Consider the following 57235-nt stretch of genomic DNA (forward strand, 5'->3'; position numbering starts at 1 on the left):
GCGGCTGGAGAAAAAGCGCGACGACTTCCGCCGGGAGGACCTGCGGCGGCTGTTCCAGGAAGAGATGGAACAGGCCTATGCGGCCCGGGAGGCGGAACTGGGCCCGGAGACCATGCGGGAGATCGAGCGGGTGCTCATGCTGCGCATCGTGGACGAGAAATGGATGGACCACCTGGACGCCATGGACCAGCTCCGGGAGGGTGTGGGCCTGCGGGCTTACGGACAGAAAGACCCGCTGGTGGAATACAAGTTTGAGAGTTTTGACATGTTCCAGAACATGATCGCGAGCATCCAGGAAGAGACGGTCAAGAAGCTCTTCCGGGTCCGCGTGGTGCCGCCGCAACAGGTGGAACGCCGGCCGGTCCGGGAGAACCTCTACGCCGCCGGCGGTGAGGGGGCGAACCAGCCGGTGCGCCGCGACAAGAAGGTGGGCCGGAACGACCCCTGCCCGTGCGGGAGCGGCAAGAAGTACAAGAAGTGCTGCGCCGCCAAGGACGAGCAGGCGACGGGGTGAAAAAGGGGGACTGTCCCCCTTTTCCCAATGTATCGCTGATGCGGGAACGATAATATAATTTTGGAAGACTCTGTTTTTCGAGGGAGTCGCTCACGACGATTCATCGTCGCCACCGGGCGGAGAAAAGGGGGACTGTCCCCCTTTCTCCTCTTTTTTCTTACAACGCAAAACGCTTGTTTGTCAGGAGTATTGACGGTGTATAACAAAATTGGTTATACTATTATTATGAAAGGAGGTATAACTAAAGACTATGCCCAAAGTAAAGACGGCGATATCAATCCAAGAATCCCTGTTCAAAAAGGCTGATGCGCTGGCACGCAAACTGGAAGTATCGCGGAGTCAATTGTTTGTTCTGGCGCTGGAAGATTTCATGCGACAATTCGAAAACAGGCAGCTACTTGAGCAGATTAATGCCGCCCACGACGATGCACCCGATACTAAAGAGCAAGCGCACCAACAACAGTTTAAGAATTACCAGCGGCGGATACTGGAGGGAGAGTGGTGATCAGGCAAGGTGATATCTACTGGGTGGACTTTGGTGAACCTGCCGGATCCGCACCGGGCTACCGGCATCCGTGCGTGGTTGTTCAAAACAATCTCTTTAACCGGAGCCGGATCAACACGGTTGTGGTTTGTGCGCTTACCTCCAACCTCAAACGCGGAAAGGCACCGGGAAATGTTGCGCTTGATTCCGGAGAAGGAAACCTCCCGCAACAAAGCGTCGTAAATGTATCGCAGATAATCACGGTTGACAAACGGGACTTGGTTGAGAGAATCGGTGCCGTTTCCGGTAACCGAGTACGGGAGATTCTGGACGGTGTCCGCCTCTTGCTGGAATCACGGGACTAACCTTCCTCTACCGCCATTTGACCTAACATCTCAGGGAGGAAGCAACCGATATGCAGCGTTCAGGGATAATAGCAGGCAATTGCCGGACCAGAACAAGCGAATGCCCGCGTTGTCAGCAATTGCTATGTGCTACGAAAACGAGATGGAAAAGAAGCAAGCTAGTGTCCTGGCCCTTAACTTAAGGGGCGAATTTGAGGAGGTGCAACTTGTCTATGTACGTTGAGCTGAACAAGACCGCGGAAGAGTTGCGGCGGCGGATCGCCGACCTGGAACACTCTCTTTGACCTGGCCGGCAAGAACACCAAAATAGCCGCCCTGGAGAAACAGATGGAGACCCCGGATTTCTGGCAGCACCAGGAGCGCGCCCAGGAAGTCACCCGGCGCTTGGCCGGGCTGCGGCGGCGGGTGGAAGGTTTCAACGACTTGCGCCGGGATTTCGAGGACGCGGTCGTACTGCTAGAGTTGGGGGAGGAGATTGAGGACCCCGACACCGCCCAGGAAGTAGAGCGGTCTCTGGCCGAACTGGACCGCACCGTGGCCGCGCTGGAGCTGGAACTTTTGCTTTCCGGGCCCCACGACGAGGCGAATGCCATCCTGAGCCTGCATGCCGGGGCCGGGGGCCTTGAGGCCCAGGACTGGGTGGAGATGCTTTTCCGGATGTACCTGCGCTGGTCCGAGAAACGCGGTTATGCCGCCGCGGTGCTCGACATCCTGCCGGACGACGAAGCCGGGCTCAAAAGCGTCACCTTTCTGGTGTCCGGGCCTTTTGCCTACGGCTACCTGCGGGCCGAAAAGGGCGTGCACCGCCTGGTGCGCATCTCGCCCTTCGACGTCGGGGGGCGCCGGCACACCTCCTTTGCGTCGCTGGACGTTCTGCCGGAGGTCCCGGAGAGCGCGGCCGTGGATATTAATCCCGATGACTTGCGGATTGACACCTACCGTTCCGGGGGGGCCGGCGGGCAGCACGTGAACAAGACGGACTCGGCGGTCCGGATCACGCACCTGCCGACCGGGATTGTGGTCTCCTGCCAGAACGAGCGTTCCCAGACCGCCAACCGGAACGCCGCCATGAAGCTGTTGACGGCGAAGCTTCTGGACCTGGAACTGCGGCGCCGGGAAGAGGAGATCGCCGCCCTGCGGGGCGACCAGCCGGACATCGCCTGGGGCAGCCAGATCAGGTCCTACGTGTTCCACCCGTATTCGATGGTCAAAGATCACCGGACCAAGTTCGAAAAGGGAAACGTGGAGGCGGTGATGGACGGGGACATCGACGAGTTTATCCAGGCCTACCTGGTCTGGAAGGCGCGGTCGAAGTAGGCGAGGTTAATGAAAAGACCTGACAGGCGGGGTAATTCCCCGCCTTTTCTCATTATGGGCGTGGTTTTTCGGCTTTGTTTGGGCTTAGGTTTTGGTTGTCGCTAGGCAGGAATTAGTGTCGAGGAAAAGGAATACCTACCAGATGGGCCTGGAAACCGGGTGAAGTGTCCATACCAGGCCGGCAGCCGTTTCGGGCCGATTACTTGCCGGGGGGGGGTGGAACCGAACAGAATGGAAAAGGTCGTTACTGAACTAGCCAGCAAAGCCAGGGAAATCCGGAAACACATTATCCGGATGGTGGCGGAGGCCGGATCGGGCCACCCGGGCGGTTCACTTTCCGCCGCCGACATCGTCACCGCCCTTTACTTCAACGAGATGCGCCTGGACCCGGTGCGGCCCGACTGGCCGGACCGGGACCGGTTTGTACTCTCGAAAGGGCACGCCGCGCCGGTGTTGTACGCGGCCCTGGCCGAACGGGGCTACTTCCCGGTGGCGGAGTTGAGCACGCTGCGCAAGCTGGGCAGCCGGCTGCAAGGTCACCCCGACATGCGCAAACTTCCGGGCGTGGAAATGTCGACCGGTTCCCTAGGGCAGGGGTTGTCGGCCGCGAACGGCATGGCGCTGGCGGCGCGGCTGGACGGGCGGGACTACCGGGTGTATGTTCTTCTGGGTGACGGTGAATGCCAGGAGGGACAGGTTTGGGAAGCGGCCATGGCCGCCGCGCACTACGCGTTGGAGAATCTGACAGCGATTGTGGACTTCAACGGCTTGCAGATCGACGGGCCGGTCAGCGAGGTGATGGCGCTCGAACCGCTGCCGGACAAGTGGCGGGCTTTCGGCTGGCACGTCCTCGAGATTGACGGCCACGACTTCGGGCAGATCCTGCCGGCGTTGGAGCAGGCGCGGTCGGCCGGGGGCCGGCCGACGGCCATCGTGGCCCGAACCGTCAAAGGCAAGGGCGTGTCGTTCATGGAACACGGGGTGGACTGGCACGGGGTGGCCCCAAAGGGGGACCAGGTCGCCCGGGCCCTGGCGGAGCTGGGGGCTGGAAACTGAGGGACAGTTAGTATTGGTGGGGAGGTTCCAGCCGGGGTATCAGCAGCGGACGGGGGACAGTCCCCTTTGGGCCTCAGGGGGACTGTCCCCTTATCGGGCGACCGGCCACCGGAACATACCTGACTTAGGCAACCTTGCCGCGCGCGGTGCCACATAAACGGAGAGTCTGGTCGACCCGACTCCTGGTTGTGGCGGCCGTTTAAGTCGGTAGAAAGGCGTTAGCGTAGAATCAATCCACAATCTTGGAGAAGTGAGAGGTTTGGCAGATGCAGAAGATCGCGACCCGGGAGGCATACGGCAAAGCACTGGTGGAGTTGGGCGCGGAGAATCCGGACATCGTGGTGCTGGACGCCGACCTGGCCAAGTCCACCAAGACCATTGAATTCAAAAAGCATTTTCCCCACCGGTTTTTCGACCTCGGCGTGGCGGAGGCGAACATGGTCGGCACGGCCGCCGGGCTGGCCGCCGCCGGCAAGATTCCCTTCTGCAGCACTTTCGCCGTGTTCGCCGCCGGCCGGGCTTTCGACCAGATCAGGCAGAGCGTGGCCTACCCGCGGCTGAACGTGAAAATCGCCGCCAGCCACGCCGGGATCACCGTCGGGGAAGACGGCGCTTCCCACCAGTCGGTGGAGGACGTCGCGCTGATGCGGGTACTGCCGAACATGACCGTTTTCGTGCCGGCCGACGCCGTGGAAACGGCGGGGGCGGTGCGCGCCGCCGTGGATATCGACGGTCCGGTGTACATCCGATTGGGCCGCGCTGGGGTGCCGGTCCTGCACGGGGATGATTTCAAGTTTGTCCCGGGTCAGGCGGTGACCCTACGCCAGGGGCTCGACGCCACCATCATCGCCAGCGGGTTCATGGTCGGCCAGGCGCTGCAGGCGGCTGAACTGCTGGCCGCCGAGGGAATCGAGGCGGGCGTGCTGAACATCCACACCATCAAGCCGCTGGACGTGCAGGCGATCGTGGACGCCGCGCAGCGGACCGGGCTCATCGTCACCGCCGAAGAGCACAGCATCATCGGCGGACTGGGCAGCGCCGTCGCCGAGACGCTGGCCGAACACTACCCGGTGCCCATGCTCCGGGTCGGCCTGCAGGACGTCTTCGGCGAATCGGGGAGGCCCGATGAACTCTTACAGAAGTACGGCCTGACACCGGACGACATAGTCAACGCGGTCCAAAAACTGCTTTAGTGGTGTTTACCGGATGGTAATTTCGCCTGATTTCGCCATGCTTGCCTTTCCGTCATGCTCGCTTCTGAACGGTCCGGAGTTTGGAAGTTGGACCGCTCGTCTGGAAGCCGCCCCTTGCCGCCGGGCTCCGTGCTCCGCGCGGACGGCGGTTTCAGCTTGGCTTGGGGCACTGCATCTCTCATTATCCCCCAGCCTGAGATTCAGGCGGAGTACCGGATGAGAAAGCTTAGATTGTGGGATTCTATGCCGGGGACTGTTTCCCCGGCTTTTTGGTCTTTGAGGTGAGGCGCATCCGCATCGTGGAGGCTTATGTGGGCGAATACGCCGCCGGGAAAAGCGAGGTGGCCGTGAATCGGGCGCTGGAACTGGCCCGGGAAGGCGAACTGGTGACCCTGGTCGACCTGGACACCGTGGAACCCTGCTACACTTTGCGTCCGCTTCAAGAGGAGCTTGAGCCGGCCGGCATTCACGTGGTCGCCTGGGAAACGCACCGGACGCTGGGCTTCGGAGAAGCCGGGGGCGTCCTCAAGGCCGAGGCCCGGTGGGCATTGCGCCGTCCCGGGCACGTGGTCTTCGACGTCGGTTACGGCGTTAGGGGGGCGCAGGCGCTGAACCTGGTGGAGGGCGTGGAACAAGAACGGTGGTTCAACGTGCTGGCCGTCATCAACGCCAGCCGGCCCCTGACCGCGACGGTGGAGGACATCGTCGCCCACGTCCGGAACTTAAGCCCGGTGCACGGGCTGATCAACAACACGCACCTCGGTTCGGAAACCACGGCGGCCGTGGTGCAGGCGGGGGCCGCCCTGGTGGCGGCGGCCGGGCGGATCTTAAGTCTCCCGGTGGTGGCCACCACGGCCCCGGCGGCGGTGGCGGCGGAAATCGGCCCGTATGATCTATCGGCCCATCCGGTGCGCCCGCTGCGGCGGTTTATGCCGCGCGCTTTTTGGTAGTGGTTGAAGCAATCGGGGGAGGTTTGAAAAAATGTCCGGCGCGCCGGTGATGGAAGAAAAACGGGTCTTCATGACCGGGAACGAAGTGGTGGCTTGGGCGGCGATCGCCGCACGCGCCGACGTGATGTACGGCTACCCGATCACGCCCCAGAACGAGGTGATGCACTACTGGACGCGGTTGGCGCCCAAGCACGGGAAGATTTTTCTCCAGACCGAGGACGAGCTCTCCGCGGGTTTTGCAACCATCGGCGGGGTGCTGGCGGGGAAAAAGTCCTTCACCGCCACGGCCGGCCCCGGCAACGTGCTGATGCAGGAACCCGTATCCATGGCCGAAATGATGCGCCTGCCGGTCGTGGTGGTGGTGATGCAGCGCGGCGGCCCTTCCACGGCCACGGTGATCTATTCCCAACAGGAAGTCACCCTGACCACCTTCGGCGGCAACGGGGAAGGCTTCCGGGTGGTGTACTCCACGGCCGGCCTCCAGGAACTCTACGACTACACCATCAAGGCTTTCAACACGGCCTGGCGCTACCGCTTTCCGGTGTTCGTGCTGGCGGACGGCTACCAGGCCAAAATGCGCGAGCCGCTCACTGTTTATGATCCGGTGGAACGCGGAATGGAACCGGCAGCACCCGAACCATTCGTGGGGCGGCCGGGCAAGCCGGGCGTGGACCGGCTGCCGGGTCACTACCGGAACACTTATAACACCGAGGAGGAACTGTACGCGGTGGTCCTGGAACAGGCCGCGGAATACGAGCGGGTGGCCCCGGAGATTGTTGAGCATGAGGAGTCTGGCGCCGAAGGCGCCGCTGTCCTGGTGGTCGCCCACGGCGTGGTGGCCCGGGCGGCGAAGCAAGCCGTGGAACTCCTGCGGGCCGAGGGCCTCAAGGCGGGTTATTTTAGGCCGGTCACCCTGCGCCCGTTGCCCGTGGCCGCACTCCGGGACGCGGCCGGGCGGGCGGGGCGCCTGCTCGTGGTCGAGTCGGCCTATGGGCAATTCGCCCGGTTGGTGCGGGACGCCCTGTACGGTCTGACCGTGGAGATGGTCCCGCTCTACAAGCCGGGACTGGGTATCACGGCGGAAGAAATCGCGTCGCGCTGCCGGGATTTGGGGGCCCAACCCCCGGCGGCGCACTAATGAGGGTTGGCAGTATGACCGTCAAGCCGGCGATGCCGGAAAGCTGGCGTCTGGAAACCAAGCCCCACAAGTTCTGCCCGGGATGCGGGCACGGGATCGCCCTGCGCGCTCTCGGGCAGGCCATCGACGAACTCGGGATCCAGGACCGGGTCGTGTTCGGGTGTGACATCGGCTGTTCCCTGCTGGCCTGGGATTTCTTCAACGTCGATTCCGTCCAAACCCACCACGGGCGGACCACGCCGGTGGTCACCGGGATCAAGCGGGCGAACCCCGAACTGATTTGCGTCGCCTACATGGGCGACGGCGGGGGGTACGCCATCGGGGCGCAGCACCTGGTCAACGCGGCGGGCCGGAACGAGAAGATCACCGTCATTCTGGCCAACAACACGCAGTACGCGATGACCGGCGGGCAGATGGCCCCCACCACCCTCCCGGGTCAAAAAACGGAGACCTCCCCCTACGGCCGGGACCCGGAGGCCACCGGCCGCCCCGCCAAAGGACCGGAAATGGTGGCCGCCATCACCGGCGACGACGCCTATGTCGCCCGGGGCACGGTGAGCAAGCTGCCCCAACTGCGCAGAATGATGGTGCGGGCGCTGCGAAACCAGATTGAGGGCCGGGGCTTTTCCTTCGTGGAGGTGCTGGCCACCTGCCCCACCAACTGGCGGACCAACGCCAAGGATACCTGGGAGTTTCTCGAGCAGAAGATGCCGGCCCATTTCCGGACCGGAGAACTAAAAGCGCCGGCGGCCGCCGGAAAGGACGAAGATGGAAAGAAAGCGGCCCGTTAAGATCGTCGTCGCCGGTGAAGGGGGCCAGGGGGTGCAAGCGGTCGCCGAGATCCTGGCCGAGGCGGCCTACGAGGATGGTGCCCAGGCCCTGTACATCCCGGCCTTCGGCGTGGAGCAGCGGGGGGGCGTGAGCCTGGCCTTCCTGCAGATCAGCGACCGGCCCGTCGCCTCCCCTAAATTCGAGAAGGGGGACATCGTGGTCGCCCTGAGCGGGCGCGCCGTCCGGAGAACCCGCCAGTACGTCGGGCCGGAAACAGTCTTTATTTACGACGACCTGGCCGAAATCAAAGAAGAGGAAATGCCTCGAGCAGCCCGCCGCATCCTGAGTATTCCGGCGGTGGCCGTCGCCAAGGCGGAACTCCACCCGCGGGTGTTCAACATCGTCATCATGGGCGCGGTCATCGGGGCCACGCGGGTCGTGCCGGTGGACCAAGCCAAAAAGGCCCTGGAGAAAAGACTGGGTTACAAATTCGAGCAGGACCCGAAGCTGCGGGAGTTGAACCACCGGGCCCTGGAACGCGGCGTGGAGCTGGTGGACGGGATTCTAAAAGGAGGCGGAAATTAAGTTATGGAAGGCTTTGAACAGTACGAGACGAAGCCGTGGGAGTTTGAGTACCGCACGGCGGAAAATAAGGTGGAAGGCTTTGAACCCGTGACCCGGGAACTTCCCGGAGGCACCTTCGTGGTTTTCCCGGGCCTCTGCAAGGGCTGCGGCCTTTGCCTGGAGAAGTGCCCCAAGCGCTGTCTGGACTGGTCCAAGCGGCTGGGCCTCTACGGGACGCCGGCCATCGAGCCGGTCGACGGCGAGGCCTGCAATTACTGCGGCCTGTGTGCCCTGGTCTGTCCCGACTGTGCAATTATGGTAACCAAAAAGAAGCGCGGCGATGCCTGATCCGGCGGGCCGGCGGGCAAAAACACTTGACAGCAGGAGCGCGTCGTTGATAACAGCCGTACCTCCAAAGAACGGCCCATTCCCATTCCCGGATGCACAAACCTCCAAGGATACCGGTTGACCAGGAATAGGCGCCGAATCTTTGGTGGAATAAAGGGAAATAATTGCCTGCGAAGTAACAGCACTGGCAGTTTTGGCATATAATGCTGTACCGCCAAGGAAAGGGGGTGGAAAGGATGGCCGTTGAAAAAGCAATTAGCTCTTCAAGCCTGGTGGAAGTCGTTGACCGCATCCTTGACAAAGGCGTTGTCATCGATGCTTGGGTCAGGGTCTCCTTGGTGGGCATCGAATTGTTGGCTGTTGAGGCACGCGTGGTCGTGGCTTCGGTTGACACCTATCTGAAGTACGCAGAGGCTATCGGGCTCACGGCGTCTGCATCGGCCGCCTAAACGCGCGGGAAGGGGCGAGCATCCCTGGAGGGTGAGAGCGTAATAAGTCCCTCTCACCAGGCACGGCCCATCCAGGCATCGCTTGCGACTTTCCCACCGGAAGAGCGAAAACGCACGACTACAACCGGTTATTCCGGTTCACCGCGGTGTTTTGTCACACCAGAAAGTCAGGTGACAAGGTGAACGACGGAAAAGATACCGATAATTCATATTGGATCTCGGACTACACTTCCTCCTTGGTGACGGATTTTGCCGCTCGGATCAGGGAAGACGTTCAACGGGCCGTATCTCAGCAAGAAATCAAGACCGAGTCCTTACGCCGCAGCATGGCGTACCACCATAACATGCGCCATAAGGACTTCGACTTCCTCACCCGCGGTTTGGAGGCCCGGTGCCGTGAGAGCAGGAACAGAGTGTTGGACGCTCTGGAAAGGTTCTGTGCGGAGGAGAAGGACATCAACGAGCGAGTGGAGAGTTTCCTGGCCCGGCAAGGCTTGGTGACCGGTCGGGAGCAGTTCGAGATGCTGGATGATCTAAGACGGCAGGTGGAAAGCAGGAAGCGGATGGAGCAAGCCCTGTTCGAGTTCTTCCGCCGGCAGGGTGAGCTGCGGGTCGCCCTGGATGAAATGCTCGCTTCCGTCAGCAAACTGAAATCATGCAACCTGCGGTTGATCATCAAGGAACTGGAAACTCATTGGCAAAACAGTTATTTCGCGGAACTGCTCCACCGGCTCCGCCGGGGTTGGGGAGCGGATGTTCCCGCAGCATTGGCATGCTACTCTTTCTTAGCTACTCAGGGAGGTGGCGACATGCGCCCGGCAAACGAAATGAAGGACCTGGTAGACCATATATTGTCAGATAGGCGGCAACGCAACGATTACATCTTGAATTTGCAGCAGGACGTTAAGAAAAGGCTTGAGGAGTTACGGGGCTACCATGAGGAAATGGCCCAGAGATTGCAGTCCACCCTTCAGGCAGAGCGCAGCAAGCGTCTGGCCGGTGAAGAAGAGCGGATGGACAGTTTCAATGACGCTCAGTCGGCGCTGTACACGGAGCTCTCGGCATTACGAAGGGGAACACAGCAAAGGCTGGCTCAGTTTCAGCGGGAGCGCGAGAACTTGGAAAAGCGGTTGGAGGCCCTCTTTGACCAGTTGCGTAAGGATCTGGCTGAGGGTGAAGAGCAAAGACTCGCGGATTTTCGGGCCCAGTATCTGGTGATCGAGGAAAAGACAAAAGTGCTGTATGAGGAGACAGCCCGATGGCTGAAGGAATTCAATACCCACCGCCGGGAGATGGCCGCGACTTTGCGCCTGATTCTCAAGGCCGGCAAAGAAGACCTGAATCGGGAAAACCAAGAGCGCTTAAGGGCATTTGAAGTGTTTATGGGCGAGCTTAGAAGAGACTTGAGCGCGCTTCTCGATGAAACCCAGGACGTCCTCAAGGGCTACCGTGAAGACCTGAAAGGGGCGGCGGCCGCCTGGCGTCTGGTATGGGTGGGGATAAGAAAACAAACCGGCACATCCGCGAACGTGGCGCCGGTCGTTGAGGCCCCGGCTCCCGTTGATGAAACCGGCGAAAACGGCAACCGGTAGATGAACCTTGGCCCTGTGACCATGCGACCGGAAAACTCGTTTTCGTCAGCGGGTTTCCCAAGTGCGGCACGAAAAGGCCGGAAAGGATGAGAAGCACTTGGCAGGTGCCGAACCGACCGTTCTTAAACCGAAACCAATGCCCGACTTTGTGGAGACTTCACAAGTCAAAGATACGACTGAAAGAGCGCTCGCCTATCTCGCCGCGGGTTTCCCGGTGCACTTCCGGGGCGCTTCAGGAACGGGGAAAACCACGCTGGCCTTCCACTTGGCGCACCTCTTGGGCCGGCCCGCGGTGCTCTTACACGGGGACGAGGAGTTCACGACCTCGGACCTGGTGGGGGGTGCGAACGGCTACCGTTTGCGTAAGGTGGTGGACCGCTTCGTTTCGCGGGTACTGAAGGTGGAAGAGGACGTGAGCACCCGGTGGGTTGACAGCCGGATCACCTTAGCTTGCAAGAACGGTCTCACTTTGATCTACGACGAATTTACCCGTTCGCGCCCTCAGGCGAACAACGTACTGCTCTCCGTCCTGCAGGAAAGGATACTGGACCTGCCCTTGGCGGCCGGTGTGAACGAGTATTTGCAAGTACACCCGAATTTCAGGGCTATATTCACCAGCAACCCGGAAGAATACGCCGGGGTGTTCCGTAGCCAGGACGCTTTGCGGGACCGCATGGTGACTATCGACCTGGACCATTTCGATGAAGAGACGGAGACCGGCATTACCGCCTCGAAGTCGGGCTTGTCAGTTGAAGACGCCCGTAAAATCGTATCGATCGTCCAAGATCTGCGGGAATCTGGGAGGTGCGAGTTCTCGCCCACCGTCAGAGGATGCCTCATGGTCGCCAGGACCACGCAGATCGTGGGTGCCCGGGTTAGTGCCCAGGACCCACGCTTTCGGGCCATCTGCCTTGACGTGCTCGCCTCGGAATCGAGCCGCGTTGGTAGCCGGAAGAGCCTGCTCCGTATCCGGGAAACGGTTGATGAACTGATCAGCAAATGGTGCTGAGAGTTTCCCGGGGACAAGGCGATTGAGACCGGCCGTACGACAGGGAGCGGGATAAGACGGTTCGGATTGGAAGCATCTGGCAGCCGCAGGGCGTCTGACGGTCATGGAAGGATGAAGTTTCTTGCGTGGTTTGAACGACCTTGAAGGGTTTAGGGGGACTAGGAAGCGGGTAAGGACCACCCGTCCCAAACGGAGGACCGCCGCTGCGGCCTATTTCGATCTTTGTCTGCTGCAGAGGGAGCAGGAGCGCCTGGAAAAGGAGCTTGGCCGGATTGGTAGGCGGCAAAAGGAAATCGTGAAACGTCTTTCTGAAATCGAGCAGGAAAAGAAGACCCTAGGCAAGGTTGTCTCCGGAAAACCCTCAGCGGGAGAGGAGGAAGACGGCGAGTGGACGACACTGCCCTTGGACTATTGACCGACAGGCTGGCCGGCAAGTATGTGTACTGCATCGTTTCGGGGGAGGAAGAGAGGAACTTCGGCCCGGTGGGCATCGGCGGAGGGCAGGAGGTGACGACCATTGCCCACGGTGACCTCAGCGCGGTTGCGAGTTCCTCGCCCCTCGAGGAGTACTCGATCAAGCGGGAGAACATGCTGGCACACGAAAACGTAATTGCCAGGGTCTTTCAGGAATACCGGGCGGTCCTGCCGGTAAGGTTCAACACTGTAGCCGCAGGGGTTGAAGAAGTGCGCCGGTTCCTCCAGCGGGAGGCGCCGGAGTTGCGGCGGCTTCTGCGCGCTGTCGACGGGCGGGCGGAAGTCGGGCTGCAGGTATTTTGGCAAGAAATGCAGTCCGTGTTCCGTGAAATTGCCGAACAGGATACCCGAATCAAGAAGCTGCGTGACAAGGTGTACGGGGAAAAGGGCGAGGGGCGGCACGAGGACAAGATCCGCCTTGGAGAGTTGGTGCTGGCGACGCTGCTGAGAAAGAAGGCCGAGGAGGCCCGGGTTCTGCTGGACGCTCTGCGTCCGGCGGCGGTCGACTATCGGGAGAACAAAATCTACGCCGACCAGATGGTCTTGAACATGTCCTTCCTGATCGACCGGGCCCGGGAGGTGGAGTTCGACAATTGCCTAGCCGACTTGGATCGGGAATACAGCGAGCGCTATCAGTTCAAGCGGACGGTACTGATGGCGCCGTTCAACTTCAGCGAGATCCGGATTCGCGGGGAAGCGGGGAGTGATGAAGCTTGAAAAAGCGTGACGAGGCGCGCGAGGAACTTGGTCTGGGGGGGCTCTTCAAGGGTCTCGGCAATTTCCTCGATTTGGTGGCCAAGATGGCGGAAAAAGGGGAAAACGAGACTACCCGGACTGGGGAGTTCACCGGCCCCGGCGGGAAATACCACGGGGTCTACGGCTTTTCAGTCCGGTTGGGGCTGGGTGGGAGGCCGGTCGTTGAGGAGTTCGGTAACATTCGGGACACGGACGACGGGCCGCTGGTCGATGAGGTGCGCGAGCCGATCGTGGACGTCCTGGATGAGGGGAGGCAGCTCCTGATCATCGCAGAGCTTCCGGGAATAGAGGAAGAAAGCATCGCCGTCAACCTGGACGAGGGAGCCCTCAAGCTCCAGGGCGCGGGCAAAGACCGGGTTTACCGGAAGGAATCCGCCCTCCCGGTGAAGGTGGACCCCGCCTCGCGCAAGCTTTCCTACCGCAACGGAATCCTGGAAATCAGGCTGGCCAAGAAGGAGGACGCTTGATGCCGCCCGCGGAAGTCGCACCCGAGACAACCACGCGGGTCACTGAAGCCCGGCCCCGCGACGTCGGCCGCGGCATCGCCCGGCTCGACCCCGGGGACATGTCCGCACTGGGGGTCGAGATCGGAGATGTCATCTGGATCGAAGGCCCCAAGGTGACCGTCGCCCGTGCGATGCCCACCTACCCCGAGGACCGCGGCCGGCAGTCCCTGCACGTTGACGGCATCATTCGCGAAAACGCGCAGGTCAGCCTGGGGGAGAAGGTCCGGCTCAGGAGAGCGGAATGGCAACAGGCCGGTTCAGTACTGTTGAAACCCCAGGGGGTCGCCCGGGGCAGCTGGGGGGAGAAGGAGGCCCGGTATCTGGCGCGCGTCCTGGATGGCGTGCCGGTGGTGGTGGGTGACCGGGTGCGGGTCACCCTGGTCGGGACCAGAGCGCACGACTTTTTGGTGCTGGACGCGGTACCCAAAGGAGCGCTGCTCATCACGGCCGACACGGATGTACGGATCAAGACCGCCGCCGTCGTCTCAACCGGGACGGGTGAACCGCAATGCGCCAAGGTTACCTATGAAGACATCGGCGGGTTGCAGCGCGAAGTCCGCAAAATCAGGGAGATGACCGAACTCCCCCTGAAGTACCCGGAGGTGTTCGACAAGCTGGGAATCGACGCGCCCAAGGGCGTGCTCCTGTATGGGCCGCCGGGCTGCGGGAAGACCCTGATCGCCCGGGCGGTGGCCGGCGAGACGCTGGCCCGTTTCTACGCCGTCAACGGACCGGAGATCGTGCACAAGTTCTACGGGGAGAGCGAGGCCCACCTGCGCCGATTGTTCGAGGAAGCAAGCCGGAACGCGCCCGCTGTTATTTTTCTGGACGAAATCGACGCGGTGGCTCCCAAGCGTGCTGAAGTGGTGGGCGAAGTCGAGAAGCGGATCGTGGCCCAAATGCTGGCCCTGATGGACGGGCTGAAGACGCGGGGCAAGGTGATCGTCATCGGCGCGACCAACATCCCCGAGAAGCTGGACCCCGCCCTGCGGCGTCCCGGTCGGTTCGACCGGGAGATCGCGATCGGGATCCCGGACCGGCACGCCCGGCTCCAGATCCTGCAGATTCACACGCGGGGTATGCCCCTGGCTAAGGATGTGGATCTCGACACGCTGGCCCAGATCACGCACGGCTTCGTCGGCGCCGATCTGGAAGCGCTGTGCCGGGAAGCGGCGATGATCACCCTGCGCAAAATAATGCCCGAAATCGACTTCGCCCAGGACTTCATTTCGTATGAAACCCTGGAAAGACTTGCCTTGAGGCAGGCCGACTTCCTGGAGGCGTTGAAGGAAATCGAGCCTTCGGCCATCCGGGAGGTGTTCACCGAAGTGCCCGAGGTTGGCTGGGCCGACGTCGGTAGCCTCGACGAGGCCAAGCAGGTGCTGCAGGAGAGCATCGAATGGCCTCTGAACCACGAGGAGTTCTTCGCCGCCGCAGGCGTGCGGCCCCCGAAGGGGATTCTTCTGCATGGTCCGCCAGGGTGCGGCAAGACACTGCTGGCCAAGGCGGTGGCCAGCGAGAGCCAGGCGAACTTCATCATGGTCAAGGGCCCGTCGTTGATGTCCAGGTACGTCGGAGATTCGGAAAAGGGCGTGCGCGAGGTCTTCCGGAAGGCGAGGCAGGCTGCGCCCTGTATTGTCTTTTTCGATGAGATTGACGCGCTGGTGCCGGTCCGGGGCGCGGCGGACGGCGACTCCCACGTGACGGAGCGGGTGATCAGCCAGTTCCTGACCGAACTGGACGGCATCGAGGAACTAAAGGGAGTGGTGGTCCTGGCCGCGACCAACCGGTTGGATATTATCGATCCGGCCATTCTCCGCCCGGGCCGGTTCGACATTTTGGTCGAGTTGCCGTATCCGGACGAGCGGGCGCGGTTGGCGGTCCTGCAGGTCCATACGCGGGGCCGGCCGCTGGCTGCAGACATCTGTCCGGCCGCCTGGGCGCGGGCGACGGACGGCTTTTCGGGCGCGGCCTTGGAGGGTCTGTGCCGCCGGGCCGCCACGGCCGCCTTGAGGGATTGGATCGAATCGAGCGGCGGGTCGATCACCGCCGCGGGGCCGTTTGTGATCACGCTCGCGCACTGGCGGGAAGCGTACCGGGAACTCTGCAGGCATCAGGGCGTCCCGTCGGAGGCGGGTGACATAGGATGATTGTGACTTACCTTTTGCTGCAAACGGCGAGTCTGCCCCTTACGCTCTTTCTTAAACTGGTGGAGAAGATCCACGAGCAAGCCTGGGAAGAGATGTACGGGGAAGAAAACATCAAGCGGGACCTCATGCGCCTGCAGCTATGGCTGGAAACGAAGGAAATCACCGAAGAGGAGTACAACCGGGCGGAAGAGATACTCCTGGGCCGGTTGGAGGCGGCATGGGCCGCCGCAAAGCAGGAGGTGTAAGCGATGGCACTCGAGCCGCGGCGCGGCGGCGACCTGGTGGAAATCATCGACCGGGTGCTGGATAAAGGACTGGTGATCAACGCCGATATCAACATCTCCGTTGCCGGAACGGAGCTTCTGGGAATCCAGATCAGGGCCGCCCTTGCTTCGTTTGAGACCGCCGCCAGGTTTGGCCTGCAGTTCCCGTCCGGCACCAATTACGAAACGGCGGCCTGGAAAGAGGCCACCATTAACAAAGAGGCCTGTCCCCAGTGCCGCAAGGCGGTCGACCTGGAGGAATTGATGGACGCGAGCTGCCCCTGGTGCGGTTGGATAAGTGCGAGGGCCCGCAGGGCCAAGGCTTTGCCGGAAGTCCTCCCGGCGTCCCGGGATGATTCCGCCTAAGGCCGCGCCGCCACCCGGCGGACATACTGAACACGAGTGTGATACCGGCATGGATACACATGCGGAGGAACGGTTTTTGTCGGCCATGGACAGCGGCAGCCGCCTCCTGTTCTGGTACCTGGCGTCCCGTGGCCACGCCTCGATTGCGGAAATGGCCGCGGCGGTGGCGGCGGTGAACCACTTCGAGGTCCTGCGGCGCCTGGAAGAGGTGATCAACCCGGCAGCATTGACTCACCTGGGCGCGCCAGCCGCCGAGTTTCGGGAGCGGGACCTTGACCCCGTAACCGGCGCGCCGGTCATGTTTCACTGGTGGTGCCGGAGCGGCGGTGAACAAAGAAGCGCCGGGCTTGCGGACGTTTTTGACGAAGCCGGCCGGCTGAAGATCTTTGTACAGGTGCCGCTTGATTTCAGGGCTGGAGTCCCGGATGTGCGGATCAACAACGGGATTCTGGAGATCACCATCCCCCACGTACGGGCGGGGTGTAACGGGGGCTGACGGGACGGGGGATTGCAGATGGCTATTGAACTCGACACCGACAACATGAAGCACGGGTTGCTGGGGCTGGCAGTGGCCATAGTGGAGATCATCCGGGACGTCTTGAAACTTCAGGCGCTGGAAAGGATGGAAAGCGGCCGCCTGACCGGTGATGAGATCGAGCGGCTGGGCCGGGCCCTTTTGGAGATGGACGCGGCGCTGGAGGAAATCAAGTTGCAACAGGGCATCGCAGACACAGTCAGGGCTGTCCAGGACGGTCTGGACGACGTCGTTGACTGGATTGTTAACCCCGAACGCTGGGTCGACGAAATGTAAGGAACGAGGTAGTCTTTGATGGACGGGAAGCAAGAAGCGGGAGTCAAGCCGCAGGTGCCGGACACGGCATTGGGAGCCGAGAGGACGGACGGCCGGGCAGCCATGGGCGTCTCAGTACCAGGGCCGGAGGCCGTGTACCTTTACGGGGTGCTGGAAAGCGCCGCCCACGGTTCTCTGGGGCCGATCGGCCTCGACGGGGCCGAGGTTTACCTCGTTGTCCACGGGGGCTTAGCGGCCGTTGTTCACAATTGCCCGGACGCGGCATACCGGACCGGAGGCCGGGCGGCCGTCGAGGCCTGGGTCCTGGCGCACCAGCGCGTGCTGGACGTTGCGGCTGCACGCTTCGGCCCGGTGCTCCCCTTTGGCTTCGGCGTGATTGTATGGGGGAGGCAAGAGAGTGCGGAGGCTGTGATCCGGCGCTGGCTCGGAGACGAGGAACCAGGGCTGAGGGAAAAGCTGAAGAAGGTCCGTGGCAGGCAAGAGTATGGCATCCAGGTGTTCTACAATGTGGCTGTTCTGAGTAAAGATACGGTCGCCCAGAGTGAGCGGTTGCAGGAGCTGGAGGCGCGGATCAGGACCAGCCCCCCCGGTCTGGCCTACATGTACCAGCAGCAATTGCAGAAACTGGTGCGGCAGGAACTGGAGGGCCGGCTGGACCGGTGCTACCGGGAGTTTTGCGGCTCCATCCGGCAGCACGTGGCCGACGTGCGGGTGGAAAAGGTGAAAAAAGCGGACGGTGGAAGGGTGATGTTGATGAACTTGTCCTGCCTCGTGGACGAGGACCGGGTGCGGGACTTGGGCAAAGAGCTCCAGAGGATTACGGACCTTGACGGTATCGAGGTGCGTTTCACCGGTCCCTGGCCCCCGTACAGTTTTGTTTCGGTAGGCGATAGAAACCTGCCGGAGGGCGGGGTTCTGCCATGAGGCCGGTGCGGGACACGCGGGCCACCTTGGTTGACGTCCTGGACCGGGTTCTAAAAAAGGGGCTCCTAATCAATGCCGATGTTATCATTTCCGTAGCAGGCGTACCCCTTATCGGCGTGAGCTTGAGAGCCGCGGTGGCAAACATCGAGACCATGCTTAGCTATGGCATCTGGGAAGACTGGGATGCGGCCCACCGGGCAGTGGCCGGCGAACCGGGAGGGCCGGCGGCAAACCGGGAAATCGGAATGATTGGCTACAAGGGAGGGTGATATCAGTGGGCTTAGAAAAGGCGGTGACCAGAGCCAAGAACTATTTGGAGCAGTTGACAGGTCTACTGGTGGAAAGAGTCATCGGGGCCGGCAAGACCGACCAAGGTTGGCAGGTAGTCTTGGAGGCTGTGGAGCGCAAGGCTGTACCTGATCTAATGGATATCATCGGGATATACGAAATGGAACTGGACGTCCGCGGCAGGCTCTTAGGCTATGAGCGGAAGAATCTGCGCAAGCGGGGGGAGACCTGCAAAGCCGAGTAGCGTTAACTACTCAGGAGCCAGGAGCCAGAATTCAGGAGTCAGAATGAAAAGAGAACCCGCCAGGCATTTTCAAGACTTGATTGTTTGGCAAAAGGTTCATCAATTCGTTCTATCCTCCCTTATTCTGGATTCTGGCTCCTGACTTCTGACTCCTGAGCAGTTACCGAGTAGCTGTCTTTGAGTTGAGGGCCGGGAAACCAGCTCCAACCTCACACATCTCACCTCACATCTCGCGGCCGGTAGTTGTTGAGTGGTGAACTGGGGCGAAAGAGCTTTCCTCCGTCCGAGTCCGTGGGCTTCTTTTTGTGCCCCGCTTCCGAAGCCGACAGGAATTTGGTGTAAAAAGGAGAACAGAAAAAGGAGAACAGAAAAAGGATAACCATCCCGGGCTGGTGAGGACCTTGTTCGGACGCCGTGAGCAGTTGGCCGCCCTGGTATTGGCGGCCGCCATTGTCTTCGGTCTGGGCTATGTGTATGCTCAGGCCAAAATCAAGCCGCCCGAGCTTCCGGTTCTCGAACAGGCGGGGGAAAAGGAGCAGGCGACGCTCCTGGTCCACGTGGCCGGGGAGGTAAACGCCCCCGGCGTGTACCGGGTCGAGGGGGGCGCCCGGGTGGTGGACGCGGTGGAAATGGCCCGTCCCTTGCCTTCGGCCGACCTGCAGGCCCTGAACCTGGCCGCGCCGCTGCAGGACGGCCAGAAGGTGTTGGTGCCCCGGGTCCGGGCGCCGGATGCCCAAGGGTCGGTGCCGGGAGGCAGTGCCTCTGCCGGGGCGGGCGATTCCCGGATCAACATCAACACCGCCGACCGGGCCGAACTCGAGAATCTGCCCGGCATCGGCCCGGCCCTGGCCGAACGGATTATCCGGTACCGGGAGCAAAACGGCCCTTTCGTCTCGGTGGACGACCTGATGAACGTGTCCGGGATCGGTGAGAAACGGCTCGAAGGGCTGCGCGACATGGCCACCACCTACTAGGCGAAAATAGGGGCCTGGCCCCTTTTTGGGTGTCCCTTTTTGGTGGGGGGAGAGCGGATGAATAGGCCCTTGGTAATGATGGCGGTACTGTACGGATTTGGCGTATTCCTGGCCGGGCATTTCCATCTGTACGGCGACCATCTTTTTTTATCGGTGGGGGCCGCTTTGACAGTGGCGTCCATCGCTTACTTCGCCGTCAAAAAGGCGGCGCCGGTGTTGATCCTGGCGCTGTTTGCCGTTCTTGGCGCGGCGGTGACCGGGTTGACCGTCGATCGGACCGCTTCTCCGTTGGCGGCGTGGGACAACTCCGCCGTGGTTCTGGAAGGGGCGGTGGTGAGGGACGCCGATGTCCGCCCGGACCGGGTGATTTACCTCCTCGCGGTGCACGAGGTCCGAAAGGGCAACGAGGTGATGCGTCCGGGCGGGCGCGTGGTCGTCAGCCACCGCGAACCGGACGCGGTCTACGGTTACGGCGATCTGTTGCGGACCCGGGGCGTGCTCCGGATTCCGGTGAGTCCCGGCAATCCCGGGGAGTTCGACTACCGGGCCTACCTGGAGCGCCAGGGTGTGGCCTTCAAGATGAACGTGCTCGGCACGGGCGCGATCGAGCGGATCGGTGTGGACCGGGGGAACTACGTGGTGTACCTGGCCCTGACCGCCAAGGAGAGACTGTCGGCGGGGCTGGAACGGGCGCTGGAACCCGGTGCCGCCGCCCTCGTCCGGGGTATTACGATGGGTGTGCGGGGTGAGATCGCGCCCGAGATGAACGAGGCCTTCACCGTCACGGGTGTGGTGCACATCCTCAGTGTCAGCGGACTGCACGTTGGTTTTCTGGTGGGATTGGTGCTCGTATTCACCCGCCTCGGGCGCCTGGACCCGAGGTGGACCCTGATTATGGTGGTGGCGGTGCTGGCCTTCTACGCGGTGATGGTGGGGTTCAAACCGCCTGTTATCCGGGCTTCGGTCATGGCGCTGTTGCTGCTCGCCGCCCACCAGATGGGACGCCTGCGGGACTGGCCCACCGCCCTGGCGCTGGCCGCGCTGGTGATCCTCCTCGGGAACCCCTTGAGCCTTTACGACCCCGGTTTTCAGCTTTCCTTCACCGCCACCTGGGGGATCCTGTACCTGGGACCCTTGATCGTCCGCGGTCTCGACCAGCTGGCGGCGGCCCGGCGCCTTTCCTGGTGGAAACCGGCCGCCGGTTGGTTCCTGGCCGTGCCGCTGGCCGCCCAACTGGGCGTCTTCCCTCTGATCGCGTATTACTACAATCTGATTTCCCCGGTATCGTTGCCGGCCAACCTGGTGACGGTACCACTGGTCGGGCTGATCTTTGTGCTCGGTTTCATCAGCGCCCTGCTCGGCGCCTTCCTGCCGGCCGCCGCCTGGCTAACCGGACCGGCCACCGGGGCCCTGGTCGATCTTTTCCTGGCCCTGGTCAAGTTCTTTGCGGGTGTCAAAGGGGCCTATTATTACGTGCCCACGCCTCCTTTGCTGCTGGTCGGCTTCTGGTACCTGGCCTGCTGGGGGCTGGGCGCTTTTACCGGAGCCACCCCCTGGCGGGAAAGATGGCCGGGCGCGGCGGCGCTGGTGGGCGGGTCGAGGCGGCGTACTTTGGGAATGCTGGGGGTAGGCCTTTCCCTTGTTTTTGCTTTCCTGATCTGGCCCACCCAACCCTCCGGCCGGGACCACCTTGAGGTGCACTTCCTGGACGTGGGGCAGGGCGACTGCACGCTGATTCGGACCGGTACCGGTGCGACCGTCCTGGTCGACGCCGGCGGCTGGCGGGGGGAGGTGGCCGGTGAACCCGGAGCCGGGGAGAAAGTGGTGGTGCCCTACCTCCGGCGGATCGGAGTGTATGAGATTAATATCCTGGTGATCACCCACCCCCACGACGATCACGCCGGCGGGGTCCGGGCGGTTGCCGACAAGCTCAAAGTGCGCAACGTCGTGGTGGCTCCCGACGGTGGGCGCGAGGAACTCAATCCGGCTTATCCGAAGTTGATCGAGGAGTTAAAACAGGCCGACATTCCGGTGTTCCAGGTCTGGGCCGGGGATTGCCTGCGGGTGGACCAGCGGACTATTCTGAAGGTGCTTGCGCCCGTCTTTCCCCTGCTTTCCGGCACCCGGAGCGATTTAAACAATAACTCGGTGGTCTTGAGGCTGGACCACGGGGCCAGGAGTTTTCTATTCGCCGGTGACGTGGAGCAGGAGGGTCAGGCGCGCCTGACCCTGGGGCAGGAGGTCCGGGCGGACGTGCTGAAAGTGCCGCACCACGGCAGCGGCGCCTTCACACCGGATTTCTTTCGGGCCGTCCGGCCGTCCGTGGCGGTGATCACGGTCGGCCGGGCGAATCCGTTCGGCCACCCCCATCCCCGCACCCTTGAAGCACTTCAGGATTTGGGTGCCGAGGTTTACCGCACCGATCTGGACGGCGCGGTGATCGTCAGGACGGACGGACATTCCCTGGAGATTGAGACCGGCCGGGAGCGGAAAGACTTGAGGCCCGCCGCTTAGCGGGCGGTCGAGGAGAAGTTGGGAAGGTAAGATGGAGTACTACCTGGAGTTTGTGCGGGAAGTGGAAGAGGGGCGGATTCCCCCGGTCTATCTGTTTTACGGGGACGAGGTGTTTTTGCACCGCCAGGCGATCGCGCGGCTGAAGTCGGCCCTGCTCACGGGCGGAGCCGAGGCCTTCAACCTTTCCGAAATCGACGGAGAGGAGGCGGGGCCGGAGGAAGTGGTGCGGGCCGCCCGCTTGGTGCCGGTGCTGGCGGTCTTCCGGCTGGTGGTGGTGCGCAACGCACCCTACTTCGACCAGAAACCCGGGCTGGGGAGCGAGTTGCTGGAGGCCTACCTCGACGCCCCCTCGTCCTCGACATGTCTCGTGCTGCAAAAAGCCGGTCCGGTGGACCGGCGGAAGAAGCTTTACCAATTGGTCACCCGCCGCGGCCGGGCCGTAGATTTCACGCCGCTCTCCCCCGGGGACGCGGCCCGCTGGGTGAGCCGGGAAGCGAAGAAATCGGGAATTGTCTTCACCCGGGAAGCCATGGACCGGTTTCTCTCTTCGGTTCCGGGGGGGCTGCAGGGTGTGGCCGTGGAGCTGGAAAAGGTGCTGACCTACGTGGGCGGAAGGGACCGGGTGACCGTTGAGGACGTTGCGGTTCTGGTACCCCTGCGGCGCGAGGAGACCATCTTTCAGGTGGTCGACGCGGTCGGCGAGGGGCGTTTTGAGGACGCCATCGAGGGGATTCAGGCCTTGACCGCCGCCGGTGAGTCACCCCTCGGCATCCTGGCCATGCTCGCCCGCCAGTTTCGCCTGTTGCTCTGCGCGCCCGACCTGGCCGCGTCCGGGCTCACGGTGCCCGACATCGCCGCCCGCCTGCAGACCAAACCTTTTGTGATTAACAAAGCGCTGGTCCAGTCCCGAAATTATCGCCCCCGTCAGCTGGCCGCGGCGTGCGCGGCTCTTCTGGAAATCGATGCCGACGTCAAGACCGGCCGCCGGGACTTCCTCCCGGCCCTTTCGAACTTCTTCCTCCTGGACTATCGCCAATAAACGGGCCCCGGCCGCAGTACCGGGGCTTCTAGCGCTGAACAAACCGAAACGGCGGTTCCACATTGGGGAGAAACGGCGGTCTCACATTGGGGAAAACGGCGGCCTTAGCCGGTGGTGCTGTTAAACTTCTTGGTCAGGCGCGACTTCCGGCGCGCGGCGGTATTCTTGTGCAGGATGCCTTTGGATACCCCTTTATCAATGGAGACAAGCGCCTTCTGCAGCTTCTCGCGGACCTGTTCCCGTTCATCCCCCTGCACCGCTTCTTCGAAACGCCTGATCGCCGTCTTCAGGGCGGACTTGGCCCTCTTGTTCTGCTCGGTGCGCTTGCGGGTGGTCTCAATTCGTTTCTTGGCTGAACGGCTGTGCGCCACTGTCTCACCTCCCAACGTGCAGTGTACCACGCAAGTTTTCAAAATGCAAGCCAAACATTGGCCTTTTTGCGGTGTATAGCCAATCCGGTTTTCGCTAAAGCTATAGAGAGTTTTCCAGGAAGGGGGTGTTAAAACATGGCTGAAAACAAGGTTCGTTCCCAGTGGATCGGGCTGATCGTCCGTTTCGTGGTTTCGGCAATCGTTCTTCTCCTGTTGAGTTGGCTGGTTCCCGGCTTCGTTGTCGCCGGCGGTTTCTTTGGAGCGCTGATTGCCGCCGCGGTCATCGCCATTCTCGGCTGGCTGGCTGAAACGGTGCTGGGCGACCGGATTTCGCCCCAGAGCCGGGGCCTGGTCGGCTTCGTCGTGGCGGCCGTGGTGATCTACCTGGCCCAGTTCATCATCCCGGGCCTTTTGACGGTGAACATCATCGGCGCCCTGATCGCGGCCTTCGTCATCGGCATTATTGACGCTTTTGTGCCTACAGTCCTGCGCTAGAACACATAATCCCCCCTTTTGCGGCGTACACATCCGGAGAGGGGGGATTAGGTCTTGCGCCGGACAGTCAGTGTACTCCTTTTCGGTCTTCTGCTGGTTTGGATCTGGGTGTTCCCCGGAGCAATGAACCTGGCCGGGGCCGGGACCGGGGCCTTCCTGGAATGGAGCACCCGTGAACCGCAAAAGGTCGTGAACACGGTTCTGCCGGGCTGGATGGGCGTTTCCCCGGTTGATCCGGGCGGAATGGCCGCCGGGGTCTTGGAGCGGGTGGCCCGGGCCGACCTGAGGGATCCCGGGCGGATGATCGCCCGCCAGATGTCGTTGCCCGCCGGGACCCGCACTCCTGGGCCTGTTTCCACGGTGGTGTCCTTGCCTCCGGTGGAGGTTTCCAAGGGGGCGAGAGGCGTTTCCGGGCGGGCCGGGGCGGTGACGGTGGGAATCTACCACACGCACACCGGCGAAACCTACGAATTAACCGACGGGGTGGAACGGTTCGACGAGAAGCCCGGGGCCGTGGTGGAAGTCGGGAGGGCGCTGAAGAGGGCGCTCCAGGAAAGGCACGGCCTCGGGGTGGCCCATTCGGAGACGAGGCACGACGTGCCCTACAGCCGTTCCTACCTTGAATCGGAAGAGACCGCGCGCCGGATGGTCGAGGAGCACCCCGGGCTCAAGATGCTGATCGACCTGCACCGGGACAGCCTCAAAGACCGGGCGCATTCGGTGACCGAGATCGGAGGCCAGGAGGTGGCCACGATCCTCCTGGTCGTCGGTTCGGACGCGCGCCGGCCGTTTCCCGATTGGGAAAAGAACTACGAACTCGCCCGGGCCGTCGCCGCCAAGTCCCAGGAGCTGTACCCGGGCCTTTGCGTGGGGGTGAGAGTCAAGGAGGGGCGATATAACCAGTTTCTCCATCCGGGAGCGCTGCTCGTGGAGGTCGGCAGTGTGGCGAACTACACGGAAGAAGCCCTGCGCACCGCCGAAGTCCTGGCCGACATCCTGGCGGCGGTCCTGGCGGATATCCCGGAAGACCAGGAGTAGCCGCACCAACGTGGTTGGAGCGGCACAGAGTCCGGACACGGCAGACAAATGAAACGGCAGGCGTCCGCGGCACGGGCGCTTTTTCCTTGCCCGTGGGAAAGCCGCCCGCGAATGGCGGCTTCATCGGTGCGGACACAGTGGCCGAAGATGATGCCCCGGTTGAGCACACCGCTCGCCAGGAGGCCAGTCGGCGGGTAGACTGCAGCGGCGCCGGCGTTTGGCGGGGTGTACGCCCGGTCTAGCCTCATACGGTGGTGGGCATAATAGGAGTTGGCAAGGAGGTGAGTCGATGGGCGCCGCAAGAGCCCGGATGGTTCTGGTGCTGGTGTTGTCCGTGTCCCTGCTGGCCTGGGGCACCAGTACCTGCCTTTACCACCTGAACCACTTTCTCGCCCCGCCCCGGCCGATCCGGGCGGTCGAGTTCCACCGCCTGGATGACGAGCGCCTTGTCTGCACGCTGTTGGGGGTAAACCTCGTGCTTGAGGTGCCGCACCGTCATTCCTGGTGGGTACCGGGCGCACCGCCGCCCGGGCCGCAGTATTGATGCCGGCAACGCCATACTTGCGTTCGAGGAGGCAGGAACTTAAGCATAAGGCGGCAAATATTGTTTTTGGCAGCTGAATTTTTATTGATAGGAAAGCGGCGGCAGGATGAAGGTTGTTATCGGATCGGAATCATTTTATCCGAACATTTCCGGCGTGGCCGTCACCACGATGAATCTTGCCTCCCACCTGGCAGGCAGAGGGTACGAAGTGACGATTATTGCTCCTTCTCCCGGCCGCCGGAGCTACCGGGAACAGTTGGCGGAGGGCTTGGCGGTCGAGCGGATCAGTTCCTTCCCCAATCCCTTTCGTAAGGGCTTCCGGGTCACCTTTTTCCCGCGTGCCCTGGTGGGGCAAATCCTGGATCGGTGTTCTCCGGATGTCATTCACCTTCAGGATCCCACGTCCATCGGGTGCGCCTTGTTGAGCGAAGCCGAAAAAAGAGGCATTCCCGTGGTGATCAGCCATCATTTCACGATTGATTACGTTTTGGCCTACCTTCGGTTTCTGAAACCGTTCCATGGTCCCCTGCGCCGGTGGCTAACGAGAAGAACGAACAGGTTCTACAATTCCTGCCGGTACGTAATCACTCCCAGTAAGACGGTGAAAAACCAGTTGGAATCGGCGGGATTGAAAACCCGGATCAAGGTCGTTTCAAACGGCGTGGACCTCAACCGCTTCTTTGCGTACGAACCGCCGTCCGGCATACGGGCGGCGCTCCATCTGCCCAACCATCCGATAGTGCTCTACGTGGGGCGGATAGACCCGGAGAAAAGCCTGGACACGCTGATTAGGGCCGTACCCATCGTGCTGGCCCGGCACAGAGCCCACTTTGTGCTCTGTGGGGGCGGTAATCTCTTGGAAGCGCTCAGGAAGCGGCTTAGACAGGAAAGGCTCACCGACAGCGTCACTCTGCTGGGGCCTTTGGACCACGACAGTGAACTCCTGCCCCGGATATACCAGTTGGCGGCCTGTTTCGTAATCCCGTCCGGGATGGAAACCCAGAGTATCGTCACCCTGGAGGCGATGGCTTCCGGACTGCCGGTTGTCGCCGCGCGGGCCGCGGCCCTGCCGGAGCTGGTCGCCGATGGTGACAACGGGCTTCTGTTCCGTTTCGGAGACGAACAGGATCTGGCGGCCAAGATCAATCTGCTCCTGGAGGACGAGGAGATGCGGCGGCTGATGGGCCGGCGCAGCCTGGAAAATGTGGTGCGGCACGAACTGCAGCAAAATCTGGCCCGGATCGAGGTTGTCTATGATGAACTGGTGGAAAAAGTATCGGGGTAAACCGGCGCAGGTGATACATCTGTTTGGCCGTTTTGGCTGTTATAATATTCAGTAGTGACTGGAGCATCAACACATGCTGGTGGAACGCGACCGGATCCGCAATTTCTGTATCATTGCCCATATCGACCACGGCAAATCGACTTTGGCCGACCGGCTGCTGGAGCACACCGGGGCGCTCGTGGGGCGCCGGATGCAGGAGCAGGTGCTGGACCAGATGGACCTAGAGCGGGAGCGCGGCATCACCATCAAACTGCAGGCGGTCCGCCTGGCCTACCGGGCCCGCGACGGCCGGGATTACCAGTTGAACCTGATCGACACTCCCGGACACGTTGATTTTTCCTACGAGGTCTCCCGGAGCCTGGCGGCCTGCGAGGGGGCTCTGCTGGTCGTCGACGCCGGCCAGGGCATCGAGGCCCAGACCTTGGCCAATGTCAACCTGGCTCTGGACCACCACCTGACCATCATCCCGGTCATCAACAAGATCGACCTGGCGAGCGCCGAACCCGACCGGGTGCGGCGGGAACTGGAGGACGTCATCGGCCTGGACGGCGCGGACGCCGTCCTGGCTTCGGCGAAGCGCGGGGACGGGGTGGAGGAGATCCTGGAACGGATCGTCCGGGACGTCCCCCCGCCCGGCGGTGATCCCGCGGCCCCTTTGCGGGCCCTGATTTTCGATTCCCACTACGACCCGTACCGGGGGGTCATCGCTTACTTCCGGCTGATGGACGGCCGGCTTTCCCCCGGCGAGCCGGTCCGGATGATGGCCACCGGCCGGGAGTTCGAGGTCAGCGAATTGGGGGTATTCACCCCGGCGCCGGTCGCGGTGGATGAACTGCGCGCCGGCGAGGTGGGCTTCATGGCCGCGGGGATCAAGAACGTCAAGGACTGCCGGGTGGGCGACACGGTCACCGCCGCCCGCCGCCCGGCCGCCACGCCGTTGCCCGGCTACCGGAAGGCGAAGCCGATGGTGTACTGCGGCCTGTTTCCGGTGGAAGGGGCCGAGTTTGAAAAGGTACGGGACGCTTTGGACCGGCTTTCCCTGAACGACGCCTCCCTGGTCTATGAGCCGGAGACCTCGACGGCGCTCGGTTTCGGCTTCCGGTGCGGTTTCTTGGGTCTTTTGCACATGGAGATCATCCAGGAGCGGCTGGAACGGGAGTACGGGCTGGACCTGATCACCACCGCGCCCAGCGTGGTGTACCGGGTGACCCGGTCGAACGGCGCCGTCCTGGAAATCCGGAACCCGTCCGAGATGCCCCCGGCTCACGAGATCGAAAAGATGGAGGAGCCCTTCGTGCTCACCGCGCTCCTCTTGCCCCAGGACTACATCGGGCCGGTGATGGAGCTCTGCCGGGACCGCCGGGGCACCTTCCGGAACATGGAGTACATCAGCACCCGCCGGGTGCTGATCACCTACGAGATGCCGCTCGCCGAGATCATCTACGACTTCTTTGACCGCTTAAAATCCGCAACCCGCGGCTACGCGTCCATGGACTACGACCTCCTCGGCTACCAGGAGTCCGACCTGGTGCGCGTGGACATCCTGGTGACCGGGGAACGGCTGGACGCCCTTTCGATCATCGTCCACCGGGACCGGGCCTACCACCGGTCCAAGATCATCGTGGAACGGCTGCGGGATCTGATTCCGCGGCAGATGTTCGAGATCGTGATCCAGGCGGCCATCGGGCAGCGGGTGATCGCGCGGGAAAGTATCCGCGCCCTGCGCAAAGCGGTGCTGGAGAAGTGCTACGGCGGCGACGTCACCCGCAAGCGCAAGCTCCTGGAGAAACAAAAAGAAGGCAAGAAGCGGATGAAACAGGTGGGCCACGTCCAGATTCCCCAGGAGGCCTTCATGTCGGTCTTGAGCATCGGGCAGAAATGACCCGGCCCGAGGCTTGACAGATACAGGGAAGGGTGCTATCTTATTGCCTGGGATTAGCACTCATTCCAGGAGAGTGCTAACAAGGGGGGCGGAACCGTGGGCATCGACGAACGCAAGAAAGAAATCCTCCGGGCGATAGTCCTCGACTACATCGCCACCGCGGAACCGGTCGGTTCCCGGACCATCGCCCGCAAGTACGGGTTGGGCATCAGCCCGGCCACCATCCGTAACGAAATGGCCGACCTGGAGGAGATGGGCTATCTCGAACAGCCGCACACGTCCGCGGGGCGGATTCCGTCACAGCGGGGCTACCGGTATTACGTCGACCGGCTCATGGAACCCGAGACCCCGGCGGAAGAGGAAAAGCTGATCATCAGGGCCAACTACCAGGCCAAAGCCAAGAGCATCTCCGAAGTCATCGAACGAACCGGGCAACTGGTGAGCCAGCTGACCAGCTACGCTGCTCTCGTGTCAACGCCCCGGATGATCGGTAGTGCCGTGCGGCACGTGCAGTTGGTCGCCATGGGGGAGGGCAAGGCCATGGTGCTCGTGGTCACCGAGCCCGAGCGCGTGCAGACGCGGGTGATCGACGTGCCGGAAAACATCACGGGCGAGGACCTGGAGACCATTTCCCGGGTCTTAAACGCGAAGATCAGGGGCCACAGCTTAAACGACATCCGGATCACCATCCTGCGCGAGATCTACTTTGAGTTGTTGCGCCACAAGGCCATGGTCGAATACATCATGGAACTCATCGGGGACAGTGAGGAAAGCACGGAAGAACGGGTGTATCTGGGCGGGGTCTTGAACATCCTGAACCAGCCCGAATTCCGGAACGTGGAGAAAATGAAGACGCTTCTTAGCCTTCTGGACCAGGAGGGACTCCTGTCGTCCCTGTTGGCTGAACAGGCCGAACAGGAGGAGGGAATCACCGTCCTCATCGGCGATGAGTTCAAGTGCGACCTCATCCAGGGCTGCAGCCTGGTCAGCGCCCGCTACGGAGTCGGCGGGCGCGCCGTGGGCGCTCTGGCGGTGCTGGGGCCGAGCCGCATGGACTACGCCCGGGTGACCGGCCTGGTGGAATACCTGACCCGAAACCTTTCCCGGGTTTTGGAGAAACTGTACAGGTAGAAGAATTCAGAATTCAGAATTCAGGAGTCAGGAGTGAGAATCCAGAATGGGGAAACCAACGGGAAGAACCCGAATCAATTCCGGACTTAAGTCCGATGCGCTGAGATGCCGGTGATTGTGTCTTTTGGTTCTTAATCTTCTGAATTCTGGATTCTGAATTCTATATTCTGTCCCATCAGAATTCTGTCCCTCCGGGAGGTGTTTTCTTGAGCCTCAAAAAGCAGGCCGTGCAGGGTTCCGAGGTGAACGAGCGCCTGGCGGCCCTGGTAACGAACGCGAACGCCATCCGGGCCGTCAGCTCGGCTGTGGAGGGTACGTTGGGCCCCAAGGGCCTGGACACGATGCTGGTCGACAAATTCGGCGAGGTGGTGATCACGAACGACGGGGTGACCATCTTAGGCCGCATGGAGGCCAACCACCCGGCGGCCCGGATGCTGATCAACGCGGCGCGGGCGCAGGAGGAAGAGGTGGGCGACGGAACCACCACGGCCACCGTGATGGCCGGCCGGATGGTGGCCACCGGGGTCGAGCTGGTCGCGCGGGGTGTCCCGGTGGCCCGGGTGATCGAGGGGTTGCGCCTGGGCCTGCGGCGGGCGCTCGAGGTGGTGCGGGCCGAGGCCCGGCCGCTGGCGGACCTGAACGACCCGCGTGTCCGCCAGGTGGCGCTGGTGGCCGGCCGGGAGCATGCAGACATTGCCGATCTGATCGTGGGGGCGGCTGCGTTGGTCGGGGCGGAAAAGCTCCAAGAGCCCAATTTCAAGCTGGCCGACACGGTGACGGCGGTGGAGGGCGCGGACAACGAGGTTTTTATGGGGGCGCTCATCAGCAAGGAACCGCTCAATCGCCAGATGCCGGCCGTTTTGTCCGGGGGGGTGCGGGTACTAGTCCTGGACGACGCCCTGGAGCCCGAAGAGATCGGGGACGAGGCCCTGGCCACCGAGGCCGGGTTTGCCCGCTATCTGCAACTGCAGGATGATTTCCGGGTCAATGTGAAAAAGCTGGTCGACCTGGGAGTCGGTTTGGTTTTGGTGGACCGGGGGGTGGCGAGCGCGGCCGAGGAGATCCTGACCGACGCCGGGGTGATGGTGGTGCCGCGGGTGCTGAACAAGGAACTCCGCCGGGCGGCCGAGCACACCGGCGCCCGGATGATCAAGCGGACCGGTCTCAAAAAGAGCGTTTCCGACCTGGAGGCGGCGCTCGGCCGGGCCCGGGCGGTGATCCACGACGAGAAACTGGAACGAGTGCGGATCCAGGACGGGGCGGGCAAACCGACGGCCACCGTCCTGGTGGGCGCGGCGACCGAAGAGGTGGTCGATGAACGGGAGCGGATCGCCAAGGACGCTGCCGGCGCGGTGCAGTCGGCGGTCCGCGGCGGAGTGGTGCCCGGGGGAGGCTCCCTGGAGCTGTGGGCGGCCCGGGAGGTTGACGCGGTGCGCGCCGGGGTGAAGGGGATGGCGGTGTACGGGGTGGAATGCGTGGTGGAAGCGCTCCGGCGGCCGCTGGCCCAGATTGTGGCCAACGCCGGTTTCAATCCCCTGGAGAAAGTGGGCGACGTAAACGCGGCCCAAGCGGCGTCGGGCAGGAACAGTTTGGGTATCGATTGCGACACCGGCGAGGTCGCGGACATGGAAGCGGTGGGCGTGCTGGACCCGGCGCCCGTGAAGATATACGCCTTGAGGGCGGCCGGCGAGGTCGCGGAGGCGATCCTGCGGATTGACACCATCATCATGAAGCGGGAGGAACACCTGGACGGCAGGGGGGATAAGAAAGATGAGTGATCGCAATAACAAAAACGGCCGGGACGACCGGAACGACCGGGTGGAAACCGGCACCGCCGCTCATGAGCTGCAGGTGAAACAACCCGGGACTCCGGAGGACGGGAACAAAGACTTGGAGGCGCGGCTGGCCGAGGAGGCTTCGATGGCCGCGGACTGCCGGGAGCGGCTGCTCCGGCTCCAGGCCGACTTTGAGAACTACCGGCGGCGGACCCGGCAGGAGCGTGAGGGGTGGTACCGGCAGGCGGCGGAAGAGGTTGTGTCCGCGATCCTGCCGGTTCTGGACAACTTCGAGCGGGCCCTGGAACACCCGGGTGACCGGCTGGAGGATTTCCTGGCCGGAGTGCGGATGATCTACCGTCAATTGGATGAAATCCTGGCCGAGCAGGGCCTGGAAAGGTTACCGGGGGCGGGGGAGGAATTCGACCCCCGGAAGCACGAAGCCGTGGACCACGTGGAAACCGCGGACGTCCCGGAGAACACGGTATTGGAGGAACTGCGCCCGGGATACTACTTCAAAGGCAAAGTTATGCGCCCGGCGATGGTCAAAGTGGCCAAACGGGCAGTTAACGGGGAGGTAACGAGCAATGAGTAAGATTATCGGCATCGACCTTGGAACCACAAACTCGTGCATGGCGGTGATGGAAGGCGGAGAGGCCGTCGTGATGCCCAACGCGGAGGGAGGGCGCACCACCCCGTCGGTGGTCGGGTTCTCCAAGACCGGGGAGCGGCTGGTCGGCCAGGTGGCCAAGCGCCAGGCGATCAGCAACCCGGAACGGACCGTGACCTCCATCAAGCGGTACATGGGTACGGAGCACAAGGTCCGCATCGACGGCAACGAATACTCGCCGCAGGAAATCTCGGCGATGATCCTGCAAAAGATGAAGACCGACGCCGAGGCTTACCTGGGAGGCAAGGTCGAGCGGGCGGTGATCACCGTGCCGGCTTATTTCAGCGACTCCCAGCGCCAGGCTACCAAGGACGCCGGCCGCATCGCCGGGCTGAAGGTGGAGCGCATCATCAACGAACCGACGGCGGCGGCGCTCGCCTACGGCCTCGACAAGGAAGAGGACCAGACCATCCTGGTGTTCGACCTGGGGGGCGGGACGTTCGACGTGTCGATCCTGGAACTGGGCGAAGGCGTGTTTGAGGTCAAGGCCACGAGCGGCAACAACCGTCTCGGCGGCGACGACTTCGACCAGCGGGTCGTCGACTGGATCACGGCCGAATTCAAAAAGGACAGCGGCATCGACCTGAGCCGGGACCGGATGGCCATGCAGCGCCTGCGGGAAGCCGCCGAGAAGGCCAAGGTGGAGCTTTCCTCCGTGGTGAACACCAACATCAACCTGCCGTTCATCACCGCCGACGCCGAGGGGCCCAAGCACCTGGACTTAAACCTTTCCCGGGCCAGGTTCGACGAGCTGACCGCCGATCTGATCGAGATGACCATGGGGCCCACCCGGCAGGCGATGCAGGACGCCGGCCTGGAGCCCAAACAGATCGACAAGATCCTGCTGGTCGGCGGCGCGACACGCATGCCGTCCGTGCAGGAAGCGGTGAAAAAGTTTTTCGGCAAGGAGCCGCACAAGGGCATCAACCCGGACGAGTGCGTGGCCATCGGCGCGGCCATCCAGGCCGGCGTGCTGACCGGGGAAGTCAAGGACGTGGTGCTCCTGGACGTGACCCCGCTCTCGCTGGGTATCGAGACCCTGGGCGGCGTGTTCACCAGAATCATCGAACGCAACACGACTATCCCGACCGCGAGGAGCCAGACCTTCACCACGGCGGCCGACAACCAGCCGTCGGTGGAGATCCACGTCCTCCAGGGCGAGCGCCAGATGGCCGCCGGCAACAAGACGCTCGGCCGGTTCAACCTGGTGGGGATTCCCCCGGCGCCCCGGGGCATCCCCCAGATCGAGGTCACCTTCGACATCGACGTGAACGGCATCGTCAGCGTATCGGCGAAGGACCTGGGCACCGGGAAATCTCAGAGCATCACCATCACCGGGTCCACCGGCTTGTCCAGCGCCGAGATCGACCGTCTGGTCAAGGAAGCGGAACAGTTCGCCGAGGACGACCGGAAGCGGCGGGAAGAGGTCGAGATCCGCAACAACGCCGACGCCCTGGTCTACCAGTCCGAGAAGACCCTCAAGGAACACCGCGACCAGGCCGACCCGGCTCAGGTTTCCGAGTTGGAGCAGGCCGTCGGGCGGCTGAAGCAGGCTCTCGAGGGTCAGGACACCGAGCGCATCAAGCGGGAGGCCGAAAACCTCACCGGGCCGCTGCACGCTTTCACCGCGGCCATGTACCAAAAGCAGGCGCAGCAGCAGGAGGCCGGTCCGGAGCCGGAAGCCGGAAAGGACAAAGAGGACAAGGACAAAACGGTGGACGCCGACTATGAAGTAAAGTAGAATGAAGCAGGGGAAAATCTCCTGCTGAATTCTGCCGTGGTGGGGTCAAGGAATGAGCAAGCCGCAGAGCCCAGCTCAGGGCAGAGCCCAACTCAGGGGTGGGTGGATAAACTCCAGACGCTGAATTTCTGCCGTGGTGAGGTCGGGGAATGAGCAAGCGAGACTACTACGAGGTACTGGGAGTGGCGCGGGACGCCTCCCAGGATGACATAAAGAAAGCCTACCGCAAACTGGCGCGTAAATACCATCCGGACGCGAACAAGGAAGACCCGCAGGCGGCCGACAAGTTCAAAGAAATCGCCGAGGCGGCGGCGGTACTGGGCGACCCCGAACGGCGCGCCCAGTACGACCGTTTCGGTCACGCCGGTCCCGAGGGGCAGGGCTTTAATTTTGAAGATATTTTTCGTGGCGGTTTCGGCGGTTTCGGCGGATTCGGGGACATTTTCGAGATGTTCTTCGGCGAACGCCAGCCGCGGTACGGTCCCCAGCGGGGGCAGGACCTGCGCTACGACCTGCGTTTGGCCTTCCGGGAAGCGGTTTTCGGCGCCGAGCGCGAGATCAGGATCCCCCGGACCGAGGCTTGCGAGCGCTGCGACGGTTCCGGGGCCGCGCCGGGCACGCACCCCCGGACCTGCCCGCTGTGCCGGGGGCAGGGCCAGGTCAGTGTGAGCCAGCAGACGCCGTTCGGGCGTTTCGTGCAGACCCGCCCCTGTGAACGTTGCCGCGGGGCGGGGCGGATCGTCGAGACGCCCTGCCCGGAATGCCGCGGCGCCGGACAGGTGCGGCAAATGCGCTCTCTGAAGGTGAAAGTGCCGGCCGGGGTGGACGGTGATTTCCGCCTGCGCCTGGTCGGGGAGGGCGAGGCCGGGGCACGGGGCGGCCCGCCCGGGGACCTTTACGTGTACATCCACGTGGACGCCGACGAGTTCTTTGAGCGTGAGGGCCACCAGATTCACTGCGAGCTGCCGGTATCCTTCGTGCAGGCCGCCCTGGGCGACGAGGTGGAGGTGCCCACCCTGGACGGCCCGACCACGATCCGCATTCCGGAAGGGACGCAGACCGGCACCGTTTTCCGGCTTCGCGGCCGCGGTGTCCCCCACCTGAACGGGGGCGGCCGGGGGGACCAGATGGTCCGGGTGCGGGTGATCACGCCGACCAGGCTCAACGACAAGCAAAAGGACATCTTGCGGGAGTTCGGCCGGGATGCGGGCAGCAAACTGCACGCTGAAGAAAAGGGCTTCTTTAAGAAGATCAAAGACGCCTTCATGGGCTAATGGGTCACAGGCCCCTTTTTCTGGGTCCTTGGTTGCCTAGTTCTGGCTCCTGAATTCTGAATACTGGCTCCTGAGTTCCAAATCCTCTGTTCCCGGGGAGGCAGGCCGTTTTGTTCTGGCTTGAAATCGAGGTGACCGTGGCCGACGAGCACCGGGATGCGGTCAGTAACGTCTTCTTTGAGCTGGGGAGCGGGGTCCAGGAAGAACCCGCTTCCATTCATTCCGGGGCGGCTGTGATCCGGGGCTGGTTTCCGGTGGGCGACCGGCAGCTGCAACAGAAGGTGGTGCTGCTTCGCCGGCGGGTTGAAGCGATCACCGGGCCGCCGGCGCGGATGGAGGTCCGCCGGGCCAGCGACCGGGACTGGGCGACAGCTTGGCGGGAAGGCCTGAAACCATTCCGGGTCGGGGAACGCCTGGTGGTCAAGCCCACCTGGGAGGAGTGGGAGCCCGGTCCCGAAGACCTGGTAATTGAAATCGACCCCGGTTTGGCCTTCGGCTGCGGCACCCACCCGACCACGGCGATGTGCCTGAAGCTTTTGGAACGCTATGTGCGGCCGGGGATGGTCGCCGTGGACGTGGGCACCGGTTCGGGAATCCTGGCTGTCGCGGCGGCGCTGCTGGGTGCCGCGGTGGTCTGGGCGGTGGATGAAGACCCGCTGGCCGTGCGCACGGCCGCCGAAAACGTGGCCCGCCACAACCTTACGGGCCGGGTGCGGGTCCGGAGCGGCAACCTGTTGGACGAACTGTCGGAACCGGCCGACCTGGTGGTGGCGAACATCGTGGCCGAGGTGCTGGCCGAGTTGTGCCCGGCCGCGGCCACCGCGCTGGAGCCGGGAGGCGTGTTTATTTTCAGCGGCATTCTGGACCAGCGGGAAGACATAGTCCGCCGGGCGCTGGCCGCCGACGGTTTTCGAGTCGAGTCCCGCCTGGCGGAAGGGGAATGGGTGGCCCTGGCGGGGGTGAAAGAGTGAGAATCCCGCGCGTTTTTGTGCCTCCCAGCCACTGGCGGGGCCGGGAGGAAGCCTGGATCACGGGGGAGGACGCCCGGCACCTGACCAGGGTACTGCGGCTGGCCGCCGGGTCCAAAGTGCTCCTGCTGGACGGGTCGGGCCGGGCATATGCGGCCGAGATCCGGGAGGTGGACCGGGAGGGGGTGAGGGCCCTGGTCACCGGCCCCGCGGAACTGCCGGCCGACCCCGGGCTGCGGGTGACCTTGGTGCCGTCCCTGGCCAAGGGCGAGCGGATGGATGACCTGGTGCAAAAAGCGACCGAGGTCGGGGTGGCGGCCATAGTGCCGGTTGTCTCCGAACGGACGGTGGTGCGCCTGACGCCCGAGAAGGCCGGCTGGCGCGTGGAACGCTGGCGCCGCATTGCCACCGAAGCCGCCGAGCAGTGCCGGCGGCCCCTGATACCCGAAATCCATCCGGTCTGCCGGTTTGAAGAAGCCCTGGGGCTGGTGCCCGCCGGGGGTGCGGCCTTTTTCCTCTGGGAGGAGGAGCGCGGCACAGGACTGAAAGAAGCCCTGCGCTCCAGGCCGCCGGCCCGTGAAGTGTTCCTGTTCACCGGCCCGGAGGGCGGCTTCACGCCCGAAGAGGCGGCCGCGGCCGCCGCCCGCGGCGCGGTTTCCGTTTCCTTGGGCCCACGCCTCCTGCGGACGGACACCGCCGGTGTGGTGGCCGCAACGCTGGTGCTCTACGAGTGGGGCGACATCGGTTAGCACCGGAGCTGCGGCACCATCGGAAGGATGAAAATACCCCTCACCCTGACCCTCTCCCAGAGGGAGAGGGGATTTTCAGGGTAGAGTTGGAGAATTGAGATAAAACCATGAAGAAGGTCGCTTTCCACACACTGGGCTGCAAAGTCAACCAGGCCGAAACGCAGGGTCTGGCCGCCCTTTTCCGGGACCGCGGCTATGAGGTCGTCCCTTTCGAGGAAACGGCCGACGTATACGTGGTGAACACCTGTACGGTCACCGGTGAGTCGGACCGCAAGTCACGGCAGATCGTGCGCCGGGCGGTGCGCGCCAACCCCGAGGCACTGGTCGTGGTGACGGGCTGTTACGCCCAGGTGGCGCCCGAAGAGGTGGGCGCCATTCCCGGAGTAAGCTTGGTGGTCGGTACGTCCGGACGGGGGCGGATCGTGGACCTGGTGGAGCAGGCCGCCGCCGAAAAAAAGGGGCCTGGCCCCTTTTTTGACCCCTTCTGGGCGGTGGAAGACATCGAGCAGGCCCGGGCATTCGAGGAGCTGCCCGAGCCAGCCGACCCGGACCGGACTCGGGCCTTTCTGAAGATTCAGGAGGGCTGCCGCGATTTCTGCGCCTACTGCATCGTGCCTTACGCCCGCGGACCCTTGCGTTCCCGGCCCCCGGAGCGGGTGCTCGAACTCGCCCGCGGGTTGGTGGACCAAGGTTACGCCGAACTGGTGCTTACCGGGGTCAACCTGGGGGCCTACGGCCGGGACCTCGGCACGGAGAACCTGCCGGGCCTGGTGCGCCGCCTGGTCCGGATTCCGGGACTTGCCCGGTTGCGCTTAAGTTCGGTGGAACCGAACGAGATCACCCGGGAGCTGGTCGACGCGGTGGCCCAAAACCCGGTGTGCGCCCCGCATTTTCACATCCCGCTGCAGAGCGGCAGCGATTCCGTCCTCTCCCGGATGGGGCGGCGCTACAAAACCGCGGAATTTACCGCTCTGGTGGAAATGATTCGGGCCGGAGTGCCGGAGGTGGCCGTAACCGCCGACGTTATGGTCGGCTTCCCGGGCGAAACCGCCGCCGAACACCGGGAGAGCCTGGAGTACGTGCGCCGGACCGGTTTTGCCGGGCTGCACGTGTTTGCCTATTCCCCGCGCCGGGGGACTCCCGCGGCCTTCTTCCCCGACCCGGTGCCACACCGCGTCAAGAAGGAGCGCAGCCGGGAGATGCTGGCTCTGGGCTGTGAATTGCGGCACCGGTTTGCCTCCCGCTACCTGGGGCGGACGGTGGAAGTGCTGGTGGAGTCGGTTTCCGGCGGCGTCGCCACCGGTTACACCCCCAACTATTTGCGGGTATTCTGCAAAAACGGACCCAAACTTGCCGGGCGGATCATAAAAGTGTATGCTGACGGTGCGGAGCAGGGGAATTTAAGGGGAATAATTCACAGCGAGGCAGGATTCTCAGAGGCAAGCGTCAAATAAAATATCTTTGGTTGACGGTTGACCCGACGTGAGGAGGTGGTGGGCTTGCAGGACTGTATCTTTTGCCGGATCGTGAACCGCGAAATCCCGGCGGATGTGGTTTACGAGGATGAACACCTCCTGGCGTTCAAGGACATCAACCCGGTGGCTCCGGTACACGTGCTTCTTATTCCGAAGCGCCACATCCCGACCCTGTTCGATGTCCGGGACGGGGACGAACGGTTGTTGGGGCTGCTTCAGAAGGCGGCTGTTCAGGTGGCCCGTGATCTGGGCCTTGAGGAGCGGGGTTTCAGACTCGTTGCCAACTGCCTGGAAGGCGGGGGACAATATGTCTTCCACGTCCACTACCACCTTCTTGCAGGGCGGGAACTGAACTGGCCTCCCGGCTAAAAACATTTACAGAGGGGTGTTAATCTCACAGTATGCTTAGCCTCAGACGCGGACTGGTGGGAGGGAGGGATACCGGTGGCGGAAGTCAGAGTCGGAAAGAACGAGACTCTGGACAGCGCTCTACGACGTTTCAAACGCACGTGCCAGCGGGCCGGGGTTTTTGCCGAGGCCAGGAAGCACGAACACTACGAGAAGCCCAGTGTGAAACGGAAGAAAAAGTCCGAAGCGGCGCGCAGGCGCAAGCGCTCCTTTTAATACAGTGTGAGTGTGGGCGGCCATAGAGCCGTAGAGGGATGGCGTGGGGCCCGGTCCAAGCGGCCGGGCTTTTCCGTTGTTGCGGTGCTGCTCAGAAATAAGGTTTTTGGAATTCCTCCCCCGCATAGATTTCAGGGGGGGGGTTTTTTATGGCTTGGCGCGACGTGCGCAAAAAGATGCGGCGGACCATGGCCGACCTGCTGGAAATACCCGGCGAAATCGTTCTGGACCTGCCCAAGATCATCCTGGTGGGCAATGTCCAGGTGATTATTGAAAATCACCGCGGCATTGTCGAGTATACGACGGAGTCGGTGCGGGTGATCGTGCCGGTTGGTGAAGTCAGCTTGCGGGGCCGCGATCTGGTTTTGCGCCAAATCCTGCCCGACGAACTGTGCATCGAGGGGGAAATCCAGAGCTTAAACTTCACTTAGCCCCACTCAATTAAGCCGACACTGGGGTGGAAGCGTGTTTGTATTGAAGATCCTGGCCTACCTGTTCGGCTACGTAACCATGGTGGTCAACGGACGAACCCTGGAGCGGTTTATCAACCTGGCGACCAGAAGGGGCATCTATTTTTGGGATATCCGGCGGCTGGACCAGGACCGGATCCTGATCAAGACCCGGTTGAGCGGCGTCAAACCACTGCGTCATGTCGCCCGGGACACGGGCAGCCGGTTCAAAATCGAAAGGCGCTTTGGACTGCCCTTCTTTCTGGGCCGGGCCCGGCGCCGGAAGACGCTGGCGCTGGGCGTGGTTTTTTTCCTGACCACGCTGTATGTTCTGTCCTCCTTTGTGTGGTTCATCCAGATTGAGGGGAATGTTAAAATCGGAGAGCAGGAAATCATCGCCGCCGCCCGGGAAGCCGGCTTTTACCGTGGTGCGCCCAAGTGGCGTTTTGAGATATTCGCGGTGGAGGAGAAGATCAAGGAACGGCTTCCCGCCGTGGCCTGGGTCGGCCTGGAAATCAGAGGTACGCGGGCGCTGATCACCGTGGCCGAGAAGAAGTTCCTGCCGCCCGACCACGACGGGCCCTCCGATATCCTGGCGGCCAAGGCCGGCCTGGTGCGGGACGTGCTGGTCTTGAGTGGCCAGGCCCTCGTCCGGGAGGGGGATACGGTCTTCCCCGGGCAGCTCTTGATCTCGGGGGAAATCTGGCCCCCGGAAGCGCTCGATCCCCAGGGAGCGATTCTAAACGTTGAGCCCCGCCTGATACGGGCCCGGGGGATCGTCAACGCCCGGGTCTGGTACGAGGCCTACGGGGAATCGGCCCTGGTGGAGCACGCGCAAAAGCCCACCGGCCGGGAGGAGCGGCGCGTGGACGTGCGGCTCTTTGGGCGGCGGTTGGTGGTTTTGGGTCCAAGCGAGGATCCTTTTTCGAGCTTCCAGGCGTCCGAAACGGTATGGACGGGGCCGGGCTGGAGGAATTACTCCCTGCCCGTCGAAGTAATCACCACTGTTTTCCGGGAAACGAAGCCGCACCTGGTGCGCATAAGCCGGGAGGAGGCGTTGCGGTCGGCCACCGAACAAGCGCGCGGGATATTGAAGGAGCAAGTGCCGGCCGAGGCCGAGGTGCTGCACCGGCGGGTCGACCTGGTGCACACCAAAACCGCCGAGGAGTTGGTCAGGGTCCGGATCATCGTGGAAACCCTGGAGGACATCGGCGTGGAAAGACCGCGCTCGTAGTGGAAAGACCGCGCCCGTAGTTGATTGAATTCCCAAGGAGGAGAATTCTTTATTGACGGAACAGGTTGAAAAGAGGATTGTGGTTCAGGACCCCCGGGTGGCGGCCGCCATTGTCGGGAACTACGATGAACACCTGGCCGTTCTGGAGGACGACCTGGGGGTGCGCCTGGTGCTGCGCAACGGGGAGATGATCCTTTTCGGCACTCCGGAGCAGGTCGCCGAGGGGCAGGAAGTCATCCGCCAACTGGAGGCCTTCTTCCTGGAGCGCCGCGACTTGACGCCTTCCGACGTCAAGTATATCATCAATAGCGTACGTGCCGGGGAGCAGGCGGGCCTGGCGGGCCTGGCGCGCGAAGTGATCCTGACCACCCCGCGGGGCAAGCCGGTGCGGCCCAAGACGCTGGGACAGCAGAAATACGTCCGGGCCATGTCCGAAAAGGATGTGGTTTTTGCCATCGGGCCGGCTGGGACCGGGAAGACCTACCTGGCCGTGGTGATGGCGGTGCGGGCGTTGCGCAACAAAGAAGTGGGCCGCCTGATCCTGACCCGGCCGGCCGTGGAGGCCGGTGAGAAACTCGGGTTTTTGCCCGGGGACCTTCAGGAAAAGGTCGACCCGTATTTGCGTCCCTTGTACGACAGCTTGTTTGACGTGCTGGGCGTGGAAAGCACCCGGCGTTACCTGGACCGGCACATTATCGAAATCGCTCCCCTGGCCTACATGCGGGGACGGACGCTCGAGGACGCCTTCATCATCCTGGATGAGGCGCAAAACACCACCCCGGAGCAAATGAAGATGTTCCTGACCCGGATGGGTTTTGGGTCCCAGACGGTGGTTACCGGTGACATCACTCAGGTCGATTTGCCCAGGGGACAGGCCTCCGGGCTGATCGAGGCCGAAGAGGTGCTCTCGGGGACCGCCGGGATCGAATTCATCTACCTGACCGGGGCCGACACCGTCCGTCACGCGCTGGTGATCAAGATCGTGGAAGCCTACGAGCGGGCCGGGAGGCTGAAAGAGGAGTGACCGCCTAGTGGGTCTGCGTGACCTGGTGGTATACGCCGGGCGCGGCGTGCCTTCCGTTTTCCGCAGTCAGAAGGTCCGCCGGGCGGGTGCGGCCTTGTTGTTCCTGTTGTTCTTGACCCTCATCGTCTGCGTCGACTTCTTCCCCCAGCAGGTGCGCCTGCAGGCGGGACAGGCCTCCCCGGATACCATCAAGGCTCCGGAAACCACCACCTTTGAGGACCGGGTCAAAACCGAGGAAGCCCGGCAGCGGGCCGCCCAGATGGTGGCCCGGCAGTACGATTTTGACCCGCAGGTCACCCTGGCCGTGCGCGAGGAGATAACGGACGTCATGTCCGGAATCAGGGACGCGCAGCAGGACGAAAACAAGAACACCCAGGAGAAGGTTGAGGCCCTCAAGCAAGTCATTCCCTTCACCTTGCCGGCCGATGCGCTGGCAAGCCTGGCCGGAGGAGACCCGGCGACCACCACCGCGGTGGAAAAAGAACTGACCGTGATGGTCACCCGGGCGATGGAAACCGGTCAAGGGGTGGCCGAGGAGAACCTGGCGGACACCAAGCAGTCTCTGGCCGAGGGTATCAGGGACGCCGGCTGGAGCCGGTCGTACGAGTTGCTGGCCCAAGACCTGGTCAATACCCTGCTGCGGCCGAACGCCTTTTACAACGCGTCGCGCACCGAACAACTGCGGCAGGCGGCCATGGACCAGGTGGCGCCGATCCAGTTGACTTTGCTGAAGGGGCAGAAGATCATCGGCGAAGGGGAGATCGTCACCTCGGAGCACCTGGTGAAACTCCAGGCCGCCGGAGTGTTGCAACCGCCCCTGCCCTTCAAAAGCGTTCTGGGCACAATGCTCTTGATGGTGCTCCTGATGGGGGCCGTGCTGTTTTACATCCGGCGCGAGCACCGGGAGATATACGGGAATGTCGCTTACCTTTACATGTTGGGGATCATCGTCCTGGCCGTAATGGGGATCGGCAAGGTGCTGGTGGCCACCCAGGTCACGCAATGGCCCGAGTTCGGCCGGCTGATGGGCTACGGGGTGCCGGTGGCGTCCGTGGGGATGCTGGTGGCGATCCTGCTGGATTTCCGCCTGGCGCTGATCATGGTGGTTGTTTTGGCGGTTCTGGTCGGGGTCATGACGGGGAACGACATGCGCTTTGCCCTAGTCGGCCTCCTGGGCGGGATGGCCGGGGTGTTCAGCGTGTCCAAACTCAGCCAGCGCACCGACCTGGTCCGGGCCGGGGCCTGGGTCGCGGTGGCGAACATCGCGGCCATAATGACGATCGGGCTGGTGACCGATACCTCCTGGGGCCTTTTGCTGATGTCCGGCCTGATCCTGGGCACGGCCAACGGCCTTTTGTCCTCGGTGTTGGCGAACGGGGCGCTGCCCTTCCTGGAGAGTTCCTTCCGGATCACCAGCGCGGTCAAGCTCCTGGAATTGGCCAACCCCGGCCAGCCCCTGTTGAAGCGGCTCCTGCTGGACGCTCCCGGGACCTACCACCACAGCATCCTGGTGGGAAATCTGGCGGAGGCGGGGGCGGAAGCGGTGGGTGCGGACACCATCCTGGTCCGGGTGGGCGCCTACTACCACGACATAGGAAAAATCCGGCGTCCTTATTTCTTCATCGAGAATCAACTGACGACGGAAAACCCGCACGACAAGATTACACCGGGGCTGTCCACCCTGGTCTTGAACGCCCACGTCAAGGACGGGGTGGAGTTCGCGCGGGAAGTCAAGCTGCCCCAGGCGATTGTGGACATCATCGAGCAGCACCACGGGACGAGCCTCATCACTTTCTTCTACCACAAGGCGCTGCAGCAGGACGCGAAGAACCTGGTGCGGGAGGAGGACTTCCGCTACGAAGGTCCCAAACCGCAGACCAGAGAAGCGGCGCTGATTATGCTGGCCGATACGGTGGAGGCGGCGGTGCGGTCGGTTCCCAACCCGACGTCGGGCCAGATCGAGGGCCTGATCCGCAAGGTGATCAAGGACAAGCTGGCCGACGGGCAGCTGGACGAGTGCGACTTGCACTTCCGGGACCTGGAACTGATCGCGGCCGCCTTCGGCCGGGTGTTCACCGGTATTTATCACCACCGGATTGAGTATCCTGACGGTAAGGAGATCGAGAGGAGACGGGCCGGAAATGACCGTCGTCATAAGCAACTTACAGGAAACAGTCCCGGTTGATGAGCGCCTGGCCTCCCTCGTCACCAGAGCCGTCGAGTCGGCATTGGCCGGGAGGATGCCTGAGCCGCGTCCAGCAAAAACCGGACCAAAGCCTTCTTCACCGATGGCCGTCGAGTCGGCATTGGCCGGGGGCGCCGGGCCGCGGGTCGAAGTGAGCGTCGCCCTGGTGGACGACGGCTACATCCACGACCTCAACCGCCGTTTCCGGGGACAAGACCGGCCCACCGACGTCTTGTCCTTCCCCATGGGCGAAGAGGAGCCCGGGGCCGGAGATGAACCGGGTGTTTTGCTCCTGGGCGACGTGGTGATCTCCCTGCCGGCGGCGGTGCGCCAGGCTGCCGAATACGGTCACGGGCTCGCCTGGGAGGTTGCCCGGTTGGCTGTGCACGGCACCCTGCACCTGCTCGGTTACGATCACGAAAGGGATGAGGACGCGCGCCGGATGCAGGAACGCGAAGACGCCGTACTCGCCGCGCTGGAGGAGGCCGTACTCGCCGCGCTGGAGGAGTGGGAAAAAAGGGGGACTGTCCCCCTTTCCCCAGGGGACTGTCCCCCTTTTTTCCCCAGTCCCCCTTCTCCCGCGCTGTCCGACAGCGAGCTTGCCGAACGGGCCCTGGCGGCCCTTCAAAACGCTTATGCGCCTTACTCCGGATTCCGGGTGGGGGCCGCGCTCCTGGTTCCCGGCGGCCGGGTCTTCACTGGGTGCAACGTGGAAAACGCTTCGTACGGCCTTACGGTCTGTGCTGAACGGGCCGCCGTGGTTTCGGCCGTGGCCGCCGGGGTCCGGGAGTTTACGGCCCTGGCGGTGGCCGTGGAAGGAGAGAAGACCGCGCTTCCCTGCGGCGCCTGCCTCCAGGTGTTGAGTGAATTCGCGCCCGAGCTTCGCCTGATCCTGGCCAACGGCCGCGGCGAGTTCACGGTGAGAACCCTCTCCGAGCTTCTGCCCGAAGCTTTCCGCCTGCACAGAACGGACGCCTGACTTTTATAACGCAAGCAGATCAGGGCTTGCAGAGATTGGAACCCGTGGGCTACTTCGTTGTGCATCTCGGCGGCCGTTATAACGCAAGCAAATCAGGGCTTGCAGGGATTGGAACAAATAACGGAGAAAAAATAGCGGGCTGCGGGTATTTTACGTGCGTGGGTCCTGCCGCCTGCAACACCGGGGCGGGGCCAAGCCGACTTAAATGAAAGGCAAAAGCAACGCAATGAGTGAACCGCCGGAACACCGGTCCGGATTCGTGACCATCATCGGGCGTCCCAACGTGGGCAAGTCCACGCTCTTGAACAGCCTGGTCGGCCGCAAGGTGGCGATCATTTCCGACAAGCCCCAGACCACCAGGCACCGCATTCGGGCCGTGCTCACCAGAGACGACGCGCAGGTGGTGTTCGTGGACACTCCGGGGATTCACAAGCCCAAACACCAGCTGGGGCGGATGATGGTCGATACGGCCTTGAAGACCCTGAAGGACGTGGACCTGATTTTGTTCCTGATCGAGGCGCACCGGGAGAGCGGACCGGGGGACGAGTTCATTCTGGAACGCCTGGCCGGGATAAGCACGCCGGTGTTCCTGGTGATCAACAAAGTCGACCTGGTCGCCAAGCCCAGGCTCCTGCCGCTCATCGACGAGATGCGCCGGAAGATGGAGTTTCGAGAAATTGTGCCGCTTTCCGCCCGGACGGGAGAGAACACCGGCCTTTTGGTCGACCTGGTGGTCGGGTGCCTGCCTGCGGGACCGCGGTACTATCCTGAAGACACCGTGTCCGACCAGGCCGAAGAAGTGATCTTGGCCGAACTGGTGCGGGAGAAAGTACTCCATTTGACCGCCCAGGAGGTGCCCCACAGCGTGGCCGTGGTCGTCGCAGAAGTGTTCCCGGGCCAAAAAGGGGTGACGGTGATCCGGGCCGACGTAATTGTGGAGCGGGAATCACAGAAAGCGATTCTGATCGGTGAAGGCGGCCGGATGTTGAAGAACATCGGGCGGCTGGCCCGGGAGGAGATCGAGAGCCTGCTCGGCGTGCGGGTGTACCTGGAACTGTGGGTGAAAGTCAAGCCCAAATGGCGCCGGGACGAACGGCAACTGCAGCACCTGGGCTTCAAGGACTGACGGGGTCAGACCTCAAAACTTCAAAAAAGACTCTGACCGCTTTTTTTTACCCCTTAAATTTTCTGCGCTGGAAGGATTAAACATCTAAGGGGCGAATAACCTCCACATGGCTTGCAATGCGCAGCGTACCGATGTGCTGGGCCTGTCACCGGTTCTATGGACCGGCGGTTTGGGAGAAGCCCCGCCCGGTGGCTTACCGGGTAATCGCGTGCCATCCGGCCCCGGTGTCCGTGCCGGGGATACGGTTCACACCAAGGCGAGAACTGATGCTCCTCCCAAAAGACCTGCCAGTGGTCTGGAAGAAACGGTCAAATGCAGGGGTACGCTGTGTTTTTTTTGGTTCAAGCAGGAGAAAGAGCGCCTCTGAAGAATACCGCTGTATATGCCCCGTGTCAGCACAGCGCTTTCAACATTGCAAGGGGGGTGGACCGTAGATGGCGGGCAGTGTGGACGGGGGCCACAAGTGGGCGTTGAAGGAATGCCTGCGGCGGGCGCTCAACGATATGCAGGGGAACGAGATCAAAGAACACGTGCGGAAGCATTACCGGACCTTGTGTGAGAATTTCAGCGTGTCTTGCGACCTGGACCCGGAACTCATCGACGCCTGGGTGGAAGAGCAGTGGAAGCTTTGGGCCAACTCCCTGGAGAAGGAACAGATCCGGTAGGAATTGATCATACCGGTATTATTGAGACCCCATTCGCCGAAGCGGCGGGTGGGGTCTTTCAATAGGCGCGGCGGTAGAGGGCAACCAGTTCGGACACCAGGGGTTGGCGGGGATTGGTCACCGTGGTCTGGTCTTCGTAGGCCATTTCGGCCAGCAGCGCCAGCCGGTCCTCGAACCGGTCCCGCGGCACGCCGCAGGCGGCGATGGTCAGCGGCAGGTCGAGTTCCGCAGTCAGGCGCCGCACGGCCTCCGCCAAAGCCGCCGACCCTTCTTCGGCGGTTGACGCCGGGAGTCCCAGGTACCGGGCGATTTCCTGGTAGCGCTCCGCGGCCTGGTAGTGCCCGTAGTTCGGATAGGGAGCGTACTTGGAGGGCGTTTCGGCGTTGTATTCGATCACGTGAGGCATGAGCACGGCGACGGCGCGCCCGTGCGGAATGTGGAACTCATTGCCGAGCTTGTGCGCCAGGCTGTGATTCACGCCCAGAAAGGCGTTGGTGAAAGCGATGCCGGCCAGGGTGGCGGCGGTGTGCATTTTCTCCCGGGCCTCGCGGTCGCCGGGGTTACGGTAAGCCCGGGTCAGGTACCGGAACACCGACTCAATGGCCTTGACGGCCGGCGGGTCGGTGAAGTCGGACGCCCGCACCGAGACATAGGCTTCCAGGGCGTGGCCCAAAACGTCCATGCCGGCGTCGGCGGTCAGTCCCGGGGGCTGGCCCATCGCCAAGTCGACGTCCACGATGGCCACGTCGGGGGTCATGGCGTAGTCGGCCAGCGGGTACTTGATGTCCCGGTCCCGGTCGGTGATCACCGCGAAGGCGGTGACCTCGGAGCCGCTCCCGGAGGTGGTCGGCACGGCCACCAGGCGGCTTTTCCGCGGCCGCGCGGGCAGGAGGTAAGTCCGCTTGCGGATATCCATGAATTTTTGCTTCAGGTGTTCGAAGCGGACCTCGGGATAATTGTGAAAAAGCCACATGGCCTTGGCGGCGTCGATGACCGAACCGCCGCCCACGGCGATGACGGTGTCGGGGTCGAATTCGCTCAGGCGCTTGGTGCCCCGCCGCACGGTCTCCAGGGAAGGGTTCGGTTCGACGGCGGAGAACACCTCGAGCTTGACCGGTTCAATCCGGCGCTCCAGGTGGCGGCGCACGCGGTCCACGTAACCCAGTTCGGCGAGCACCGCGTCCGTGACCAGGAACACCCGGGCCAAACCCGGAAGGCGGCTCAGGTGACTCAAGGAGCCGGGCTCGAAGTAGATCTCCGGCGGTACCCGGAACCACTGGGTTTCGGCGCGCCGCGGGGCGACCCGCCTGATGTCCACCAGGTGGACGGCGCTGACGTTGTCGGTGGTGGAGTTGTGACCGATATAGCCGCAGCCCAGGGTCAGCGACGGGGTTAATATGTTGTACAGCTCGCCCAGGGCGCCCTGGCTGGCCGGGGAGTTCAAGACGATCCGCCCGGCGGGTACCCGGCGCGAATAGCTCTCAATCACCTCCCGGTCCGCGGCGTGAATGACCGCCGTATGCCCCAGACCTTCGTATTTCACCACTTCCGCCGCCCGCTCGATGGCGGTCTCGGCATCGTCCACCACGTAGAAGGCCAGTACCGGGCTGAGTTTTTCCCGGGAGAGCGGGTGGTCGGGACCGACCCCTTCCTGCGCGGCCACCAGGACCTTGGTCTCCCCAGGCACCTCGAAACCGGCCATGCGGGCGATGTCCGCCGGGCTTTTGCCCACGACCTGCGGGTTTAGGGAGCAGGTCCGCCCCGCGGTGATTACCTGCTCCAGGAGCCGGGTTTCCTCGGGGTCCAGGAACCGGCAGCCCGCGTTCTCCATCAGCTCTTTGACGCGGCCGGCCACGGCCCGGTCCACGATCAGCGCCTGTTCCGAGGCGCAGATCATCCCGTGGTCGAAGGTCTTGCTCAGGATCAGGTCGGTCACCGCCTGTTCCAGGCGGGCGGATTGGTGAATGTAGCATGGCACGTTTCCGGGGCCGACCCCCAGGGCCGGGATGCCCGCGCTGTATGCGGCGCGCACCATGGCGGTCCCCCCGGTGGCCAGGATCAGATTCACCCCGGGGTGGCGCATCAGCGCCCGGGCCGCCTCCACCGTCGGGTCCTCGATCCAGAGCAGGCATTGGGCCGGGGCGCCCGCGGCCACGGCGCCTTCCAGCAGGGCCTTGGCGGCGGCGGCGCTGGAACGCTTGGCTCCGGGGTGGAAACTGAATACCACCGGGTTTCTGGTTTTCAGGGCGATCAGCCCCTTGAATAAAGTGGTCGAAGTGGGGTTGGTCAGTGGGATCAGGGCCGCGATCACCCCGGCCGGCTCGGCGATTTCCCGGTAGCCGGTCTCCGGGTCCTCGTAGACCACCCCGGCCGTCTTCCGGTCCCGGATACTGTCGTAGACGTACTCCACGGCGTAGAGGTTTTTTAGGATTTTGTCCTCGTACACCCCCCGGCCGGTTTCCTCAAAAGCCATCCGGGCGAGTTCCATGTGCCGCGCCAATCCGGCCAGGGCGGCGGACCGGACGATATCGTCCACCTGCTCCTGGTCCAGCCCGCGGAACTGCTCCAGCGCGTTCCGGGCCGCGGACACCAGCTTGTCGATTTCTTTTTGCACCGCCGTCTGCTCTTCGGTCATCTTCCGGCCTCCAGGGGTCAAGTCTTGCGAAGTGTAGTTAGTTTTCTCCCCTCCGCAAAAATCTACCGCATTTCCAAATGACAATTCATTGTAATTTATTATTTCTAAGCCTGCCTGACAATAAATACCATTATTGGTTCTAATTACAGTCCACCCGCATACCCATATATCTTAGGGCAATCAGTGATCAGCGGTGCGGAGGTCTTTGGACATGAAGTGGTTTCCGGCAACGGTTCTGGCGTTCATCGTCCTGTTCGTGGCGGGAGCCGGACCGGCCGGGGCGGCGGTAATGGTGCCGCTCCGCCCCGTCCTTGAGTACCGGGGGACGACGGTGGGCTGGGACGGTGAAGGGGCTACGGCTTACTGTAGCGGGCGGGTGCTGCGGGTGGTTCCCGGCCGGGACACCGCCGCAGTGGACGGCCGGGGCGAATTTCTGGAGGTGCCGGCGCGGTCGGTGGGCGGGATGACCTTCGTGCCCGACACCCTGCTCTCCGGTTTCCTGAGCCCCCCGCCACCGGCTTTCAGGTCCGCGGCCTTCACCCGGGTCGTGGTCGGGGAGCAGGGGGAACAGTTCTGGTTCATCGGTTTGTTGGACCATTCAGCAGAGACGGCGGTGACGGACAGCCCGCCGGCGCCCACGGCTCCCGGGCCGACGGTTACACCCCCCCACGGCCGGATGCCGGAAGTTGCCGTCGAGGTGGCGCCCGGGGTGGCGCCCGAGGAGTTGAATCCCGAGAACCCGGTGCTGCCGGGCCGCACCTGGCTTTTGCCCGCGGCCGGGGCGGACCAGGTGCTGGAAGGGTTGATCTCACTGATGGAGGCGGAACTGGACCCGGGCGGACTATCCGGACTCACCGTGGCGCCCGGCGCCGTCGCCGTTCTGCGGGAGGCCCTGGCGTCGGGGCTCAATTCGGTCACCCTGCCGCTTGAACGCCGGATCGGTTCCTGCCTGGTGAACTTCAATCCGGGCGGTGAAAACCACAATAATATGCTCAACGCGGTGCAGGCCGCCGCTTACCTGAACGGAATCACCATCGCGCCCGGGCAGGTGTTCTCCTACAACCAAACGGTCGGGCCCCGGTCGGCCGAACGCGGTTTCGTGATCGGCTACGCCATCAGCGGCGACCGCCACGTCCCGGCGCGGGGCGGGGGGGTGTGCCGGACCTCCACGGTGCTGTACGGCGCCGTGCTGAATGCCGGCCTGACCGTCATCGAACGCCACGCCCACTCCAAGCCGGTGGGATACGTGCCCGTGGGCCGGGACGCCGCCGTTTCCTACGGCGCCGCCGACTTTAAATTCCGTAACCAGCTTCCCCACCCGGTCCGGATCGAGGCCGGGGGTACCGTGCGGCAACTGCAGGTGACCCTTTGGGGACTCCGGGGGTAAAAAGCCCGGCGGCAACCAATCAGGTTTTCTTCCTTCAGGCGTGAACGCGGTCAAAATCGAGCGGGAAAAGGACGGCGGGCAGTTTAACGTCTTGCCCGGGACGAAGGCAGGCAACCGTCGCCGCAGTGGGCGCAGCGGCGCAAGAGCCAACGTTTACGCAGCACTCCATCGCCCTCCCGTTTCCCTTTTCAGAAAGCTTATTATTGTACAGCGCCGGGTATTCGGCCAATCTTTGGATATGCGGGTTTGACAACCTTTCCCGGTCAAAATAGAATCGATCAGGAAGACCGGCACGGGAGAGGGGGTTGGCCGGTGCGGTTGTATCCGGTCGTCAACGAGCCGACCTGTATCGCCTGCGGCACCTGCTTCGCCGTTTGCCCGGCGGAGCCCAAAGTCTTTGAGGTGACCGGCGTGTCTCGGGTGGTGCATCCGGAAGCTTGCCTGGAATGTGAAGCGTGCGCGGACATGTGTCCCACCGGGTCGATTGAACTGGTGGATGCATAACCGAAAGCCGGACGCCTTCCTGCACGGCGTCCGGCTGTTTTTGCGTTCAGCCTTACCAGATGGTCTCTCGGATACTGCCGCCGCGGGTTCCGACCACCAGGGAACGCAGGGGAATTTCCCCGCCGGCGTCCTGCCAGGCGCTTTTCGCCAGCGTGAGCAGGCCGGCGCAGCAGGGCACCTCCATCGTCATCACGGTCAGGCTGCGGATCCCGGCTTCGTTCAGGAACGCCTTCAGTTTCTCCGGGTAGAGGTCCTGGCGGGCGTCCAGCTTGGGGCAGGCGATGGCCAGTGCCTTTCCCGGCAGGTGGCTCCGGTGAAAATCGCCCAGCGCATACGCGACGCAGTCCGCCGCCAGCAGCAGGTCCGCCTGCCGGAAGTGCGGGGCGGCGGGTTGCACCAGGTGCAACTGCACCGGCCAGTTCCGCAGGGAGGACGTGCTCCCGATACCGGCGGCCTCGTCACGGACAGTCTCGGGTCCCAGATTTCCGGAACAGGGGCAGGCCGCGAAGCCGTTGGGCCGAGCGCGCCCCTCAAACCCGGGGGGAACCGGAAGGTTGTTTTCCCGGAGGAACTCCAGCGCGCCAACCCGTTTCTGTACCGCGCCGATAAAGTGGGGCACCGGAAGGTTCTTTTCCCGGAGGAATTCCAGCGCCTCCCGCAGGTAGTCCGTTTGACCGTGGTCCCGAAGGTGTTCTAGGTGGGCCTTTAGCACGTTGTCGCCCTGCCGGACGATATTCGCCATTACCTGCTTTTCATCGTACGGCACCGCCTCCTTTTCCACGATGGTGATGGCCCCTTCGGGGCAGCCGCCCAGACAGGCACCCAGGCCGTCACAAAGAGGTTCGCTGATCAGGCGGGCCTTGCCGTCGATCACCTGCAGGGCGCCTTCGGGGCAGTCGGGGACACACAGGCCGCAGCCGGTGCACTTTTCCTCATCGATGCTGATGACCTTGCGTCTGATTCTCTGCGTCACGAGATGGTCCTCCTCTCCAGCTTCTTTTATGGACATCATATCCCGGAAAGGGGCCGCCCGCTGTGATGCCGGTCACAGGTCGGTTCTCCTTCCGTGAAGATGATTCGACCCTTGCCGAAGCGCCGTTCGTGCATCTGGGCCGCGATTTTCTCCAGGTCCCCGGGCTCCAGCCGGGCGAATAGGGGTACCCGGCGCAATTGTTGCAATGAGTCATCCACTTAAAACCACCCCTGTCCATATTCTAACCTACCGCCGGCCGAAAACCTTGATCGAGATGCGAAGCGCACCGATAATAGTTCTAGAGTGTATTCGTACGAATCATGGAGTCTTCGGGGTGAGGGGGCGGTTGGATGCCGCGCCGGAGGGAAGCTGAAGAAGATGTAGCCGCCCTGTTGAAACGGGCACAGAAAGGTGACCGGAATGCGCGTGAGGAATTGATTGCCGCCAGCGAGTCCTTCATTGCCGGTTGTGTGGCCAAAGTCGTCCCGCGCCGGGGCGGGATCAGGGATATGGACGAGTACAGCATAGCGCTCCTGGCGTTCAACGAAGCGGTTGACGGGTATGACGCCGGCAGGGGCGCCTCTTTTCACGGTTTTGCCCGGCAGGTGATCAACCGGCGCCTGGTCGATCACTACCGGGTTTCCCGCCGTTTCTCCCCCGAGTTACCCCAGGCGGAGCCGCCCGAAGAGACGGTGGAATCTGATTTCACCCTTCCGGAGGACGGCGTCCGCGAGGAGATTGAGCGATTCGCCACGCGACTGGGCGAGTTCGGGATCACGCTGGAGGACCTGGTCCGGGAGACGCCCAGGCACCGGGATTCACGGCGGATGGCGATCGGCATCGCCCGCCGCGTCCTGGAAGATCCAGAGCTGCGGGCCAGCCTCGAGCGGAAGAAAAAACTGCCCTTCACTCTTCTGCTCCGGCAGCTGGTCCTTAACCCTAAAACGATCCAACGGCACCGAAGATACATTATAGGAGTGTACGTGGTCTTGGGTGGGGACTTTCCCCTCCTGCGGGAGTATGTCCGAGGCGCGGAAGGTGGTGCTGAAAGTGGCTGGTAGGGGAGTGGTCTGCCGGGTGAAATCCCGCTCGGCAGTAATTTTGACCGCGGACTTTGAGTTTGTGGAAATCAGGAAACGGCCCGGGATTCAAACCGGGCAGGAGGTCCCGTTCACTGCGGCGGACCTGGTTCGATACCGCCGACCGACCCGGCTGCTGGCCCTCGCTGCTTCCTTTATGGTCCTGTTCCTGGCGGCATTTCTGGCCATGCCCCGTTTCACCCCCGGACCGGCGGTTTACGCATACGTCGGGGTGGAGGTCAATCCCGGGATCGAGCTGGCCCTTGACCGTTCTCTGACGGTGATCGGGGTGGAAGCCCTCAACACCGACGGTGTCGGTCTGGTGCAGAAACTCGACCTCGTCGGGCTCCCGGCGGCCGAGGCCGTGGCGGCCGTGGTCCGGGCCTGCCAGGAACACGGTTACCTGGGCCGGGGACCGGAGGTCAGGCACCTGGTCGTAACCACCACCTTTAGCGGTGAGGAAGGCCGGTCTGCTTTGCAGGCCGAACTGTTTGCCGTTATCCAGGCCAAACTGGAGGACGCCGGCGGCCAGACCGGAGTCTACATCCTCAACTGTTCCATTGAGTCCCGGGAGCGGGCCCGGCATGCGGCCTTATCCCCGGCACATTACGTGATTTGGCAAAAGGCCCTCGAAGGAGGGATTGCATTGGATACGGACACCGTACGGGCCGGGAAGCTGCGGGAGGCCCTGAACCTGGAAGGCCGGGACTTCGGGATGGCCGTGGCCGCCCTGGCCACCATGCAGGGACGGGTGGGGAGGTCCGGGGAAGAGACGCCCGTCGATCCCGGTTCACAGGCACCGGAGACTCCGCCCGGTCACGGCCGGCGGGTTGAAGACCCAAAGGCCTTCCCCGGTAAGCCGTCCGCACAACCGGGCGGGAAACACGGCGTGCCGGCGGTACCGGCAGATCCGCCCCAGAGCTCAACGGGCGGGGATCAAGACGATCCCGCGCCTGCGAACGCCGTCGCGGAAGAAGAAGTCGGAACGCCGCCGGAACTGCAGACCGAGCCAGGGGGGAAAGGACCGTCTTTCCGGGAGGATTTTCCGGGAAGCGGAACGGACAAAAGTGATAGGGCGCAAACAAGAACGATCCGTGTTGATAAGGAAAGGGGTGGTGGCACACAAAATACAGGACGGTAGCTTGTTGATTTCTAGTTGAGGGTGAATTGTAAGGAGGTAAGCAAGAAAGTGAAACTAAAAAGACTACTGGCGGTACTCTTGGCCTGCCTGTTCGCAATCGGATGCTTTGGCGGGCCGGCCTTTGCCGACGAGGACAAAAACAACGCGGGGGGTCCCCCCCGGACACCTCCCGGGCTCGCGAAGAAGCTTGACGGCCACCCGAGCCTCGGGGGACTCTTGAATGCGTATCAGAACGTGGTCCGGAACGGGGCGAGCGAGGAGGCCCGGCAGGTGCTGACTGATTTAATCGCCGCCCGCGGTGGGCAAGGCCTGCTCGATGAGCTTGAGATAGTGGCTAAACTGCCCCCGGGACAGTTGAAGAAGATCGACTCAGACCCGGTAGCCCGGCAGGAGTTCATTGACTTAATCAATGATCTGCTGGATATGTTGGAGGAACTCAAAGACCCTGATCTCGATGACGCTGCCCGGACTGCGTTGATTCAGGATATAGCCGAACTCCTGGAACAGCTCCGGGAGTACGAGCGCGCCGAGTTTTTCTTCCGGAAAGCCCTCCGTTATGCTCCCGGGGACCTGAACGGTTACACCCATCTGCATCGCCTGCTCAAGGCGAAGGGCGATAAGGCGTTCCGGGTGTTCATGAACGGCGGGGAAGTGAACTTCGACGTGCCTCCAGCGGTTCTCAAGGGACGGACGATGGTGCCGCTCCGGAAACCGGGTGAGACTCTGGGCAGCACGTTTGCCTGGGATGCGGAAAACCAGCAGGTCACTTTTGAGTTGGACGGCAGGGAAGTCATCCTTCAAGTGGGCAGCACCGATGTGATCTTCGATGGTGTGGTCCACGAGTCCCTGCTGGAAGTCGCGCCGGCTATCGCGAACGGCCGGGTCCTGGTTCCGCTGCGCTTCATCGCCGAGGAACTTGGTGTTAACGTCGACTACCTGCCCAACATGGTGATCCTGAAAACCCGTTAACCAGTTGATGGGATCTGCCTAAAAAACCGCCTTAAGGGAGCCCCGCAGGGGCTCCCGGCTTTTTACAGGAAGTTTACTCCAACGGACATTTTCAGCGCGACCGCGTCTTGCCCGAGGTCTTCGGCTTTTAAAGGGTTTTTTTTACAGACAGCCAATAATAATAATAAAACCGGATTCTTTAGGCTGGTTTTTCACAACCGGGAGTGCGTATTGCGATGTGGCGTAAACCCTGCTGTACCCTGCTTTGTGGTCTGGTGCTGTCGGCCTTTTTAATGGCCGGCGTTTTCCGCGATGTGCCGGCGGCGGCGGTCCCGGACCTGGAGCATCTGAGCCCGGGCGAGCTCCAGACACTTGAACGTGAGCTTGCCGCCGAACTGCTCACGCTCAATCTGCAATTGATGGGGCTGCAGGAAGACCGGGTCCGCTCCGAAGAGCGGCTGGCGGAGCTGGCCGCATCCCGGGCGCTGGCGGAGCATAGCTTGGCCGAGGCCCGAACCCGCCTGGCGAAAACACACGAGCGGTTGGGGCGGTGGTTGCGTTACCTGTACGAGGAAGGCCGCCTGCCGGTGTTTGCTTCGCTGCTGCAGGCGGAAAGCTTGGCCGATTTCCTGTGGCGCCTGGAGTTTGCCGTTCTGCTGGTTGAACGCGAGGGCATGCTGTTGAACGAGGTACGCACCCAGAGCGCCGCCATCAAGGAACGTTTGCACCAACTCGCGTTTCTCGAAACCGAAGTAAAGACCGCCCGCAGCAGAATAACGGAACGCCTCGCCGAACTCCAGCGGGTGCAAAACCGCAGGTCGGGGCTGCTGGCCGACATCCGCGGCCGTTCGCACGAAATGGCGGACCGGTTGTCGGGTCTGGAACGGCGGTGGCAGGAGTCGCTCGCCCCGCTGAACAACCTGCTGGGACAGTTGAACATCATCCTAGCCCGGGACGTGCAGCCGGACCGGATCTACTTTCAAGGACGCAACATGTTGATCGAGGTCGGTTCCCGGACCATCAACCGGGCCCTGGCCAACGCGGCCGAGGACGCTGGGGCCGGCCTCCGGATCGACATCGACCACCGCGGAATCACGGCGACCAGCCTGGACGCCCAGGGACGGCCCGAGTTTCGGGTCTTCGGGCACCTGGTTCCCGTCTCCGGCGGAGAGGCGGTGGTGTTCCGCGCCCAAACCGTGACCATTGACGATCTGGAGATCGACGCCTCAACGCTCGCCTTCATGGCTGGAGACCAGGGGGCGTTCTCAATGGGTGACCGGTTCCGGTTCATGACCCTGACCGACATCGCTTACGAAAAAGACCGGGTGCGGTTCACCCTGCGGCGCAACTGATGATGCCCCCGCCGACCACCCGTTCTCCCTGGTAGAAGACGGCGGCTTGTCCCGGGGAGATCGCCCGCTGGGGCTTTTCAAAACGGATCCGAGCGGCGTCAGGCGGTTCAGGGTAGAGGCGGGCGGGGGCGGCCTTGGTCCGGTAGCGGATCTGGACTTCGATGGGGGTGCCGTCGTCGGGCTGTTGCACGATATAGTTCACTTCCACCGCCAGGAGATCGGTGCGCCACAGTTCCTCCTCCGGACCGACGATCACCGCATTTTGTTTCCGGTCGAAACCGAGCACGAACACCGGCTTGCCCAGGGCCAGCCCCAGACCCCGGCGCTGGCCGATGGTGTAAAACGGTATGCCTTGGTGCCGTCCGAGGATGTTTCCGTGCCGGTCCATGAAAGGCCCCTCGGTAACCGGCCGCCCGCACCGCTTGCGGATGAACGCCCGGTAGTCGTCTCCCGGAACAAAACAAATCTCCTGG

The 57235-nt window shown here is 62.9% G+C and carries 61 protein-coding genes (2 of these 61 running past the window's edge); 56 read left to right on the plus strand and 5 right to left on the minus strand.

The genetic code is table 11. The features are described 5' to 3' along the window. From secA to holA, 28 genes are all read left to right on the plus strand, one after another. Window positions 1–514, plus strand: partial view of a preprotein translocase subunit SecA gene (gene secA / locus AB1402_02355; GenBank protein MEW6540443.1) — the 3' portion only. Its footprint begins 2198 nt before the window's first position; the window shows 514 of its 2712 coding nt (coding positions 2199–2712); its start codon lies off the left edge, out of view; it ends in the stop codon at window positions 512–514. A 250-nt stretch (window positions 515–764) separates the two neighbouring features. Then, window positions 765–1019 carry a hypothetical protein gene (locus AB1402_02360; protein ID MEW6540444.1) on the plus strand — a complete coding sequence of 85 codons (255 nt, stop codon included), beginning with the start codon at window positions 765–767 and terminating at the stop codon, window positions 1017–1019. Continuing rightward, window positions 1013–1363 (plus strand): type II toxin-antitoxin system PemK/MazF family toxin, encoded by a 351-nt coding sequence (locus AB1402_02365; protein ID MEW6540445.1) that lies wholly within the window; start codon window positions 1013–1015, stop codon window positions 1361–1363. The genes AB1402_02360 and AB1402_02365 overlap by 7 nt, the downstream gene beginning before the upstream one ends. 212 nt (window positions 1364–1575) lie before the next feature. Beyond that, window positions 1576–2680, plus strand: a protein-coding gene (gene prfB, locus AB1402_02370; protein ID MEW6540446.1) for a peptide chain release factor 2 whose coding sequence is annotated in 2 segments (ribosomal slippage) — window positions 1576–1644 and window positions 1646–2680 — 1104 coding nt in all. Because the reading frame shifts where the segments join, the coding sequence is not laid out codon by codon here. A gap of 231 nt (window positions 2681–2911) precedes the next feature. Then, a complete protein-coding gene (locus AB1402_02375; protein MEW6540447.1) occupies window positions 2912–3736 on the plus strand; it encodes a transketolase in 825 nt (274 codons plus the stop codon). A 266-nt stretch (window positions 3737–4002) separates the two neighbouring features. Next, window positions 4003–4929 carry a transketolase family protein gene (locus AB1402_02380; GenBank protein ID MEW6540448.1) on the plus strand — a complete coding sequence of 309 codons (927 nt, stop codon included), beginning with the start codon at window positions 4003–4005 and terminating at the stop codon, window positions 4927–4929. Window positions 4930–5162: 233 nt separating this feature from the next. Continuing rightward, complete coding sequence (locus AB1402_02385) at window positions 5163–5879, plus strand: hypothetical protein (protein ID MEW6540449.1); 717 nt, start codon at window positions 5163–5165, stop codon at window positions 5877–5879. 31 nt (window positions 5880–5910) lie between these two features. Continuing rightward, entirely contained in the window at window positions 5911–7017 is a 1107-nt protein-coding gene (locus tag AB1402_02390) for a transketolase C-terminal domain-containing protein (protein MEW6540450.1), read from the plus strand. 14 nt (window positions 7018–7031) lie between these two features. After that, window positions 7032–7808, plus strand: a complete 777-nt coding sequence (locus AB1402_02395) for a thiamine pyrophosphate-dependent enzyme (GenBank protein MEW6540451.1) — start codon at window positions 7032–7034, stop codon at window positions 7806–7808. Then, window positions 7786–8373 carry a 2-oxoacid:acceptor oxidoreductase family protein gene (locus AB1402_02400; protein ID MEW6540452.1) on the plus strand — a complete coding sequence of 196 codons (588 nt, stop codon included), beginning with the start codon at window positions 7786–7788 and terminating at the stop codon, window positions 8371–8373. The genes AB1402_02395 and AB1402_02400 overlap by 23 nt, the downstream gene beginning before the upstream one ends. Before the next feature lie 3 nt (window positions 8374–8376). Beyond that, window positions 8377–8700, plus strand: coding sequence for a ferredoxin family protein (locus AB1402_02405; protein ID MEW6540453.1), 324 nt, complete (start codon window positions 8377–8379; stop codon window positions 8698–8700). Window positions 8701–8936: 236 nt separating this feature from the next. Then, entirely contained in the window at window positions 8937–9149 is a 213-nt protein-coding gene (gene gvpA / locus AB1402_02410) for a gas vesicle structural protein GvpA (GenBank protein MEW6540454.1), read from the plus strand. Between the two features lie 179 nt (window positions 9150–9328). Then, window positions 9329–10741 (plus strand): hypothetical protein, encoded by a 1413-nt coding sequence (locus AB1402_02415; GenBank protein ID MEW6540455.1) that lies wholly within the window; start codon window positions 9329–9331, stop codon window positions 10739–10741. 136 nt (window positions 10742–10877) lie between these two features. Beyond that, window positions 10878–11750, plus strand: a complete 873-nt coding sequence (gvpN, locus tag AB1402_02420) for a gas vesicle protein GvpN (protein MEW6540456.1) — start codon at window positions 10878–10880, stop codon at window positions 11748–11750. Between the two features lie 130 nt (window positions 11751–11880). Beyond that, a complete protein-coding gene (locus tag AB1402_02425) occupies window positions 11881–12165 on the plus strand; it encodes a hypothetical protein (GenBank protein MEW6540457.1) in 285 nt (94 codons plus the stop codon). Continuing rightward, complete coding sequence (locus AB1402_02430) at window positions 12138–12941, plus strand: GvpL/GvpF family gas vesicle protein (protein MEW6540458.1); 804 nt, start codon at window positions 12138–12140, stop codon at window positions 12939–12941. Before AB1402_02425 ends, AB1402_02430 begins: the two co-directional genes overlap by 28 nt. Continuing rightward, entirely contained in the window at window positions 12938–13447 is a 510-nt protein-coding gene (gene hsp20 / locus AB1402_02435) for an archaeal heat shock protein Hsp20 (GenBank protein ID MEW6540459.1), read from the plus strand. The genes AB1402_02430 and hsp20 overlap by 4 nt, the downstream gene beginning before the upstream one ends. Then, on the plus strand, window positions 13447–15636 hold the full coding sequence (locus tag AB1402_02440) for a CDC48 family AAA ATPase (GenBank protein ID MEW6540460.1): 2190 nt from the start codon (window positions 13447–13449) through the stop codon (window positions 15634–15636). The genes hsp20 and AB1402_02440 overlap by 1 nt, the downstream gene beginning before the upstream one ends. Further along, complete coding sequence (locus AB1402_02445; protein ID MEW6540461.1) at window positions 15633–15881, plus strand: gas vesicle protein GvpG; 249 nt, start codon at window positions 15633–15635, stop codon at window positions 15879–15881. Before AB1402_02440 ends, AB1402_02445 begins: the two co-directional genes overlap by 4 nt. Window positions 15882–15884: 3 nt before the next feature. Continuing rightward, window positions 15885–16265, plus strand: a complete 381-nt coding sequence (locus AB1402_02450) for a gas vesicle protein (GenBank protein ID MEW6540462.1) — start codon at window positions 15885–15887, stop codon at window positions 16263–16265. A gap of 76 nt (window positions 16266–16341) precedes the next feature. Then, window positions 16342–16761 carry a hypothetical protein gene (locus AB1402_02455; protein MEW6540463.1) on the plus strand — a complete coding sequence of 140 codons (420 nt, stop codon included), beginning with the start codon at window positions 16342–16344 and terminating at the stop codon, window positions 16759–16761. An 18-nt stretch (window positions 16762–16779) separates the two neighbouring features. Then, the gene (locus AB1402_02460; protein MEW6540464.1) at window positions 16780–17076 is read left to right on the plus strand and encodes a gas vesicle protein K; all 297 of its coding nucleotides are present in this window, start codon (window positions 16780–16782) and stop codon (window positions 17074–17076) included. Between the two features lie 18 nt (window positions 17077–17094). Next, the gene (locus AB1402_02465; GenBank protein MEW6540465.1) at window positions 17095–18000 is read left to right on the plus strand and encodes a GvpL/GvpF family gas vesicle protein; all 906 of its coding nucleotides are present in this window, start codon (window positions 17095–17097) and stop codon (window positions 17998–18000) included. After that, on the plus strand, window positions 17997–18269 hold the full coding sequence (locus tag AB1402_02470) for a gas vesicle protein (GenBank protein ID MEW6540466.1): 273 nt from the start codon (window positions 17997–17999) through the stop codon (window positions 18267–18269). Before AB1402_02465 ends, AB1402_02470 begins: the two co-directional genes overlap by 4 nt. 5 nt (window positions 18270–18274) lie before the next feature. After that, window positions 18275–18532: a gas vesicle protein GvpO gene (gene gvpO / locus AB1402_02475; GenBank protein MEW6540467.1), complete on the plus strand. Its 258-nt coding sequence runs from the start codon at window positions 18275–18277 to the stop codon at window positions 18530–18532. Between the two features lie 392 nt (window positions 18533–18924). Continuing rightward, window positions 18925–19506, plus strand: a complete 582-nt coding sequence (locus tag AB1402_02480; GenBank protein MEW6540468.1) for a helix-hairpin-helix domain-containing protein — start codon at window positions 18925–18927, stop codon at window positions 19504–19506. Window positions 19507–19563: 57 nt separating this feature from the next. Continuing rightward, window positions 19564–22020 (plus strand): DNA internalization-related competence protein ComEC/Rec2, encoded by a 2457-nt coding sequence (locus AB1402_02485; protein ID MEW6540469.1) that lies wholly within the window; start codon window positions 19564–19566, stop codon window positions 22018–22020. Between the two features lie 31 nt (window positions 22021–22051). Continuing rightward, entirely contained in the window at window positions 22052–23059 is a 1008-nt protein-coding gene (holA, locus tag AB1402_02490) for a DNA polymerase III subunit delta (GenBank protein MEW6540470.1), read from the plus strand. A gap of 104 nt (window positions 23060–23163) precedes the next feature. On the opposite strand, the gene rpsT is transcribed toward holA, so the two are convergent. Next, a complete protein-coding gene (gene rpsT / locus AB1402_02495) occupies window positions 23164–23430 on the minus strand; it encodes a 30S ribosomal protein S20 (protein ID MEW6540471.1) in 267 nt (88 codons plus the stop codon). Between the two features lie 135 nt (window positions 23431–23565). Here rpsT and AB1402_02500 point away from each other — a divergent pair, with 135 nt between their 5' ends. From AB1402_02500 to AB1402_02605, 22 genes are all read left to right on the plus strand, one after another. Continuing rightward, on the plus strand, window positions 23566–23925 hold the full coding sequence (locus AB1402_02500) for a phage holin family protein (protein ID MEW6540472.1): 360 nt from the start codon (window positions 23566–23568) through the stop codon (window positions 23923–23925). Window positions 23926–23979: 54 nt separating this feature from the next. Next, window positions 23980–24963, plus strand: a complete 984-nt coding sequence (locus AB1402_02505; GenBank protein MEW6540473.1) for a stage II sporulation protein P — start codon at window positions 23980–23982, stop codon at window positions 24961–24963. A 289-nt stretch (window positions 24964–25252) separates the two neighbouring features. Then, the gene (locus AB1402_02510) at window positions 25253–25507 is read left to right on the plus strand and encodes a hypothetical protein (GenBank protein MEW6540474.1); all 255 of its coding nucleotides are present in this window, start codon (window positions 25253–25255) and stop codon (window positions 25505–25507) included. A 106-nt stretch (window positions 25508–25613) separates the two neighbouring features. Continuing rightward, window positions 25614–26792 carry a glycosyltransferase gene (locus tag AB1402_02515; protein ID MEW6540475.1) on the plus strand — a complete coding sequence of 393 codons (1179 nt, stop codon included), beginning with the start codon at window positions 25614–25616 and terminating at the stop codon, window positions 26790–26792. Window positions 26793–26865: 73 nt separating this feature from the next. Beyond that, a complete protein-coding gene (gene lepA / locus AB1402_02520; GenBank protein MEW6540476.1) occupies window positions 26866–28674 on the plus strand; it encodes a translation elongation factor 4 in 1809 nt (602 codons plus the stop codon). Window positions 28675–28770: 96 nt separating this feature from the next. After that, the gene (gene hrcA, locus AB1402_02525) at window positions 28771–29805 is read left to right on the plus strand and encodes a heat-inducible transcriptional repressor HrcA (GenBank protein ID MEW6540477.1); all 1035 of its coding nucleotides are present in this window, start codon (window positions 28771–28773) and stop codon (window positions 29803–29805) included. Between the two features lie 206 nt (window positions 29806–30011). After that, window positions 30012–31583 (plus strand): TCP-1/cpn60 chaperonin family protein, encoded by a 1572-nt coding sequence (locus AB1402_02530; protein ID MEW6540478.1) that lies wholly within the window; start codon window positions 30012–30014, stop codon window positions 31581–31583. Continuing rightward, window positions 31576–32175: a nucleotide exchange factor GrpE gene (gene grpE, locus AB1402_02535; GenBank protein MEW6540479.1), complete on the plus strand. Its 600-nt coding sequence runs from the start codon at window positions 31576–31578 to the stop codon at window positions 32173–32175. Before AB1402_02530 ends, grpE begins: the two co-directional genes overlap by 8 nt. After that, the gene (gene dnaK, locus AB1402_02540) at window positions 32168–33991 is read left to right on the plus strand and encodes a molecular chaperone DnaK (protein ID MEW6540480.1); all 1824 of its coding nucleotides are present in this window, start codon (window positions 32168–32170) and stop codon (window positions 33989–33991) included. Before grpE ends, dnaK begins: the two co-directional genes overlap by 8 nt. Window positions 33992–34140: 149 nt before the next feature. After that, complete coding sequence (gene dnaJ, locus AB1402_02545) at window positions 34141–35265, plus strand: molecular chaperone DnaJ (GenBank protein MEW6540481.1); 1125 nt, start codon at window positions 34141–34143, stop codon at window positions 35263–35265. A gap of 110 nt (window positions 35266–35375) precedes the next feature. Next, a complete protein-coding gene (gene prmA, locus AB1402_02550) occupies window positions 35376–36236 on the plus strand; it encodes a 50S ribosomal protein L11 methyltransferase (GenBank protein ID MEW6540482.1) in 861 nt (286 codons plus the stop codon). Beyond that, window positions 36233–36982 carry a 16S rRNA (uracil(1498)-N(3))-methyltransferase gene (locus AB1402_02555; protein MEW6540483.1) on the plus strand — a complete coding sequence of 250 codons (750 nt, stop codon included), beginning with the start codon at window positions 36233–36235 and terminating at the stop codon, window positions 36980–36982. Before prmA ends, AB1402_02555 begins: the two co-directional genes overlap by 4 nt. A 107-nt stretch (window positions 36983–37089) precedes the next feature. After that, a complete protein-coding gene (gene mtaB / locus AB1402_02560) occupies window positions 37090–38436 on the plus strand; it encodes a tRNA (N(6)-L-threonylcarbamoyladenosine(37)-C(2))-methylthiotransferase MtaB (protein MEW6540484.1) in 1347 nt (448 codons plus the stop codon). A gap of 45 nt (window positions 38437–38481) precedes the next feature. Next, on the plus strand, window positions 38482–38826 hold the full coding sequence (locus AB1402_02565; GenBank protein ID MEW6540485.1) for a histidine triad nucleotide-binding protein: 345 nt from the start codon (window positions 38482–38484) through the stop codon (window positions 38824–38826). Between the two features lie 75 nt (window positions 38827–38901). Then, window positions 38902–39081 (plus strand): 30S ribosomal protein S21, encoded by a 180-nt coding sequence (gene rpsU, locus AB1402_02570; protein ID MEW6540486.1) that lies wholly within the window; start codon window positions 38902–38904, stop codon window positions 39079–39081. A 149-nt stretch (window positions 39082–39230) separates the two neighbouring features. Further along, on the plus strand, window positions 39231–39512 hold the full coding sequence (gene yqfC, locus AB1402_02575; GenBank protein MEW6540487.1) for a sporulation protein YqfC: 282 nt from the start codon (window positions 39231–39233) through the stop codon (window positions 39510–39512). A 34-nt stretch (window positions 39513–39546) separates the two neighbouring features. Next, entirely contained in the window at window positions 39547–40764 is a 1218-nt protein-coding gene (yqfD, locus tag AB1402_02580) for a sporulation protein YqfD (GenBank protein MEW6540488.1), read from the plus strand. A gap of 52 nt (window positions 40765–40816) precedes the next feature. Next, window positions 40817–41788, plus strand: a complete 972-nt coding sequence (locus AB1402_02585; protein ID MEW6540489.1) for a PhoH family protein — start codon at window positions 40817–40819, stop codon at window positions 41786–41788. 7 nt (window positions 41789–41795) lie between these two features. Continuing rightward, entirely contained in the window at window positions 41796–43973 is a 2178-nt protein-coding gene (locus tag AB1402_02590; protein MEW6540490.1) for an HDIG domain-containing metalloprotein, read from the plus strand. Then, window positions 43930–44952 carry an rRNA maturation RNase YbeY gene (ybeY, locus tag AB1402_02595; protein ID MEW6540491.1) on the plus strand — a complete coding sequence of 341 codons (1023 nt, stop codon included), beginning with the start codon at window positions 43930–43932 and terminating at the stop codon, window positions 44950–44952. The genes AB1402_02590 and ybeY overlap by 44 nt, the downstream gene beginning before the upstream one ends. Before the next feature lie 205 nt (window positions 44953–45157). Further along, complete coding sequence (gene era / locus AB1402_02600; GenBank protein ID MEW6540492.1) at window positions 45158–46078, plus strand: GTPase Era; 921 nt, start codon at window positions 45158–45160, stop codon at window positions 46076–46078. Window positions 46079–46512: 434 nt separating this feature from the next. Beyond that, window positions 46513–46743: a hypothetical protein gene (locus AB1402_02605; GenBank protein ID MEW6540493.1), complete on the plus strand. Its 231-nt coding sequence runs from the start codon at window positions 46513–46515 to the stop codon at window positions 46741–46743. 58 nt (window positions 46744–46801) lie between these two features. Here the strand turns inward: AB1402_02605 and adhE are convergent, their stop codons facing one another. Continuing rightward, the gene (gene adhE, locus AB1402_02610) at window positions 46802–49378 is read right to left on the minus strand and encodes a bifunctional acetaldehyde-CoA/alcohol dehydrogenase (GenBank protein ID MEW6540494.1); all 2577 of its coding nucleotides are present in this window, start codon (window positions 49376–49378) and stop codon (window positions 46802–46804) included. A gap of 211 nt (window positions 49379–49589) precedes the next feature. Here adhE and AB1402_02615 point away from each other — a divergent pair, with 211 nt between their 5' ends. Both AB1402_02615 and AB1402_02620 read left to right on the plus strand, forming a co-directional pair. After that, entirely contained in the window at window positions 49590–50765 is a 1176-nt protein-coding gene (locus AB1402_02615; protein MEW6540495.1) for a VanW family protein, read from the plus strand. Between the two features lie 312 nt (window positions 50766–51077). Further along, window positions 51078–51269 carry a 4Fe-4S binding protein gene (locus AB1402_02620; GenBank protein ID MEW6540496.1) on the plus strand — a complete coding sequence of 64 codons (192 nt, stop codon included), beginning with the start codon at window positions 51078–51080 and terminating at the stop codon, window positions 51267–51269. 52 nt (window positions 51270–51321) lie between these two features. On the opposite strand, the gene AB1402_02625 is transcribed toward AB1402_02620, so the two are convergent. Both AB1402_02625 and AB1402_02630 read right to left on the minus strand, forming a co-directional pair. Further along, window positions 51322–52242, minus strand: a complete 921-nt coding sequence (locus AB1402_02625) for a 4Fe-4S binding protein (GenBank protein ID MEW6540497.1) — start codon at window positions 52240–52242, stop codon at window positions 51322–51324. Between the two features lie 35 nt (window positions 52243–52277). Next, a complete protein-coding gene (locus AB1402_02630; protein MEW6540498.1) occupies window positions 52278–52460 on the minus strand; it encodes a hypothetical protein in 183 nt (60 codons plus the stop codon). A gap of 132 nt (window positions 52461–52592) precedes the next feature. On the opposite strand from AB1402_02630, the gene sigI reads away from it, so the two are divergent. From sigI to AB1402_02650, 4 genes are all read left to right on the plus strand, one after another. Next, window positions 52593–53303 (plus strand): RNA polymerase sigma factor SigI, encoded by a 711-nt coding sequence (gene sigI, locus AB1402_02635; protein MEW6540499.1) that lies wholly within the window; start codon window positions 52593–52595, stop codon window positions 53301–53303. Continuing rightward, window positions 53293–54462, plus strand: a complete 1170-nt coding sequence (locus AB1402_02640; GenBank protein MEW6540500.1) for an anti-sigma factor domain-containing protein — start codon at window positions 53293–53295, stop codon at window positions 54460–54462. Before sigI ends, AB1402_02640 begins: the two co-directional genes overlap by 11 nt. Window positions 54463–54510: 48 nt before the next feature. Next, a complete protein-coding gene (locus AB1402_02645) occupies window positions 54511–55431 on the plus strand; it encodes a stalk domain-containing protein (protein MEW6540501.1) in 921 nt (306 codons plus the stop codon). A 215-nt stretch (window positions 55432–55646) separates the two neighbouring features. Further along, the gene (locus tag AB1402_02650) at window positions 55647–56762 is read left to right on the plus strand and encodes a hypothetical protein (GenBank protein MEW6540502.1); all 1116 of its coding nucleotides are present in this window, start codon (window positions 55647–55649) and stop codon (window positions 56760–56762) included. On the opposite strand, the gene mnmA is transcribed toward AB1402_02650, so the two are convergent. Further along, window positions 56743–57235 carry the end of a tRNA 2-thiouridine(34) synthase MnmA gene (mnmA, locus tag AB1402_02655; protein ID MEW6540503.1) on the minus strand. The gene runs 530 nt beyond the window's last position, so only the last 493 of its 1023 coding nucleotides appear in the window; its start codon lies beyond the right edge, outside the window; its stop codon occupies window positions 56743–56745. The genes AB1402_02650 and mnmA overlap by 20 nt on opposite strands.

The sequence above is a fragment of the Bacillota bacterium genome (assembly GCA_040757205.1).
In the GTDB taxonomy this organism is placed as follows: domain Bacteria; phylum Bacillota; class Desulfotomaculia; order Desulfotomaculales; family Desulforudaceae; genus Desulforudis.

Excerpts from the sequence above, each read along its gene's own strand:
- AB1402_02360 (MEW6540444.1), top strand. The coding sequence starts at position 765 with ATGCCCAAAGTAAAGACGGCGATATCAATCCAAGAATCCCTGTTCAAA.
- AB1402_02375 (MEW6540447.1), top strand. The coding sequence starts at position 2,912 with ATGGAAAAGGTCGTTACTGAACTAGCCAGCAAAGCCAGGGAAATCCGG.
- AB1402_02380 (MEW6540448.1), top strand. The coding sequence starts at position 4,003 with ATGCAGAAGATCGCGACCCGGGAGGCATACGGCAAAGCACTGGTGGAG.
- AB1402_02390 (MEW6540450.1), top strand. The coding sequence starts at position 5,911 with ATGTCCGGCGCGCCGGTGATGGAAGAAAAACGGGTCTTCATGACCGGG.
- AB1402_02395 (MEW6540451.1), top strand. The coding sequence starts at position 7,032 with ATGACCGTCAAGCCGGCGATGCCGGAAAGCTGGCGTCTGGAAACCAAG.
- AB1402_02400 (MEW6540452.1), top strand. The coding sequence starts at position 7,786 with ATGGAAAGAAAGCGGCCCGTTAAGATCGTCGTCGCCGGTGAAGGGGGC.
- AB1402_02405 (MEW6540453.1), top strand. The coding sequence starts at position 8,377 with ATGGAAGGCTTTGAACAGTACGAGACGAAGCCGTGGGAGTTTGAGTAC.
- gvpA (MEW6540454.1), top strand. The coding sequence starts at position 8,937 with ATGGCCGTTGAAAAAGCAATTAGCTCTTCAAGCCTGGTGGAAGTCGTT.
- gvpN (MEW6540456.1), top strand. The coding sequence starts at position 10,878 with ATGCCCGACTTTGTGGAGACTTCACAAGTCAAAGATACGACTGAAAGA.
- AB1402_02440 (MEW6540460.1), top strand. The coding sequence starts at position 13,447 with ATGCCGCCCGCGGAAGTCGCACCCGAGACAACCACGCGGGTCACTGAA.
- AB1402_02445 (MEW6540461.1), top strand. The coding sequence starts at position 15,633 with ATGATTGTGACTTACCTTTTGCTGCAAACGGCGAGTCTGCCCCTTACG.
- AB1402_02450 (MEW6540462.1), top strand. The coding sequence starts at position 15,885 with ATGGCACTCGAGCCGCGGCGCGGCGGCGACCTGGTGGAAATCATCGAC.
- AB1402_02460 (MEW6540464.1), top strand. The coding sequence starts at position 16,780 with ATGGCTATTGAACTCGACACCGACAACATGAAGCACGGGTTGCTGGGG.
- AB1402_02465 (MEW6540465.1), top strand. The coding sequence starts at position 17,095 with ATGGACGGGAAGCAAGAAGCGGGAGTCAAGCCGCAGGTGCCGGACACG.
- AB1402_02470 (MEW6540466.1), top strand. The coding sequence starts at position 17,997 with ATGAGGCCGGTGCGGGACACGCGGGCCACCTTGGTTGACGTCCTGGAC.
- AB1402_02485 (MEW6540469.1), top strand. The coding sequence starts at position 19,564 with ATGAATAGGCCCTTGGTAATGATGGCGGTACTGTACGGATTTGGCGTA.
- holA (MEW6540470.1), top strand. The coding sequence starts at position 22,052 with ATGGAGTACTACCTGGAGTTTGTGCGGGAAGTGGAAGAGGGGCGGATT.
- AB1402_02500 (MEW6540472.1), top strand. The coding sequence starts at position 23,566 with ATGGCTGAAAACAAGGTTCGTTCCCAGTGGATCGGGCTGATCGTCCGT.
- AB1402_02510 (MEW6540474.1), top strand. The coding sequence starts at position 25,253 with ATGGGCGCCGCAAGAGCCCGGATGGTTCTGGTGCTGGTGTTGTCCGTG.
- AB1402_02515 (MEW6540475.1), top strand. The coding sequence starts at position 25,614 with ATGAAGGTTGTTATCGGATCGGAATCATTTTATCCGAACATTTCCGGC.
- lepA (MEW6540476.1), top strand. The coding sequence starts at position 26,866 with ATGCTGGTGGAACGCGACCGGATCCGCAATTTCTGTATCATTGCCCAT.
- grpE (MEW6540479.1), top strand. The coding sequence starts at position 31,576 with ATGAGTGATCGCAATAACAAAAACGGCCGGGACGACCGGAACGACCGG.
- dnaK (MEW6540480.1), top strand. The coding sequence starts at position 32,168 with ATGAGTAAGATTATCGGCATCGACCTTGGAACCACAAACTCGTGCATG.
- dnaJ (MEW6540481.1), top strand. The coding sequence starts at position 34,141 with ATGAGCAAGCGAGACTACTACGAGGTACTGGGAGTGGCGCGGGACGCC.
- mtaB (MEW6540484.1), top strand. The coding sequence starts at position 37,090 with ATGAAGAAGGTCGCTTTCCACACACTGGGCTGCAAAGTCAACCAGGCC.
- yqfC (MEW6540487.1), top strand. The coding sequence starts at position 39,231 with ATGGCTTGGCGCGACGTGCGCAAAAAGATGCGGCGGACCATGGCCGAC.
- ybeY (MEW6540491.1), top strand. The coding sequence starts at position 43,930 with ATGACCGTCGTCATAAGCAACTTACAGGAAACAGTCCCGGTTGATGAG.
- era (MEW6540492.1), top strand. The coding sequence starts at position 45,158 with ATGAAAGGCAAAAGCAACGCAATGAGTGAACCGCCGGAACACCGGTCC.
- AB1402_02605 (MEW6540493.1), top strand. The coding sequence starts at position 46,513 with ATGGCGGGCAGTGTGGACGGGGGCCACAAGTGGGCGTTGAAGGAATGC.
- adhE (MEW6540494.1), bottom strand. The coding sequence starts at position 49,378 with ATGACCGAAGAGCAGACGGCGGTGCAAAAAGAAATCGACAAGCTGGTG.
- AB1402_02615 (MEW6540495.1), top strand. The coding sequence starts at position 49,590 with ATGAAGTGGTTTCCGGCAACGGTTCTGGCGTTCATCGTCCTGTTCGTG.
- sigI (MEW6540499.1), top strand. The coding sequence starts at position 52,593 with ATGCCGCGCCGGAGGGAAGCTGAAGAAGATGTAGCCGCCCTGTTGAAA.
- AB1402_02650 (MEW6540502.1), top strand. The coding sequence starts at position 55,647 with ATGTGGCGTAAACCCTGCTGTACCCTGCTTTGTGGTCTGGTGCTGTCG.